Below are 56,959 nucleotides of genomic sequence, written 5' to 3' on the forward strand. Positions count from 1 at the left end.
ATGGGTGCGGGTAGCGCACGCCAGTCCACCACCAGGCACAAGGCGCTCAGCGCACGCCCTTGGTGCTGCCCCAGAACGGTGGGGCTCAAGTCGCGTCGATAGAGTGCCTGGGTGGCGCCAAGCGCCTCGGCGTGGTCGGCCTGTTCCAGGGTCTGTCGGGCAAGTCCGGGTAGCATCGCCTGGGGCAGGGTGAAGTGGGGCTGGGTGGGGTGCGGGCTGAAGTAACCGGCTTTGCGTACGCGCTGCCAGAGCTGCTGCCATTGGCTTGGGCCGGCGACTGACGCCAGCTCACTGGCCAGCCTGAGCAACTGTGTTTGGGAAAGTTGCGTGCTGTCGAGCGCGAGGCTTGAAGTGCAGGCAAGAGCCAGCAGGCTGGCGATAAGAGGGCGTTTGAACATGGTTGGGCTCCGGATGGCAAGGAACCCAATGCTTTCAGGCGTTGGGGAGGGCGCTCAGCAGGAAATGCAGCGCCTCCACGTGGTGCGTTGTATCATTGCGGCGGCTCGTCGCGAGCCTTCTGCCCCCTGATGTCGCAAGGAACCTTCGATGACCCATATGCAACGCTTCAAGTACTCGATCCTGATCATCGTCCTGATGATGGGCGTGATGTTTGGCCTGAGCTACCTGCAAAAGCAAGGAACGATCAGCGAGCAGACGTTCCAGTACCTGGCGATCGGCATTGCCGTGGTGGTCGTGGTGATCAACGGCATCCTGCGGCGCAAGGTAAAGAGCTGAGCCAACGCGGCCGACCTTATCGGGTCGGCCAGTCTGTCAGCGGCTGGCACTCTGCTCCAGCACTGCACGGGCTTGTGGCTGGAGGCTGTAGCACTTGTCGCTGCCCAGGCTGATGACGCCCTCGATGCACAGCCGCTTGAGCACTTCACGCACGCTCAGGAACGACAGCGGAATATCCAACTGCTCCAGCTGTGCGTGCACACCTCGCACGCCAATGCTGCGCCCACTGCGGTCCGCGTTGTGCAAGGCATCTATGACCTTCAGGCGAATCAGGCTGGTGCGCAGGCCGTAGGCGCGCAGCAGCTCGCGAATCTGTTCGTTGCCGACTCGTTCCTCACCACCAGAGACCGCTGCCGAAGGCTCCTTGCCCTGGTTGCGCCCGCTCTGCAGCGATGGTTGCGGGTTGTACATGTGAACGCTCCTTTTCGTGGGCTGTCCCGAAATCATGAGGTAACTCATTACCTAGGACGAATGAGCGCGGCAAAACTGCAGGGTCTGGGTGAAAAAAATCTGCCGCGTCTCTTTCAAGACGTTACAGAGGTGCCCGTACCGTAAAATTTTCGATCAGTCAGCGACCGTGGCGGCCCATTTACGCGAGCAAGGTGGCGGGAGGAACGCGAGGCGCTGTGAAACGCCCCGGTTTTCAGGAGAATTCGAACGGGGCTAGCTGAAAACCCTGTTCGTCGACTTGCAGAGCCCAGCCGCGGCGGTCCCAGTCACCCAACACGATGCGCCGCGCCGGTTGTTCGCCGAGCACCAGCTTGTGGATCGCCGGGCGATGGGTATGGCCATGCACCAGGGTACGAACACCATGCTCTGCCATCACCTTGGGCACTTCCTCAGGGGTGACGTCGACGATCTCGGTGTTCTTCATGCGCGTCTGTGCCTGGCTTTCGCTGCGCAGCTTGCGCGCCAGCTTCTGGCGGGTGGCCAGCGGCAGGTGGCGAAGCACCCACAGGGTAAGCGGGTTGCGCAGGTAGCGGCGCAGCTTCATGTAGGCCACATCGCGTGTGCACAGGGTGTCGCCGTGCATCAACAAGACCGGCTCGCCGCCGAGTTCGACCACGCTCGGGTCTGCCAGCAAGGTACAGCCAGCGGCCTTGCAAAAGCGCTGGCCGATCAGGAAGTCGCGGTTGCCGTGCATCACGTACACCGCCGTACCGCTGTCCGAAAGCTGGCGCAGGGCCTGGCAGATAGACTGCTGGAACGGCGTCATGGCGTCGTCGCCGATCCAGGCTTCGAAGAAGTCGCCCAGGATATACAGCGCCGTGGCATGCCGTGCACGCCCTTCGAGCAGATCAAGAAACGCCCGGGTAATGTCCGGGCGTTCTTCTTGCAGGTGCAGATCGGAGATCAGCAGTATCACTCAACGATCTCGGCTTTCTCGATGATCACGTCGTCCTTCGGTACGTCCTGGTGGCCAGCCTTGGAGCCGGTGGCGACCTTTTCGATGGCGTCGACCACTTCGCGGCCCTCGATCACTTCGCCGAACACCGCGTAGCCCCAGCCCTGCACGTTCTTGCCGCTGTGGTTGAGGAAATCGTTGTCGGAGGCGTTGATGAAGAACTGCGCCGAAGCGGAGTGCGGCTCCATGGTGCGCGCCATGGCGATGCTGTACTTCTTGTTCTTCAGGCCGTTGTCAGCTTCGTTCTGGATGCTGGCGCGGGTTTTCTTCTGGCTCATGCTGGCTTCGAAACCGCCGCCCTGGATCATGAAGCCCTTGATGACGCGGTGGAACACGGTGCCGTTGTAGTGGCCGTCCTTGACGTACTGAACGAAGTTTTCAGTGGTCAGCGGCGCTTTCTCGGCATCCAGCTGCAGGATGATGTCGCCGTGGTTGGTGCTCAGTTTGACTTTGGACATGCTGAAATTCGCTCTTTCAATGCAAACGGAAATAGGGCGCAGGTCGCGTGGCGCCACCTTGCGCAAGGCTTGGCGGGGGCGACGAAGGGCGCGCGGCGGTGATTGTGCCCGAAGGCGATGAAGCACTGCGATAAATCGCGCCAGTTTGTCGGTGCCCGGCTGTCAGCAGCTTGACTGCTTCGGCTATGATAGGCCCTTTGATTCAATCGGCCTACCCAGACCGAATACCTGCATTCAAGGATCCTATGAGCAAGCCCACCGACAACGCGCCCAACGCCGCTGCCAAAGGCGCCCCCGCCGTCCCTGCGAACTTCTTGCGGCCGATCGTCCAGGCTGACCTGGACTCGGGCAAGCACAGCCGCATCGTCACCCGCTTCCCTCCGGAGCCCAACGGTTACCTGCACATCGGCCATGCCAAGTCGATCTGCGTGAACTTCGGCCTGGCCCAGGAGTTCGGCGGCGCCTGTCACCTGCGTTTCGACGACACCAACCCGGCCAAGGAAGACCAGGAATACATCGACTCGATCCAGCGTGACGTCAAATGGCTGGGCTTCGAGTGGGCGGGCCCGGTGCGCTATGCCTCGGACTACTTCGACCAGCTGCACGATTGGGCGGTGGCGCTGATCAAGTCGGGCAATGCCTACGTCTGCGACCTGAGCCCCGAGCAGGCCAGGGAATACCGTGGCAGCCTGACCGAAGCAGGCCGCAACAGCCCGTTCCGCGAGCGCAGCGTCGAAGAGAACCTGGACCTGTTCGCCCGCATGAAGGCCGGCGAGTTCAAGGATGGCGAGCGCGTGCTGCGGGCCAAGATCGACATGGCCTCGCCAAACATGAACCTGCGCGATCCGATCCTGTACCGCATCCGTCATGCCCACCACCACCAGACCGGTGACAAGTGGTGCATCTACCCCAACTACGACTTTACCCACGGCCAGTCCGATGCCATCGAAGGCATCACCCACTCCATCTGCACCCTGGAGTTCGAAAGCCACCGCCCGCTTTACGACTGGTTCCTCGACAAGCTGCCGGTGCCGGCGCACCCGCGCCAGTACGAGTTCAGCCGCCTGAACCTGAACTACACCATCACCTCCAAGCGCAAGCTCAAGCAACTGGTGGACGAAGGTCACGTACAGGCCTGGGACGACCCCCGCATGTCGACCCTGTCGGGCTATCGCCGCCGCGGCTATACCCCGGCATCGATCCGCAACTTCTGTGAGATGATCGGCACCAACCGTTCCGACGGCGTGGTCGACATGGCGATGCTCGAGTTCAGCATCCGTGACGACCTCGACCGCACTGCGCCGCGTGCCATGTGCGTACTGCGTCCGCTGAAGGTGGTGATCACCAACTACCCCGAGGGTCAGGTCGAGCAGCTCGAGCTGCCGCGCCACCCGAAGGAAGACATGGGCGTGCGCGTGCTGCCGTTCGCCCGTGAGCTGTACATCGACCGCGACGACTTCATGGAAGAGCCGCCCAAGGGCTACAAGCGCCTTGAGCCCAACGGCGAAGTGCGCCTGCGCGGCAGCTACGTGATCCGCGCCGATGAGGCGATCAAGGATGCCGACGGCAATATCGTCGAGCTGCGCTGCTCGTACGATGCCGACACCCTGGGCAAGAACCCCGAGGGGCGCAAGGTCAAGGGCGTGATCCACTGGGTGCCGGCCGAAGGCAGCGTGGAGTGCGAGGTGCGTCTGTACGATCGCCTGTTCCGCTCGCCGAACCCGGAGAAAACCGAGGAGGACGGCAGCTTCCTGGATAACATCAATCCCGAGTCGCTTCAGGTGCTGACGGGTTGTCGTGCCGAGCCTTCGCTGGGCCAGGCCCAGCCTGAAGACCGCTTCCAGTTCGAGCGCGAAGGCTACTTCTGCGCCGACCTGAAGGACAGCCAGCCAGGTCGTCCGGTGTTCAACCGCACCGTGACTCTGCGCGATTCGTGGGGCAGCTAAGGAATCCTCGTGCTTACTATCTACAACACCCTGAGCAAGACCAAGGAAGTCTTCAAACCGCTCGATGGCAACAAGGTGCGCATGTACGTGTGCGGCATGACCGTGTACGACTACTGCCACCTAGGCCACGGCCGCAGCATGGTGGCCTTCGACCTGGTCACCCGCTGGCTGCGCAAGAGCGGCTATGACCTGACCTACGTGCGCAACATCACCGACATCGACGACAAGATCATCAACCGGGCCAATGAGAACGGCGAGTCGTTCGACGCGCTGACCGCTCGCATGATCGACGCGATGCGCGAAGACGAGCGCCGCCTGAACATCCTCAAGCCCGACCAGGAGCCGCGTGCCACCGATCATATCGCCGGCATGCACGCGATGATCCAGACCCTGATCGACAAGGGTTATGCCTACGCGCCCGGCAACGGCGACGTGTACTACCGGGTCGGCAAGTTCGTCGGCTATGGCAAGCTGTCGCGCAAGAAGATCGAAGACCTGCGCATCGGTGCGCGCATCGAGGTCGACGAAGCCAAGCAGGACCCGCTCGACTTCGTGCTGTGGAAAGGCGTCAAGCCGGGCGAGCCCTACTGGGATTCGCCGTGGGGCCCGGGCCGTCCGGGCTGGCATATCGAATGCTCGGTGATGTCCACCTGCTGCCTGGGCGAGAGCTTCGATATCCATGGCGGCGGCAGCGACCTGGAGTTCCCGCACCACGAGAACGAGATCGCCCAGAGCGAGGCAGCCACCGGCAAGCCCTACGCCAACGCCTGGATGCACTGCGGCATGATCCGCATCAATGGCGAGAAGATGTCCAAGTCGTTGAACAACTTCTTCACCATTCGCGACGTGCTCGACAAGTACCACCCGGAGGTGGTGCGCTACCTCCTGGTGGCCAGCCACTACCGCAGCGCCATCAACTATTCCGAAGACAGCCTGCGCGATGCCAAGGGGGCGCTGGAGCGTTTCTACCACGCCCTGCGCGGCCTGCCGCGGGTTGCAGCCAAGGGCGGCGAGGCGTTCGTCGAGCGTTTCGGCGTGGCGATGAACGATGACTTCGGCACCCCCGAAGCCTGTGCCGTGCTGTTCGATCTGGTGCGCGAGATCAACCGCTTGCGCGACAGCGACCCTGAAGCCGCTGCTGGCCTGGCTGGCCGTTTGCGCGAGCTGGGCGATGTGCTGGGCGTGCTGCAACTGGAGGCCGATGACTTCCTGCGTGCCGGTGCCGAAGGCAAGGTCGATGCGGCCCAGGTCGAGGCCTTGATCCAGGCACGCTTGCAGGCGCGTACGGACAAGAACTGGGCTGAATCCGACCGCATTCGCGACCAGCTCACGGCCATGGGCGTGGTGCTGGAAGACAGCAAGGGCACCACTACCTGGCGCTTGGCTGATTGATTGAGGGGGGGCCGCACAGCGGCCCCTTTCTTTATTTGCTTGAGCCTGCCAAAGGGCAATGCAGCATAAGTTTCGCCCCACCCAGCTCGCTACTTCCCACCTCGACCCGGAACCCATGCAGGTCGACGATCGCGGCGACGATCGACAAGCCAAGCCCGAACCCTGCATGTCGGTGCCCCTCCTCACTGCGGTAGAAGCGTTTCAACACCGCCTCACGCTCCGCTTCGGGAATGCCTGGCCCACTGTCTTCCACCGAAATGTGCAAGCCGCTGTCGTCGTATTCGGCCAGCACACGCACCTGGCCGTGTTCGGGCGTGAACTTGATGGCATTGCCCACCAGGTTGGCCAATGCCTCGAACAACAGTTCCCGGTCGCCATGCAGTGCAGGTAGTTGTGCAGGTTGTTCCAGCGTCAGGTGTATCGCGCCGTCTTCGGCCAAGGGCAGGTAGAAGTCGTGCAATTCCACCAGCAAGGCATGTGGGTCGAGCTCGACGAACCCCGCGCGCCGTTGACGATCTTCCAGCTCGCTGATGCGCAGCAAACCGCGAAAGCGCGCCATCAATGTGTCGGTGTCAGCGATGGCTTGGTCCATGGCCTCGGCCTGTGGCGAGTTCGTACCGCTCTGCTGGCGAATGCGATACAGCTGCGCGCGCAGGCGCGTCAGGGGGGTGCGCAGGTCGTGGGCGATGTTGTCGCACACGCCCTTGACCTCATGCATCAGGCGCTCGATGCGGTCGAGCATGGCATTGACGATGTCGGCGAGCATATCCAGCTCGTCGCGCCGGCTCGACAGCGGCAGGCGGTGGGTGAGGTCGCCGGCGACGATCAGTTCGGCACTGGCCTGCACCGCGCGTATACGCTTGAGCGGCCGGCGACGCAGCAGGTACCAACCGGCGAAGCCCGGGATCAGGGTCAGGGAAATGCCCCAGAGCAGGGCATGCAGGATGATGCGGGTGACCACGAACAACGAGCCGTTGTCGCGCACCAGCACCAGCCAGCGACCATCGGGTATGTTGATGGCCACGGCGTCGCAGCTGTCACGCGGCAGGTGGGGGTCGTCGGCATCCAGGCAGCGCTTGAGTTCGTGTATCTTGCCGTCCAGGCCCAGTTCCGGCGGAATCGCACGAATTCGTCCGCCCAGCGGGTTGAGCTGGCGGTCGAACAAACCATAGGCATCGAAGCCGCGCTCTTCGAAGGCTTGGCTGGCGATCAGCGCGTCGTCGAGCTGCTTGCCGGTCATGTGGGAGAACAAGTGTTGACGCTGCAACATGGAATGGCGGGTGAACTTGTTCAGGTAGCTGGACACCTCGAAGTACAGCACCCCCATGAGGATGCTGCTCCAGGCCACGAACAGGAAGCTGTACAGCGCCAGCAGGCGGCTGGTCGAGGAGCTCCAGCCCTTAGACGGGTTCGGCAATGGCATAGCCCGAGCCCCGCACGGTACGGATCAACGGGGACTGGCCCGGTGCGTCGATCTTCTTGCGCAGGCGGCCGATGTGCACGTCGATCAGGTTGGTGCCAGGGTCGAAGTGGTAGCCCCAGACCTCCTCGAAGATCATCATCCGGGTAATCACCTGGCCCGCGTGGCGCATCAGGTATTCCAGCAGCTTGTACTCGGTGGGCAGCAGGTTGAGGCTGTTCTCACCGCGTCGCGCTTCGTGGCTGATCAGGTCCAGCTCGAGGTCGGCGACCTGCAGGCGGGTCTGGGTCATGGGCACGCTGTTGCGGCGCAGCAGCACCTCAACCCGTGCGGCCATCTCGTCGGAGGCGAACGGCTTGGTCAGGTAGTCGTCACCACCGGCACGCAGCCCACGCACGCGTTCGTCGACATCGGACAAGGCGCTGATCATCAGGATCGGCGTTGCGATCTTCAGGCTGCGCAGGGTGGTGACGATGGTAAGGCCGTCGACTTCCGGCAGCATGCGGTCCACGGTAATCAGGTCGTAGCCACCGGCGATGGCCTTGGCCAGGCCTTCGCGGCCATTGTCGGCCCAATCCACTTCCAGGCCATGGCTGGTGAGTTCGGCGACGATCTCCTGGGCGGTAACGGCATCGTCTTCAATGGTCAGTACGCGAGGCATGCTGGTTCCTGAGCGGCTTGGGGAGATTTGATTGTGCCAAAGAATAGCCAACCGGCGATTTAAGAAAAATTCATCTAGAGGATTCGTCGGGCTTGTCTTCGGTGGTGACTTGCTCGGAGGAAAACCAGTGCTGCAGGTTGAGGGGGCGTGTAGGGGCGGGCTTGCTCGCGAAAGGCCCAATGAAAACGGGGCATGCCACTGCTGGCATGCCCCGTTTTCATTGCAAAGCGAAGCCTCAGGCGACCTTGACGATCCAGCCAGCCGGGGCCTCGACGTCACCGCTCTGGATGCCGGTCAGCTCCTGATAGAGCTTCTGGGTAACCGGCCCGACCTTTTCCAGGTCGTGGAACACATGCAGCTTGCCGTTGTACTCGATACCGCCGATCGGCGTGATCACCGCCGCAGTACCGCAGGCGCCGGCCTCGATGAAGCGGTCGAGCTTGCTGATTTCCACATCGCCCTCGATCACGGTCAGGCCCAGGCGCGATTGCGCCAGTTCCATCAGCGACAGGCGGGTGATGCCGGGCAGCACCGACGCCGATTTCGGCGTGACGAACTCGTTGTTGGCCGTGATGCCGAAGAAGTTGGCCGAGCCGACTTCCTCGATCTTGCTGTGGGTCAGCGGGTCCAGGTAGATAGCGTCGGCGAAGTTGGCCTTCTTGGCTTCGGCGCCCGGCTGCAGGCTGGCGGCGTAGTTGCCACCAACCTTGGCCGCACCGGTGCCTTGAGGGGCGGCGCGGTCGAAGCTGGAGATCTGGAAGTTGTGCGGCTTCATCCCGCCCTTGAAGTACGAGCCGACCGGGATGGCGAAGATCGAGAAGATGAACTCGGGCGCGGTGCGCACGCCGATGTTGTCACCCGTGCCGATCACGAACGGACGCAGGTACAGGGCACCCTTGCCGTGCGGCGGAACGAACTTCTCGTTGGCCTTGACCACTTGCTTGCACGCTTCGACGAACACGTCGGTGGGCACTTGCGGCATCAGCAGGCGAGCGCAGCTGCGCTGCATGCGTGCGGCGTTCTGGTCGGGACGGAACAGGTTGATCGAGCCATCCTTGCAGCGGTAGGCCTTCAGGCCCTCGAAGCATTGCTGGCCATAGTGCAGGGCGGTGGAGCCTTCGCTGATGTGCAGTACGTTGTCTTCGGTCAGGGTGCCTTTGTCCCACTCGCCGTCGCGCCACACGGACAGGTAGCGCTTGTCGGTCTTGATGTAGTCGAAGCCCAGCTTGTCCCAGTTGATCTCGTTACTCATGACACCCTCTATTGTCTTGCCGAGGCCCGGTTGGTGGGCCTCCTTATATGCGCACCCCGCCACGATAAACCATCCGCCGAGGATCGGAAACGCCCAGTCACGAATTGGCGCCGACGCTCAACCGTCTATCTGCTGGCAGAAGCGCAAGCGGTTGCCGAACGGGTCCCACACCTGCATCTGCAAGCCCCAGTCGACTTCCTCTGCCTGCGGGCGCGCATAGCCGTATTGCTTGTCCAGCAACTCGCGCTCAAGGGCACGCAGGTCTTCGACGCGGGCGAACACGGTAGAGCCGGGCGAGGCATCGCCGTGGTGCTCGGACAGATGCAGCACCAGGCCGTCGCGGTGGATCTGTGCGTACAGCGGCAGGTCGGGAGAAAAACGGTGTTCCCAGTCGAGGGTGAAGCCGAGGAAGTCGAGGTAGAACTCCTTGGCCTTGTCGACCGAGAAAATACGCAAAACCGGAATGGCGGGGGCTAAGTGCATGGTTGCGTCCTGCAAGGGAGAGGAGAAGTAGGCACTGTAACGCAGCGAGCGCCAGCTGCGTAGGCACTGGAAAGGGGCATGATCTGGATGAGTTGGCCCGCAACCTGCTATGGCATTAGGTAAAGACTGATCGACTGGTCTGACCTGTCTGATTCTTTGGCTGAAGAATCAACCGGTACAGCGCTTTCAGACCACGGATTTCAAGGAATGCAGGATGTCGTTGGCAGAGCGGGCAGGGCAGGTGGATGAGCAGGCGGGCTGGAGCGCGCACTTGCAGCTGCGTTTCGTGCTGCGCGATGAGGTGACCCGTCTTGGTGCGCGTCGCCATTTCGGACCTCTTTTGGTGCAGAGGCCTTTTCACCCCGAAGGCGCGCCTTGCCATGTCTACATCCTGCATCCACCCGGCGGTATCGTCGCCGGAGACCGCCTGGAACTGGACATCCGCCTCGAACCCGGTAGCCACGCGCTGCTGACCATGCCCGGTGCCAGCAAGTTCTACCGCAGCATCGGCCTGACCGCGCGCCTCGAACAGCGTTTCCACCTGGCTACGGGAAGCACCCTGGAATGGCTGCCGCAAGACAGCATCTTCTTCGACGGTGCCCGTGCCAGCCTCGACAGCCGCTTCATCATCGAGCCTGGTGCACGCCTGCTAGCCTGGGAAACCTTGTGCCTGGGCCGCCCGGTAATGGCGGAACGCTTCGAGCATGGGACCCTGGACAGCCGCCTACGTATCGAGCTGCCAGGCGACCCGGGCCTGCACGAGCGGCTGCGCATCAACGGTGGCCAACTGGACAAACTTGGCGGCCACCCGCTGATCGCCACCTTTTGTGCGACACCGGCCGATCACTCGCTGCTGGAGCAGGTGCGCCAACTGCTCGCCGAACTGGACACGCCCGCCGGCGCCACCTTGCTCGGGCCGTTGCTGGTGATCCGCCTGCTCGACCACGACAACCAACACTTGCAACGCAACCTGCAGCGGCTTTGGCACCTGCTGCGCCCGGCCGTGCTCGGCCTGGCGCCATGCCCGCCGCGCATCTGGGCCACTTGAGAGAGCCGCGATGGAGCTGACCCCGAGAGAGAAAGACAAACTGTTGCTGTTCACCGCCGCGTTGCTGGCCGAACGGCGCCTGGCCCGTGGCCTGAAGCTCAACTACCCGGAGGCGGTGGCGCTGATCAGCGCCGCGGTGCTCGAAGGCGCGCGTGACGGCCGTACGGTGGCCGAGCTGATGAGCCTGGGCCGCGAGGTGCTGGGCCGCGACCAAGTGATGGACGGCGTGGCCGAGATGCTCCACGACGTCCAGGTCGAGGCCACGTTCCCGGACGGCACCAAGCTTGTGACCGTGCACGACCCCATCGTCTGAAGCGACCAGGAGATGCCCATGATTCCCGGAGAAATCCAGGTCGCCGACGGCGACATCGAACTCAACGCAGGCCGCGAAACGGTCAGCGTCAGCGTGGCCAACCACGGCGACCGCCCGGTGCAGGTCGGCTCGCACTACCACTTCTATGAGGTCAACGACGCCCTGGTGTTCGACCGCGAACCCAGCCGCGGCTACCGCCTGGACATCCCTGCCGGCACTGCCGTGCGCTTCGAACCGGGCCAGTCTCGCACCGTGCAGCTGGTGGCTTACGCCGGCAAGCGCGAGGTGTACGGCTTCCAGGGCAAGGTGATGGGCGCGCTGGAGGGCAAGGCATGAGCCGGATTTCCCGCAGGGCCTACGCCGACATGTTCGGCCCGACAGTGGGCGACCGCATGCGCCTGGCCGACACCGCACTGTGGGTGGAGGTCGAGAAGGACTTCACCATTTATGGCGAAGAGGTGAAGTTCGGCGGCGGCAAGGTTATCCGCGATGGCATGGGCCAGGGCCAGATGCTGGCGGCCGAGGCCATGGACCTGGTGCTGACCAATGCCGTCATCATCGACCATTGGGGCATCGTCAAGGCCGATATCGGCGTCAAGCACGGGCGTATCGCGGCCATCGGCAAGGCCGGCAACCCCGATGTGCAGCCAGGGGTGAACGTGCCCGTCGGGCCGGGCACCGAGGTGATTGCCGCCGAAGGCAAGATCGTTACCGCTGGCGGCATCGACTCGCACATCCACTTCATTTGCCCGCAGCAGGTCGAGGAAGCGCTGACCAGCGGTGTCACCACCTTCATCGGCGGCGGCACGGGGCCGGCTACCGGCACCAACGCCACCACCTGTACCCCCGGCCCCTGGTACCTGGCGCGCATGCTTCAGGCCGCCGACAGCCTGCCGATCAACATCGGCCTGCTGGGCAAAGGCAATGCCTCGCGCCCCGAAGCCCTGCGCGAGCAGATCGCCGCCGGGGCCGTGGGCCTGAAGCTGCACGAGGACTGGGGCTCGACCCCGGCGGCCATCGACTGCTGCCTGGGCGTGGCCGAGGAGATGGACATCCAGGTGGCGATCCACACCGACACGCTCAACGAGTCCGGGTGCATCGAGGACACCCTGGCGGCCATCGGTGATCGCACCATCCATACCTTCCACACCGAAGGGGCGGGCGGGGGCCATGCGCCGGACATCATCCGCGCGGCAGGGCAGGCCAATGTGCTGCCGTCCTCGACCAACCCGACCCTGCCGTACACCATCAATACCGTCGACGAGCACCTGGACATGCTCATGGTCTGCCACCATCTCGACCCGAGCATCGCCGAGGACGTGGCCTTCGCCGAGTCGCGCATCCGCCGCGAGACCATCGCCGCCGAGGACATCCTCCACGACATGGGCGCGTTTTCCATGACGTCCTCCGATTCCCAGGCCATGGGCCGGGTCGGCGAGGTGGTGCTGCGCACCTGGCAGGTGGCGCACCAGATGAAGGTGCGCCGTGGGCCGTTGGCACCAGACAGCGACTATAGCGACAACTTCCGGGTCAAGCGCTACATCGCCAAGTACACGATGAACCCGGCGCTGACCCATGGTATCGCCCACGAGGTCGGCTCGATCGAGGTCGGCAAGCTGGCGGACCTGGTGCTGTGGTCGCCGGCGTTCTTCGCGGTCAAGCCAGCGCTGGTGGTCAAGGGCGGGATGATCGTCACCGCGCCCATGGGCGATATCAATGGCTCCATTCCTACGCCTCAGCCGGTGCACTACCGCCCGATGTTCGGCGCCCTGGGCGCCGCGCGCCACGCCACCCGCATGACCTTCCTGTCCCAGGCCGCCATGGACCGCGGCCTGGCCGAGGAACTGGGCTTGCGCAGCCTGATAGGGGTAGCCCAGGGCTGCCGCCGCGTGCGCAAGGCCGACATGGTCCACAACACCTTGCAACCGGTGATCGAAGTCGACGCCCAGACCTACCAGGTGCGTGCCGACGGCGAATTGCTGGTGTGCGAGCCGGCCAGCGAACTGCCGCTGGCCCAGCGTTATTTCCTGTTCTGAAGGAGCAAGCATGATTGTCCTGACCCGACGCGTTGCCCAAGCGCCAACGACCACCGGCACCGTCACCCTGGATGTGGACAGCCGCATCAAGAGCCGTTTGCGTGTGACCCTCGACGATGGTCGCGAAGCCGGCCTGATGCTCGAACGCGGGCACCTGCTGCGCGGCGGCGAGCTGCTGGCCGATGCCGATGGTCTGCACAGGGTGCAGGTGATCGCCGCGCCCGAGGCGGTGTCCACGGTGCGCTGCGCCGACCCGCTGTTGCTGGCACGCGCGGCCTATCACCTGGGCAACCGCCACGTCCCGTTGCAGATCGAGACGGGTCTGTTGCGCTACCAGCATGACCATGTGCTGGACGAGATGGTGCGCGGCCTGGGCCTGGACGTGCAGGCCGAGCGCGCACCGTTCGAGCCCGAGGCCGGTGCCTACCAGAGCGCCCCTCACGGCCACAGCCATGATCATCCCTTTGTCCGCCTGCCGGCCCATTCCTGAACTGCCTAGGAGCACCCCCATGAAGAAAACCCTCGCCCTTGTCCTGCTGATGGCGGCCTTGCCAGCCTTCGCCCACCCCGGGCACGACAGCAACCCCTTGCAGGATGGTCTGCTGCACCCGCTGACTGGCCTTGACCACCTGTTGATGCTGCTGGGCACCGGCGTGCTGGCAGCGCTGACCCGACGCAACCTCAGCCTGCCGTTGGCGACCCTAGGCGCGATGTTCGGTGGCGCTGTGCTGGGCCATCTGTTCGGCGGCATGGTGGGCCTGGAAACCCTGATCCTGACGTCGTTGGTGGTGGCTGCGGTCGCGTTGCTGCTACCCCACCGTCAACTGCTGCTGGCGCTGGCGATGCCGGTGTTCGCGCTGTTCCACGGCTGGGCCCATGGCGTGGAAGCCACCCCTAGCGCGTTCTGGCAGTTCAGTGCTGGTTTCGTAACCGTCAGCGGCCTGCTGCTGGTGGCCGGTTTCGGCGCAGGTTGCCTGCTGCGCCGCCACGCCGGGCTGCAGAAGGCCTTTGGCGGCGGGCTGTTGGCTGGCGCCGCCTACGTGCTGGCCGGCTGATGAGCCGTGACCTGGCGCTGTTGCGCCTGCTGCAACTGGCAAGCCCAGGCTTGCCGGTGGGTGGCTTTACCTATTCCCAAGGCCTGGAGTGGGCCGTGGAAGCCGGCTGGGTGCGTGACACCGCAGGCTTTTGCGCCTGGCAGCGCGAGCAGTTGCACGACACCCTGGGCTGCCTTGACTGGCCCGTGCTGGCGCGCCTCTACCAGGCCTGCCAAGCCGACGATGCCGAGGCCTTCGCACGCTGGAGCCAGTTCCTGCTGGCCAACCGCGAAACGGCCGAGCTGCGCCTGGAAGAACGCCAGCGTGGCAGCGCCCTGGCGCGTCTGCTCGACGGCTGGCAACTGGGTCAGGCACCGGCCTGGCGCACCAGCCTGGAACTCTCCCAACTGGGCGGCATGGCCTGGCTCGGCGCGCACTGGGCGATTCCCTTGCGCGACCTGGCGCTGGGCCACGGCTTCGCCTGGCTGGAGGGCGCGGTGATGGCCGGGGTCAAGTTGGTGCCTTTTGGCCAGCAAGCCGCCCAGACCCTGCTGCGCGACCTCGGCGCCGAGTTGCCCGAGGTGCTCGACCAGGCCTTGGCGATGCGTGACGACCAGCTCGGCGGTGGGCTGCCGCTGCTGGCTATCGCCTCGTCGCGCCATGAAACCCAATACACCCGTTTGTTCCGATCCTGAGGACTGCCCCATGCAAAGCTATCAGCAACCCCTGCGCGTCGGTGTCGGCGGCCCGGTCGGCTCTGGCAAGACCGCGCTGCTCGAAGCCCTGTGCAAGGCCATGCGCGACCACTACCAGATCGCCGTGGTCACCAACGACATCTACACCAAGGAAGACCAGCGCATCCTTACCGAAGCCGGTGCGCTGGAACCCGAGCGTATCGTCGGCGTGGAGACTGGCGGCTGCCCGCACACGGCCATTCGCGAGGATGCCTCGATGAACCTGGCTGCAGTCGAGGAGCTGGCGCGCAAATTCGGCAATCTGGAGGTGATCTTCGTCGAGAGCGGCGGCGACAACCTCAGCGCCACCTTCAGTCCGGAGCTGGCCGACCTGACCATCTACGTGATCGACGTCGCCGAGGGCGAGAAGATCCCGCGCAAGGGTGGGCCGGGCATCACCAAGTCGGATTTCCTGGTGATCAACAAGACCGACCTTGCGCCCTACGTGGGTGCTTCGCTGGAGGTCATGGAGCGCGACACTCAGCGCATGCGCCCGGAGCGCCCTTGGACCTTCAGTAACCTGAAGAAGGGCGAGGGGTTGCAGGCGGTGATCGATTTCATTGTCGACCGGGGGATGCTCGGCGTAAGAGGCTGAATCCAGGGCTAGGAGGGTGTTGTAGGGCCTTTCGCTAAATACCCTGAGAATGGTCGCTCCCGGCTCTTTCCAGTGCACCCCAGGATGCGCCGCGCCTAATCTTGGCGCGACCGCTTGGGGTCACTGGAGAACTTCATGAACGTGAGAAACACCTTGTTCGGCGCAGCCCTCGGGTTGTCCGCCGTTGTACAGGCCAGCGAAGAGCAGGCCTTTCGCATAGACGTGCCGGTCGGCAAGCCGACCATGGTGCATCAACTGACCTACCAGGTGATGTACAGCGAGAAGCCCTTCGAGCTGGCGACCATCTACTACTTCGACAATGGCATCTACAAGATCGTCTCGCCGGGTGAGGACCATTACGGGGTATACCTGGTGGAGGGGGCTGTCAGCGACCCGGTCTATCGGGTCAGCTACCTGTCGTTGCCTTCGGCGGACTGGGGCGACAACGTCGCCAAGCACGACCTGACGTTCGACAACCAGCGGCAGGTGTTCCAGCAGCAGGCCATCACCCACGCCGACCAAGCCATCCCACCGCAACACGGCACTTTCATCGAGTTGCCGAACACCATCGCGGACCCTGCCCAGATCACCTGGCAGCAGCCTTGAAGCGTCTGCGATTCCCCGTGCGGCAGAGAACAAGCTCCAAGTACGCGGGTTTGGGAGCCGCCCCGGCACCCTCATGAAAAATATGGACAAGGCATAGGCAAATGCTGGCCTTGGCGCCACGACTTCAGGGGGGCGCTAAGGTAAGGTGTAGGAACCCCCTGAGGAGGTGCCCCTTGGCTTCCTACACCTTGCGTCAACTCAAGTACTTCGTGACTACGGTCGAGGCCGGCAGCGTCGCCGAAGCCTCGCGCCAGCTGTATATCGCCCAGCCATCGATCTCCACGGCAATCAAAAGCCTTGAAGAGAGCTTCGGCGTGCAGTTGTTCATTCGCCACCACGCCCAAGGCGTGTCGCTGACCCCCAGCGGCAAGCGCTTCTATGCCAAGACCAAGTCGCTGTTGCAGATGGCCCACGAATTCGAGCAGAACGCCCTGGCCGATAACGACACGGTGGCCGGGCAAATCGACATCGGCTGCTTCGAAACTGTCGCGCCCTTGTACCTGCCACGCCTGATCGCCGGTTTTCGTGAGCGTTACCCCGGGGTGGACATCTGCCTGCGCGACGGCGAACAGCAGGAACTGGTCCAGGGTTTGACGGCGGGTACCTTCGACTTGGCTTTCCTCTATGACCACGACCTGGACGGCACCATCGAGGCCGAACCCTTGATGCCGGCACAAAAGCCCTACGTCCTGTTGCCGGAGAAGCATCGGTTTGCCGGGCAGGCCCAGGTATCGCTGCGCGACCTGTGCCCCGAGCCGATGATCCTGCTGGACGTGGCGCCGAGCCGCACCTACTTCGTCAGCTTGTTCAACGAGCTGGGGCTGACGCCGAACATCGTCTTCAGCTCACCGTCGATCGAGATGGTGCGTGGCATGGTCGGGCAGGGCTTCGGCTTTTCGCTACTGGTGACCCGGCCGCACTCGCAGTACTCCTACGATGGCAAGCGCCTGGTGATGGTCGATATCGCCGAACCGGTGGCCCTTTCGGGCCTCGCGGCGGCGCACCTTAAGCGGGTGCAGTTGACCAAGCCGGCGCAGCTGTTCGTGGCGTTCTGCCGCGAAGAGCTGGCGCGGCTTTAGGAGGCCGTCAGGCAGTACGCTTACTGCCGGCGTCCATGTCGGTACTGCCCCAGGGGCGCCAGTTGTCGTTCTTGCGGTCATACCCATGGGGGCCAGGGCTGGTGGTGGAGCCTGCCAGGTGTTGTTCCCAGAGGTTCTTCTTGTCGGGGTCGCCGTCCTTGTGCAGGTAGGGCGCGAGCCTGGACAGCGAGCTGCCTTTCTCGTCCTCGGTTTCCTGGAAGTGCTTCCACTCGGCTGATTGGTAGTCGAATATCGACTTGTCGTCCGGCGTATCGCGGTCGCCATACATGTAGGTGGCGTAGCGTGCGTATTCCAGCTTGTCGCCCCAGTCGTCCTTGGTCACCCCGGCACCGGCCAGGTCCTTGAAGAACTGCCCCTGCGAGTCGGTCAGCTTCTGCATCTTGGCGTGTTCCACCGCCTCGGCAATCAACGTACCGGCCACTCCGAACACCACACCGGCCACCCCGAACACCGGCCCGGCGATGCGTGAGCCCATGGCCAGGCCGCGAACGACGGTGGAGGTGACATCGCCAGCCAGCTTACCGGCCAGGTGCGCGCCTTTGGGGGCGAACATCGAGACGGTGTTGGCCACCGCCATGCCGGTGCCTGAGATCCCGGCGCCCAGGCTGATGCCCGCGTCGGCCTTCTCCAGCGCTGTCTTGGCATTCTTCAGCTTGCGCGAGCCGGACACGATGTCCATTACGCCGCCGGTCAGGTCCAGGCCCGAGCCACCCATGAAGCGCAGGAACGAGCGCCCGGCCGCGCTGGCGAAGTTTGGCTTGTCGGCATCCGGCGCACCGCCTGGGATGTCCTTGACCCCCATCGTCTCGCCCAATGACTTGACGGTCTGGTCGTACTCCTTGAGCTCGGTGGGCGTCAGGTTGCCAACATCGAGTTTGCTGAGGGTCTCGGACGCGTCTTTGACGCGGTTGGAGATGGCGTCGGCCAGAGCATCGGAAGTGCCGATCTTTTCCTTGCCCCAGATATCCGGGAAGTTGTCGTCCAGAAGGCCCAGCCACTCGGTGGCCTTGACCTTGGGCTGCTGTTTGCCATCGACGTCCACGGCAGGGTCGTAGGAGTGCTTGCCGCCCAGGGTTTCAACGATGTTCGAACCGAACTTGAGGAAGTCGTTGGTGAAGCTCAGGCCGCCGACCAGGTCTCGCACGGCGGCCAGTTTCTGGTCGTCCGACATGTCTTTCCAGCCGCCGCCATTGGCCAGTTGCATGGCGCTGCTGACGATGTTCATGGTACCGGCCATGGCGCCCAGCGAGCCGGTGGAGCTGGCGGTGTGCAGCAGCTTCTTCAGCGAACCTGCGGTTTCCTCGCGGTTGTTGGCCAGGCCCTTGAGCTGGTTGTCGACCACCTTGTCGATGGCACCGGCGTCCCCACTTTGCGCGGCCAGGCGCACGGCGGCGGCGATCTTGCTGTTCTCGCCAGGCGTCAGGCCCTTGATGTGGCCGTCGAGAATATCGACCTCGTTCTGCATCTTCTTGTACAGGTCGTAGCTCTTGTCGCCCCTGTCCAGCCCGCCCAAGGCTGAGTTGATACCGCCCTTGAGGATGCTGATGGTCAGGCGCAGGCCGGTCTCGGCATTCTCCGGCTCGATCTTGTCAGGGTTCTCGACGTAGGTGTTGAGCTGGTGCGTCATCATGTTCTGGTCGAAGGTCTGGCGCCGTGCGGTGTAGCTGTCCGGCTCGAGAATGCGCAGCGACTCGAAGTAGCGGTCCACATCCTTCTCGGCAATTTCCACCTTCTTCGGATCGCCCGAGTCGTTCATGGCGATCACGTAGTCTTCGAAGTTCAGGTTGGCATCGCGGCTACCCTCCTTGAACAGCGCCGGGAACACCTGCTCGCGGACCTCCGTCAGTCGTTCTTGCGACAGGCCATTGACGCTTTGCTTGAGTTCCTTGTCATAGCGCTCCTTGATGCTTTCCTTGCCCATCAGGGTGGAGATTTCCTTGGCCAGCTTATCCTCGTCGACAATTTCCTTGACGTCTTGGCCGGTGAGTTTGGTTGGGCTTTTGTCGGACTCGCGGTAGGTGCCGCTGCCCAGGTTGATGCCCTCGGCGTAGCCATACAGCTCGTAGCCGCTGTCGAGTGAAGCCTGGGCTTCCATCAGCTTGACCAGCTTGGCTTCGTCGGAGTCCTCGGCCAGCTTGCCGTTCTTGATGTCGTCCTTGATGTGGTTGACGAAGTTCTCGGCGGTCTGGCCGCCGACGGTCTTGTCGTTGGTCAGCTCCATATCCATCAGGCCTTCGGCGCCGAAGGACGGGATCTGGTATTTGTCGCGCAGCGCCTGGACGTCCTTTGGCTCGTCGGGTGGCGGGGCCTTGTCGGTGTGGGTCTTGGGCTTGACGTGGATCAGGTCGCCCTTGAGGCTCGAATAACCGTACTTGCCGAAGTCCTGCAGGCGCCCGGCCTCGGTGGCGTGGCGAGCTTCCTTGTCCTTGGTGAAGCCGTTGATCTTGTCGTCGTCGCGGCCCTTGGATTTTTCGATCAGATTGCCGTTCTCATCCAGCTTGGTCACATGCTCGATGACTTGGCTGGCGCGGTAGGCGGCGTCGGGGTCGGTGTCGAAGTCGCCGACCTGCTTCTTGAGGTTGTCCTTCACGTTGCTCTGGTTACCCAGGTTCTTGAGCAGCGGGGTGTCGTCGATGATCTGCCTGGCGCTGCGGGTGTCGCCTTCAGGGCGCTTCTGGTTTTTGCCCAGGTCCGATTTCACTACCTCGCCCTTCAGGCTCGAGTAGCCGTACTTGCCGAAGTCCTGCAGGCGCCCAGCCTCGGTGGCATGGCGGGCCTCCTTGTCCTTGGTGAAACCGTCGATCGAGCCGTTGCCGATGTCCTTGCTGTCGACCTGATTGCCGTTTTCGTCGATGCGCTCGACATGTTCGAGCACTTTCGAGGCGCGGTAGGCGGCATCGGCGTCGGTATCGAAATCGCCGACCTGCTTCTTGAGGTTGTCCTTCACGCCGCTCTGGTTGCCCAGGTTCTTGAGCAATGGGGTGTCGTCGATGATCTGCTGGGCAGTGCGTTTGTCGCCTTCCGGGCGCTTCATGCCTCTACCCAGCTCGTCGGTGGGAGGCTTTTTCGGTGCTTTCGAAGAGGCACGATCGACTTCCTTGTCGAAGGCTGCGTTATTGTTCTTGGTGCCAGTGGCGTCCTTGGAGGGCGTGCTTTCTATCTTGGTTGTCATCGTGACTCTCCGAATTAAGACCTCGATCAAGAGGTGGCGTGCCTTGGCGGCGCGAAGGCCTGAATACCAGCCTTTGAGCGCAACCTAACAGCCAGGACGCTGCCTGGAGGCCATCGTTCGCAGAACTTCGCGACAATTCACAATGTTTCACGAGCCAAGCCCAGGGTTTGGCCCTGTTGCCGCTAAAACCTGTCGGCGTTGCATCGACCGCCCGTCGAATGGTGTGGCTATCCGATGGAACGGGGCAGGGTGGGCCTGGTTCTTCCGCTAAGGTGCTAGAGGACTTTGCGAAAGATCATCAGCCATGGACGAACGGACCTGCGCCCCGGCTGACGCAATGTCGATCGGCACCCCCGCCCGAAAAGCGCGTACACCCATAACAGGCCATCCAGTAGAGAGAGGGTCGTGACATGTCGTTGATAGGTGTTTCGCTGTTGGAAATGCGTCAGTTGATCGAGCAGGCCTGCTTGCCCGACCGCTGCGAGGTGTCCTGCACGGATGGCGTCAGCCTGACCATTCGCCTCGGCCAAGGCCAGAGCCTGGATGATTGCCTCACCCTGACAGGCGTGCCCCTGGCCAGCCTCAACAGCTGCCGGGATGTTGCCGGTCTGGTGGCAGACTTGCGCCACGAACAGCGCCAGGCGCATCCGGCGCCACTCAGGGCCAGCGCCTGAGCCTTGCGGCCCGGTCAGCCCAGGCTGGCCGGGCGCACGTACTCGGGCATCAGGCCTGACCAGAACAGGATCATCGAGACCAGGATGGTCACGATCAGCAGTAGCCCCACGCCCCACACGCAACTGGAAAACAGCAGTGCCTGTTCCCTGCGCAAGCGCAGGAAAGTCTGCAGCCCGCCATACAACAACACCGTGGCATAGGCCGACGCAGCCAGCAGTGCGGCCAGCGCAAGCCAGCGCATGGGGACCACGCCCACTACCCCCGCGAAAAACCAAGGCGTTGCGCAGTAGGTGGCAAAGCCTATGCACCGGTTCAGGCTGGGCTCGGCATCGAAGCCACGGGACATCCAGCGAATCATTCCCCCCATGATCATCACGCCGACCACGGTAGTGGCGTACAACAGGCCTGCCAGTTGCGCAGCACTGGTCACGCCCAGGCGTACGGGTTGCTCGCCCGCCAGGCTCCAGCCAAACGTGGTGGTGCCGACGAACAGGCACAGTGCTGGGATCAAGGCCAACGCCAACAGGCGCGGCAGGTATTGTTGCGGGTGGGCTTCCTCGGCGCGGCGGATATCCAACCAGGCGTCGGCAGGGTGGGTGAAAAGCTTGAGCAAGGGGCTGTTCATGGCGGTTCTCCTGGAGGTGTGCACCTCTTTTTTATGGAGGCTCGCAGGTAACAGGGGTTCAGCCGGTGTTGCCGCCGCCCATCGAGTCATTGCAGCTCAAGCAGCAGGTTGATACCTCCGTCGCCACACTTGCCGTGGTCTCTGACGACGCCGTGGTAGCTACGGCCATCCCAGACGAATGCCACGCTGTGGGCGCGGTCGACCTTCTCGGGCAGGGGGGCAAGGATGTGCAGGCGCAGGGCTGGGCGGCCTTGCAGGTTGATGGCTGCGAGTTGTACGTGGCATTCCACGCTGCGGGCTACGGGGCCGAACAGCGTGTCACGCACGTAGTCCAGTTGCAGCGGGGTACTGGGGGCGGGGCGCGGCATTTTCATGAGTGCGTCGGCCAGGCGAGGGTGGGGTTCCACATTGAACGGGCTCCTTGGGCGAACGTGCATCACTCTTTCGAGAGGCAAACTGCCAGGACGTTCAAAGTTTCTTTGCCGAATATGACAGTTTGCCATGGGCCGCCTCAGGGTTGCCGTTCAGCCACTGCTCTCAAGGTCTTGAGCGTTACCATAGGCGCGTCGATCACAAAGCGGTTGGCGACCCAGCCAGGAACCGCGCCAGCGGGGTCGGCTTGCAGTTGATAGATAACCTCGGTGTGTTGATCGCCCAGCGGGCGGAAAGTCCATTCGCCGCTAAGCTGGCGTACCCGGATCAACCCGGGCTCGGCCGGCAGCTTGTCTGGCTCGGCGCTCAGGTGGCGCACCAAAGTGCCATCATCCAGGCGCTCGCTGCGCACTCGCAGTACCATGTCGCGGGGCTGTGCTGGCCAGGGCAGGGCGGTGGTGAGATAGACCCAGGTACTGTCACCCTCCACCGCCAGCAGGCGCATGCTTTCGCAGGCGTACAGCCATTTACAGGCCACCCGCAGGTTTTCCTGAAGGTCCACCAGGGTGCGTACGCTGGCCTTGATGCGCGCCACGCCGCGAAATTGCTGGTAGGGGGAGCCGGGTACGTCGCTGAGGTACACCTCTACGCCGTGTGCCTGGCTTTCCAGGTGCCAGGCTTCGCCGCGCGCGGTGCTGGCGATCAACATCAGGAGCAGGAAAGGCAGCAAACGAGGCATGGGGAAGGCCCTTGGCCGCAGGAGCCTTGAGTATGCGCGGCAAAGCAAAAGCCCGCCATTGAGGCGGGCGTTTGACTAGACAACCGGGCTCAACGCTGAGGGTTCAGGGTCAGGTGCACGTGGCGGTTGACGTCTTTGTACAGCAGGTAGCTGAACGGGCCTGGACCACCGGCATAGCAGGCTTGCGGACAGAAGGCGCGCAGCCACATGAAGTCGCCGGCCTCGACCTCGACCCAGTCCTGGTTCAGGCGATACACCGCCTTGCCTTCGAGTACATACAGGCCGTGTTCCATCACGTGGGTCTCGGCGAACGGGATCACCCCGCCCGGCAGGAAGGTCACGATGTTCACGTGCATGTCATGGCGCATGTCGGCCATGTCGACGAAACGGCTGGTAACCCAGCGGCCTTCGGTGCCTGGCATCTCGATGACCGTGGCGTTGTCGCGGTGGGTGACGAACGATGGCGGCACATCCAGGCCTTCGACTTTCTGGTAGTGCTTGCGCAGCCAGTGGAAGGTGACGTTGGCCTTGCTGTGGTTGCGCAGACTCCACTCGGCGCCAGGGGCGATGAACGCGTAGCCGCCGGGTTGCAGGGTGTGTGGCTTGCCTTCCAGGGTGATGTCCAGCTCGCCTTCAACCACGAACAGCACGGCTTCGGCGTTAGGGTCCAGCTCGGGGCGCTCGCTACCGCCTTCAGGGGCGACTTCGACGATGTACTGCGAGAAGGTTTCGGCAAAGCCACTGAGCGGACGGGCGATGACCCACATGCGCATCTTGTCCCAGAACGGCAGGTGGCTGGTGACGATGTCACGCATCACGCCCTTGGGGATCACGGCATAGGCTTCGGTGAACATGGCACGGTCAGTCAGCAGCTCGGTTTGAGCCGGGTGCCCACCGTGGGGGGCGAAGTAGGAGGATTTCGACATGGACAGTCTCGACTTGTTGTTCTCTCCCCGTGCCGGAAGCCACACCAGCCGGTGCGGCGCAGGGGATGCGAGAACAGCATAGAGGTGCGCATGTCCCATCCACAAATTAAATGTTGGAATACCCGGTATTTGCTGGCTAAATGCGAACTTGGCGTCCGGCATGGCCGTCCCGCAGACGGTCTCCCTGGCCGAACAGCTTGTGGCGCAAGGTGCCGTCTTCATAGGCCAGGGGGTAGCGACCGCGACGTTGCAGTTCAGGTACCAACCGTTCGACCACTTCGCGCAGGTCGTCTGGCTGCACGGCGTAGGTGAGGTTGAAACCGTCGACGCCAGTCTGGTCGAGCCAGGCTTCCAGCTGGTCCGCCACCTCGCTCGCCGAGCCGATGAGCACCGGGCCCCGTCCACCGAGGCCGACGAATTCGGCGGCCTCGCGCACGCTCCAGCGGCGGTTCGGGTCGGCGGCAGTGAAGGCTGCCAGGGCGGCGCGGCCGGCGTCGTTCTCCAGGTACTCGATGGGCGAGTCCGGGTCGAGCCCGGCGAAGTCGATGCCGGTCCAGCCCGACAGCAAGGCCAGGGCGGCATCCAGATCGACGTAGCGGCGGTACTCGGCGAAGCGTGCCTGGGCCAGCTCGTGGGTCTCGGCGACGATCAGCAGTGCCTGGGCATAGATCAGTACCTCCTCGCGCCCACGCCCGGCCTCTTCGCAAGCCTTGCGGATACCGTCGGAGTAACGGCGCAGCACAGTGGGTGTCGGCCCGCTGATGAACACGCATTCGGCATGACGCGCGGCGAACTGCTGGCCGCGCGCCGAGGCGCCAGCCTGGAACAGCACCGGCGTGCGCTGGGGCGAGGGCTGGCACAGGTGCATGCCGGGCACCTGGAAATGCTCGCCATGGTGGCGAATAGGGTGTACGCGCGAGGGTTCGATATAGCGGCCGGTCTCGCGCTCGAGCAGCACCGCGTCATCGTCCCAGCTGTGCTCCCAGAGCTTGTACAGCACTTCCAGGTATTCTTCGGCCAGGTCGTAGCGTTGGTCATGGCCGAGCTGGCGCGCAAGGCCCAGGTTGCGGGCGGCGCTGTCAAGGTAGCCGGTGACGATGTTCCAGCCGACCCGGCCATCGCTCAGGTGGTCCAGCGTGGACATGCGCCGGGCGAACGGGTAGGGGTGTTCGTAGGTGAGCGAGAAGGTCACGCCGAAGCCCAGGTTGCGGGTCACGCCCGCCATCGCCGGCACCAGCAGCAGCGGATCGTTGACCGGCACCTGCACCCCGCCGCGCAACGCCGCCTCGGGGCCGCCCTGATAGACATCGTAGATACCCAGCACATCGGCGATGAACAGCGCATCGAACAGGCCTTGCTCGAGCAACTGGGCCAGATCGGTCCAGTACGTCAGGCGGTTGAACTGCTCGCTGGTATTGCGCGGGTGGCGCCACAGGCCAGGTGACTGGTGACTGGCGGCATTCATGCTGAAGGCGTTGAAGCGGATCGGGCGCGGCATGACGGTTCCTCAGGGCAGCACGGCACTTGGGTAGACCGCATCGGCCACCTGCAGCTTGCGTGGAATAAGGCCAAGGCCCTGGAAGGTGTCGGCCAGTTTCTGCTGCTCGGCGATGATCTGTGGGGTAATGGCGACGGCATTGTAGTTGCGCCGCTCGCTGGCCACTTGCAGCACGTCGGCGCCGATGCCCAGCTGCGGGGCAAGCAGCGCGGCGACTTCGGCGGGCTTGGCATTGGCCCACAAGGTGACCTTGGACAGCTCGGTAAAGAAGGTCTTGAGCCACTCGCGGTGCTGGTCGGCGAATGTTGCGGTGGACAGGTAGAAGGTGCGGTTGTTGGACAGCCCGGTGCCGTCACGCAGGTTCTTTAGCCCCGGCTGTCGCTCGGCGGCTGCCAGGAACGGATCCCACAGGGTGACCGCCTCGACGCTGCCCGATTGCAAGGCAGCCACGGCATCGGCGGCGTTGTTGACGTAGGCGGGGGTAATGTCCTGGTAGCTCAGGCCGGCTTGTTGCAAGGCAACGGCCAGCAGGTACTGGGCATTCCAGCCGCGCCCGGTGGCCACGCGCTTGCCTTTGAGGTCCTGGACCGAGTTGATGTGGTCCTGTTCACGCACGACCAGGCCGATACCTTTGGGGTAGGGTTGCTCGGCGGCCAGGTAGACCACCGGCTTGCCGGCTGCCTGGGCGAACACCGACGGCGCGTCGGCGGCGTGCCCCAGATCGATGGCACCGGTGCTGAGGGCCTCGAGTACCTGTGGACCGGCGGCGAATTCGTGCCAGCTGACCTTCACCCCCTGGGCTGCCAGCGCCTTGTCCAGCGCGCCGCTGCTCTTGAGGATATTGATGCTGTTGAATTTCTGGTAGCCGATGCGCAGGGTCTTGGCTTCATCGGCCAAGGCTTCGGACCACGGCAACAGGGCGCTGGCGGCGCTGGCCAGCAGAGCGCCGACCAGCAGGCGGCGCAGGGGTGAGAAGGCACGGGCGGTCACGGGAGCAGCTCCTTGGAGGGGATGGAAAGGTTTCATCCAGCCTAAGGAGATGACAGGGGCCTTTCAATTTTTTTATTCCATTTTGTTAGATTATTTTCTTATTTTTATATCCATTTACTTTATGTGCGGGGTCGGCTCGACAAGCGTCGCCGAGGTCGCGGCCATTGCTGCGTCACAATTATCCCACCCAGCAGGGACTCGCCAAGGAATACTGCGCCGACCAGCCCGGCAGAGGGCATTTGCCGCAGGTTGTGTCGGCGCGGCACACTGGCGTCTTCGCAACGAGGAGCACGGCATGTCACTTTCGCATACCACGTTCACCTCCCGCCTGCTGGTCGATGCCGGCATTGGTCCGGGCATGCGTGTGCTCGATGTGGGCTGTGGTGGCGGCGATGTGAGCTTCCTGCTGGCCGAGCTGGTCGGCTGCGACGGGGCAGTGGTGGGTATCGACCAGTCGGCAGCGATGCTGGAGCGGGCGGGCCAGCGGGTGCCGGCCCCTGGTGCGGTCATGCCGACCTTCATGGGCTGCGACTTGCATGCCGTGCCCGCGTCCCTTGGGCTGTTCGATGCCATTGTCGGACGCCGGGTGCTGATGTACCTGCCTGATGCGGTGAAGGCCGTGCGTGGGCTTGCGCGGCTGTTGCTGCCAGGCGGAGTCATGGCGTTCCAGGAGCACGACACCACCCTGGCCCCGGCAAGCCTCGATACCTTCCCCTTGCACCGTAAGGCGCAGAAGTGGCTCCAGCGGATGCTCGAACGGGAAGGGGCCGATTTGCACATCGGCTTCAACCTGCATCGGATCTTTACCCAGGCCGGGTTGCAGGTGGACGACCTGCGTGCCGAATGCCTGGTGCAGACGCCGGAGAACGCCTATGGCCTGGGCCAGATCATCCAGGCTTGCCTGCCGCGTATCGTCGGCCTGGGCGTGGCCACGGCGCGCGAGGTGGGCATCGAGACCTTGCAGGCACGGCTGGACGCCGAGCGCCTGCAATCCCAGGGCATCTACATCGGCGACCTGGCCTTTGGAGTGTCGGCGTACAAACCGTGATAGCGCCGAGCTGTGGCGTTATACTCGCGGCCTGTTCGACTGATATCCGAGTAAAACGATGGGTCTTTCCGCTACCGCCACACCTGAACCGCGCCGTATCGGCGCCCCCTTGATCGCGCTGGGCCTGTTGCTGGCTGGGGCGTTCTTTCTCAACCTCAACGCCGGGTTCAAACAGGTACTGCTGCTGCTCGTCGGCGCAGCCCTGGGCCTGACGCTGTATCACGCCGCGTTCGGTTTCACCTCGGCCTGGCGAGTGTTTATCACCGAGCGTCGCGGGGCCGGCCTGCGGGCGCAGATGGTCATGCTGGCACTGGCGGTGCTGCTGTTCTTCCCGGCGCTGTCGACTGGCAGCCTGTTCGGTACCCCGGTCACCGGGTTGGTGGCGCCGCCGGGTGTCTCGGTTGTGTTCGGCGCGTTCATCTTCGGCATTGGCATGCAACTGGGCGGTGGATGCGCCTCGGGCACGCTGTTCACGGTGGGTGGCGGCAATGCGCGCATGCTGGTGACCCTGCTGTTCTTCATCATCGGCTCGGTGACCGCTACCCACCACGCCGACTGGTGGTTCGCGTTGCCGTCGTTTCCCGCCACCTCCATCGTCAAGGCCTGGGGTGTGGCCCCGGCATTGCTGGCGAGCCTGGCGTTGTTCGCCGCCATCGCCTGGGCGACCGTGCTGCTGGAAAAGCGCCGCCACGGCACCCTCGAAGTCGCGTCGAACAGCGAGCACCAGGGCCTGCGCCGCTTCCTGCGTGGCCCTTGGCCGCTGGTTTGGGGCGCTATTGCCCTGGCGTTGCTTAACTACGCTACCCTGGCCCTGGCCGGTCGCCCCTGGGGTATCACCTCGGCCTTTGCCCTGTGGGGCGCCAAGACCTTGAATGGGTTGGGTGTCGACGTTGGCAGCTGGGCGTTCTGGCAGATGCCGGCCAACGCCAAAGCTCTGGCCGCGCCGCTGTGGCAGGACATCACCACGGTGATGGACATCGGTATCGTGCTGGGTGCGTTGCTGGCGGCGGGCCTGGCGGGCCGCTTCGCGCCGAGTCTGAAGATTCCCCTGCCATCGCTGGTGGCCGCAGTGCTCGGCGGCTTGCTGCTCGGCTATGGCTCGCGCCTGGCGTACGGCTGCAACATCGGCGCGTACTTCAGCGGCATCGCCTCGGGCAGCGTGCACGGCTGGCTGTGGCTGGTGGCTGCCTATGCGGGCAACATGGTCGGTGTCAGGTTGCGCCCGCTGTTTTTTGCGGGTGAGCGTCGTGCGCCGGTCCTGAGCGGCTGCTGATTCGGCTCGGCCTTGGCGCGGGGTATCGCGCCAGGGCCATCAGCAGGGAAGCCATTTCGTAGGGTGGCGGGTTGATTGTTCTGCTGAAAATTCAATCTTGGCTGCTGGATGAGGTTTTCTTCTTAACATGTTGATATGAAAGGATTTGTCTCGCCTTCCGTTGCGTGGCTTTCTTAGCAAGTCGCTTTCAATTATCTGTGTAAGTTACTGTTTTTATTGGGCTATCGTTTAGCCACTGCGTGTTGCGCACATTGCTCGAAGTACGTCTTCTTGATGGCTGCCGGCTTGAGCTTCGAACGGCTGTTGTAGGTCTGTTCAGTGATGCCGAACGCGGTCATGCGCATCCACGGCTTGGGGAATTTCCGCGCCTGCAGCTTCTTGCGGGTGGCATACAGCGTTACCCCGGAAAGCTTGGCCTGTTGGGCTTCAGCGGCAATCTGCGAGCCCCATCCACACACCTGGCGCTCGCTCTGGCTCAGGGCGCGGGCCTGGACGCTGAAGGCGGTGGCTGCCAGCAAGCAGCCGGCGACAGTAGCTAGAAACATTCGCATGTTGCTGTCCTAAGCATCTGAAGGAGAAGGGAGTTTGCCTTCGCTTCCAATGCCTGGGGGCCAGCAAATTGCCGCCAGTCTTGGCCCGCGGCTTATCCCGGTACCGCTGGCGGCTCATTCCGTACAGGTCGCACAGTCCGAACGCAGTGGGCAGCAGGTTTCCGACCGGGTAGCGGTCATTGGATGTCGCCGAGCAGGCAGCAGGCAGCAGGCAGCAGGCAGCAGGCAGCAGGCAGCAGGCAGCAGGCAGCAGGCACTGGGCATCCTTGCCCTTATGCTGGTGGCCTCCAAGGGCGCGGCGGTGGTGTGGGCGCAGCTTCGTGGCGTTCGCCACACGCTGCGCTGTGAGTGAAAGCCGAAATCCCTGGCTGATGTATGTGATCGTACAACTGCTTGCGCTATGATGTCGTTTCTCTTACCCAGCGAAATCGACAGGCATGACAGAGCAGCAGTTACAGGCAAGGACACGACGCAAGCCGCGCAGTCTGGCTCAGGAACTGGTCTCGGTATTGACCGAGCGTATCCGCAGCGGGCAGCTCAAGCGCGGCGACAAGTTGCCGACCGAGTCGCAGATCATGGCCGAGGAAGGCGTCAGCCGCACGGTGGTGCGCGAGGCCATCTCGCGTCTGCAGGCGGCCGGGCAGGTGGAAACCCGCCACGGCATCGGCACCTTCGTGCTGGATGCACCGAGCACCGGCGGGTTCCGCATCGACCCGGCCACCGTCGTCACCTTGCGCGAGGTGATGGCGGTACTGGAGCTGCGTATTGCCCTTGAGGTGGAGGCGGCGGGCCTGGCCGCGCTGCGACGCAGCGACGAGGAACTGGCCGGCATGCGTGCCGCACTCGATGAGCTCAGCGAAGGCGCTGCCCATGCCTCCGACGTGGTTTCGGCAGATTTCCTCTTCCACCTGCGTATCGCCCAGGCCAGCGGCAACCATTATTTCGCCGACATCATCAATCACCTGGGTACCAGCATCATTCCCCGCACCCGACTCAATTCGGCGCGCATTGCCCATGACGATCAGGCGCACTACATGAGCCGGCTGAGCCACGAACACGAAGCGATCTTCGAAGCCATCGCTCGGCGCGACGGCGAGGGCGCGAAAATGGCCATGCGCATGCACCTGGCCAATAGCCGGGAGCGCTTGCGCCAGGCCCACGAGGCGGCTGAGGCGCAAACTGCCTGAAGTCCGACACCGTTGATTGTTTCGGAGATCGAAACGATCAATTGTGTGTTGTACCGATTCTCTGCGCGCCCTGAACGAGTGAGGATAGCTTCATCCTCTTCACACTTGCGCAGGTGCCGCCATGAACAAGCCCCCGGTCAATGATACCCCTTCGGCCTGGCATGAAGGCGAGTTACGCCTGCAGGGCTTCGTTGGCGCAGTCGAGCGCATGGAAGGCATCGGCAAGACCCAGATGGCCCGGGACTTCATGCCCGACCAGCATCGTGAATTCTACGGGCAATTGCCCTTCGTGGTACTGGGCAGCGTCGACCCCAACGGCGATGCCTGGGCCACTTTGCGCGCCGGCCAACCTGGCTTCATGCACTCGCCAGAGCCCCGTCGCCTGGTCCTGGACCTGCCGCGGGAGCCCGCCGACCCGGCGGACGCTGGCCTTGAAGACGGCCATGGCGTCGGCATGCTCGGGATCGAGTTGCACACCCGCCGGCGCAACCGCCTCAACGGCAATGTGCGACGCTCCCGCGCCACGGGCTTCGAGATCATTCCTACCCAGGCCTACGGCAACTGCCCGCGCTACATCCACCTGCGCCGCTATGCCTTCGACGATTCTGCGCCCGGCCCGGTGAGCGAGTCGTCCACGCTCGAGGCGGCTGACCGCGCGATGATCCAGGCCGCCGATTCGTTCTATGTCGCTTCCTATGTCGAGCGCGATGGCGTGCGCCAGGTGGATGTCTCGCATCGCGGCGGCAAGCCAGGCTTCGTGCACATCGGCGAGGACGGCACGCTGACCGTGCCGGACTTCAACGGCAACCTGTTCTTCAACACCCTGGGCAACATGGTGGTGAACCCGCGGGCGGGCCTGGTGTTCGTCGACATGCGCAGCGGCGACTTGCTGCAAATCACCGGTAGCACCGAAGTGCTCATGGATGACCCCGAAACCCAGGCATTCGTCGGTGCCGAGCGCATGTGGCGCTTGCGCCCGCAGCGGGTGATACGCCGTCCTGGCGGCTTGCCGTTGCGTTGGGTGGACATGGACGACGGCATTTCGCCCAACGCCTTGATGACCGGCAGCTGGGAGGACATGCAGGCGCGCCTGAAGGCTGCCGTGCTGCAGAATGCCTGGCGCCCGTACCGGGTGGTTCAGGTGGTCGACGAGAGCGAGCACATCCGCTCGTTCCACCTGCAACCCGACGACGATGCCGGGCTGCCTGTGCGCCTGGCCGGCCAGCACCTGCCGATACGGGTGCGGGTCGCTGGCGAGCAGGCAGCGCTGGTGCGTACCTATACGTTGTCCAACGGACCGTCCGATACCCAGCTGCGCATCAGCGTGAAGCGCGAAGGCGTGGTTTCCACCCATTTGCACGAACAGCTCAAGGTCGGCGACCTGGTCGAGGCCAAGGCGCCGGCCGGCGCCTTCACCATCGACCCGCGCGTGCGTCGCTCGGTGGTGATGCTGGCGGCCGGCGTGGGTGTCACCCCGGCACTGGCCATGGCGCGGCACTTGGTACACGAAGGTCGGCGCACCCAATACCGGCGTCCGACATGGCTGCTGCAAGCGGCCTCGAACAAGGCGCAACTGGCGTTCCAGGATGAGTTCGCCGGGCTGGTTGGCGCATCGGCCGGCACACTGCGCCATGTGCGCCTGCTCAGCGATGCCACGGGCGCCAAGCCGGGGGTGGATTTCGACCTCGAGGGCCGCATGAGCATCGAGCTGCTGCGCCAGTTGCTGCCGTTCGACGACTACGACTTCTACCTGTGCGGCCCGCAGGGCTTCATGCAGCAGATGTACGACGGCCTGCGCGACCTGAACATCGATGATGCACGTATCCATGCCGAGGCGTTCGGACCGTCGAGCCTCACGCGGCGCAAGAGCCAAGCGACAGCGACAGTGGAGCTGGCGCCGGTGGCGGCCGAGTCGGTACCGGTACTGTTCATGGATTCAGCCAAGGAGGCGCGCTGGAACCCGGGGGAGGGCTCGTTGCTGGAGCTTGCCGAACAGCGCGGCCTTGAGCCGTCCTTCGGTTGCCGTGGGGGTTCTTGCGGGAGTTGCCGCACGCGTGTGCTCAAGGGCGCGGTTACCTACGCCGAGGCACCGGAGTTCGAAGTGGCAGAAGGGGAGGCTTTGATTTGCTGTGCAGTGCCGGCCGCAGGAGTCGAGGCGTTGCACCTGGACTTGTGAGCGAAAGCGGGTGGCCGTTGTCGGCCACCCGCAAGTCGGCGATCAGAGCGCCGCGTCACTCCACTGGCCATTGACCAGGCGGCGCAGTTTCAGCGGGTTGCTGTCACGCAGCGCCTCAGGCAGCAGGGCCTGCGGGTAGTTCTGGTAGCACACAGGGCGCAGGAAGCGATCGATGGCCAGGGTGCCGACCGAGGTGCCACGGCTGTCGGAAGTGGCTGGGTATGGGCCGCCGTGAACCATGGCATCGGACACTTCCACGCCGGTCGGGTAGCCGTTGACCAGGATACGACCGACTTTCTCTTCCAGCAGCGGTACCAGCCAGGCGAAGGCTTCGAAGTCTTCCGCTTCACCGATCAGCGTCGCGGTCAGCTGGCCACGCAGGCCGAGCAGGGCCGCGCGCAGTTGCGCATTGTCCTGCACCTCGACGGCCACGGTGGTCGGGCCGAAGACTTCTTCTTGCAGCAGCGGGTCAGCATCGACCAGCAGACGGGCGTCGGCCTTGAACAACTGGGCACGGGCCTGGTTGCCGTCCTGCGCCTGGCCAGCCAGGTGCTGGATGCCGGGGTGGGCATGCAGGTGCTCCAAGCCACCGGCGTAGCTGCGCAGGCCGCCGGCGTTGAGCAGGGTCTGCCCGGGCTGGGCGTCCAGTTGCTGGCCGAGGTCGGCGAGCAGTTGGCTGAACTGTGGCGATTGCAGGCCGATCACCAGGCCGGGGTTGGTACAGAACTGGCCAGCGCCGAGGCAAACCGAACCTGCCAGTTCGCGGGCGATGGCGTCGCCACGCTTGGCCAGCGCGCCCGGCAGGACGATCACTGGGTTGATGCTGGACATCTCGGCGAACACCGGGATCGGTTGCGGGCGCTCGGCCGCCATGCGGCACAAGGCATCGCCACCGCGCAGCGAACCGGTGAAACCTACGGCCTGGATGGCCGGGTGCTTGACCAGCCACTCGCCCACGCCACCGCCGAAGACCATGTTGAACACGCCCTTGGGCATGCCGGTGCGCTCGGCGGCGCGGATGATTGCGCAGCCGACCAGGTCGGCGGTGGCCATGTGGCCGCTGTGCGCCTTGAACACCACCGGGCAACCGGCGGCCAGGGCGGCAGCGGTATCGCCACCGGCGGTGGAGAATGCCAGGGGGAAGTTGCTGGCGCCGAACACGGCAACCGGGCCGACGCCGATGCGCATCTGGCGCAGGTCGACGCGTGGCAGCGGCTGGCGCTCGGGCAGGGCCAGGTCGATGCGCGCGCCAAGGAAGTCGCCGCGGCGCAGCACCTGGGCGAACAGGCGCATCTGGCCGCTGGTGCGGCCGCGCTCACCCTGGATACGTGCAGCGGGCAGGGCGGTTTCACGGCAGACGATGGCGACGAAGCTGTCATCGAGTTCGTCCAGTTCGGCGGCGATGGCGTCGAGGAATTCGGCGCGACGGGCAGGCGGCAACTGGCGATATTCGGCGAAGGCGGCGGCAGCGGCCCGGGCGGCCTGGTCGACTTCGGCCTCGGTGGCCTGGATGAAGCTGTAGGGCAGGGCCTCGCCGGTGGTGGCGTCCAGGCTCTGCAGGCGTTGGTCGCCAGCGGCGCTGCGCTGGCCGGCGATGAAGTTGTGGCCGAGGATCTCTGGCATGGGGTGCTCCTGTTGGCTCGAGAGTGAAATGAACGGAGTGACTAGCCACCTGTAGGCGCGGGGCTAGTCCGCTCCCACAGGGTGTGCATGGGTCAAAAGGTTTCAGGTAATCGGTGCCGGGTTGAACAGGGTGATGTCGTTGTGCAGCTTATGCTGCTCGGCCCAGGTCTTCTTGCGACCGCTGGCCACGTCCAGGTAATAGTGGAACAGCTCCCAGCCTAGCGCCTCGATGCTCGAGCGGCCGCTGGCGATACGCCCGGCGTCGATGTCGATCAGGTCGGGCCAGCGCTGGGCAAGCTCGGTGCGGGTGCATACCTTCACCACGGGCGCCATGGCCAGGCCGTACGGCGTGCCGCGACCGGTGGTGAACACGTGCAGGTTCATGCCGGCGGCCAGCTGCAAGGTGCCGCAGACGAAGTCGCTGGCCGGTGTCGCGCAGAAGATCAGGCCCTTGCGGTCGACGCGCTCGCCTGGGCCAAGCACGCCCTGGATGGCGCCGCTGCCAGATTTGACGATCGAACCCAGGGATTTCTCGACGATGTTCGACAAACCGCCTTTCTTGTTGCCAGGGGTGGTATTGGCGCTGCGGTCGGCAGCGCCCTGTTGCAGGTAGCGGTCGTACCAGTCCATCTCGCGCACCAGCGCTTGCGCCACCTCCGGGGTTTCGGCGCGGGAGGTGAGCATGTAGATGGCATCGCGCACTTCGGTGACTTCCGAGAACATCACCGTGGCGCCGGCACGAACCAGCAGGTCCGAGGCATAGCCCAGCGCCGGGTTGGCGGTGATGCCGGAAAATGCATCGCTGCCGCCGCACTGCATGCCCAGGATCAACTCGCTGGCCGGCACGCTTTCGCGGCGGCGCTGGTCGAGCTTCTTCAGGCGGGTTTCTGCCAGTTCCATGATCTGCTCGACCATTTCCACGAAGCCCAGCTTGGCGTCCTGCAGGCGGTACAGCCAGGGGTCGCTGAGGTCGACCGAGGGGTCGTTCTCGTGCATCACCTGCTCGGCCTGCAACTTCTCGCAGCCCAGGCTGATGACCAATGCTTCGCCGCCCAGGTTGGGGTTGCGCGCCAGGTTGCGTACGGTGCGAATCGGGATATAGGCGTCACGGGCGTTGATCGCCACGCCGCAGCCGTAGCTGTGGGTGAGGGCGACCACGTCGTCGACGTTGGGGTACTTGGGCAGCAGTTCTTCGCGAATGCGCTTGACGGCTTGGTCCAACACGCCGGTGACGCACTGCACGGTAGTGGTGATGCCGAGGATGTTGCGGGTGCCGACGGTGCCGTCGGCGTTGCGATAACCCTCGAAGGTGAAACCTTCGAGCGGCGGCTGGGCGGCGGGCACGGCATCGCAGCGCGGCAGGCTGTCTAGCTCGGGTGCGGCCGGCATGGCCAGTTGGGTTTCCTGTACCCAGCTGCCCTGGCGCAGGTCTTCCAGGGCATAGCCGATGATTTGCCCGTAGCGGCGCACGGCCTCGCCCTTGGCGATGTCGACGGTGGCCACCTTGTGGCTTTGCGGTACGCCTTCGACCAGGGTCAGGCCGTCGGCGAAACGTGCACCTTCACCCAGCCCGCCATCGTTGACCACGACCACGACATTGTCGTCATCGTGCAGGCGCACGTAGCGGGGCGATTCGGAGTGTTCGATCAACTGCATGGTGGTGCCCTTCCAATTATCTCTCAGGCTATTCATCCGCCCGTACCCGGCCAGGGCCGGGTACGGGCGTGTATGACTCAGGGACGCGAGCCTGCCAGTTCGCTGCCGGCGGGCGAGAGGCTTTCAGTCGAGGCGTCCTCGCGTAACTCGATACGCTTGATCGGTCCGACGATCACCAGGTAGCTGAACACCGCCACCAAGGCGTTGGCGCCAACGTACACCAGGGCCCATTTGAACGAGCCGGTGGCGCTGATGATGTAGCCGATGACGATTGGGGTGGTGATCGAGGCGATATTGCCGAAGGTGTTGAACAGGCCACCGGACAAGCCAGCGATCTGCTTGGGCGAGGTGTCGGCCACCACGGCCCAGCCCAGGGCGCCGATGCCTTTGCCGAAGAAGGCCAGGGTCATGAAGCCTACGACCATCCACTCGGCGTCGACATAGTTGCAGAAGACCATTGTGGTCGACAGCAACAGGCCGCAGACGATCGGCAGCTTGCGGGCGAAGGTCAGGGTATGGCCGCGACGCAGCAGCCAGTCGGACAGCACGCCGCCCAGTACACCGCCTATGAAGCCGCAAATGGCCGGCAGGGAGGCGATGATGCCCGCCTTGAGGATGGTCATGCCGCGTTCCTGCACCAGGTACACCGGGAACCAGGTGAGAAAGAAGTAGGTAATGGCGTTGATGCAGAACTGGCCCAGGTACACGCCCAGGAGCATGCGGCTGGTCAGCAGTTGCTTGACGTAGCCCCATTTCGGGCCGTCGTTGGCGCGTTTCTGGTCCATGTCCACCAGGCCGCCACCCTGCTCGATGTGCTCGAGTTCGATTTGACCGATGCGCGGGTGCTGGCGCGGGTTGTAGATGGTCTTGAGCCAGATGCCCGAGAACACGATACCCAGCGCGCCCATCACCACGAACACGTGTTCCCAGCCGAAGCTGTAGACGATCCAGCCCATCAATGGCGCGAACAGCGCCGTGGCAAAGTACTGCGCCGAGTTGAAGATCGCCGAGGCCGTGCCGCGTTCGGCGGTCGGGAACCAGGCCGCGACGATCCGGGCGTTACCCGGGAAAGACGGGGCTTCGGCAAAACCGACGAGAAAGCGCAGGGTGAACAGGGTGACTACCGCCCAGGCCACCGGCATGCCGCCGACGAAGCCTTGCAGCAGGGTGAACAGCGACCAGGTGAAGATACTGAACGCGTAGACGTTCTTGGAGCCGAAGCGGTCCAGCAACCAGCCACCGGGAATTTGCCCAGCCACATAGGCCCAGCCGAAGGCGGAGAAGATGTAGCCAAGGGTGACGGCGTCGATGCCAAGGTCTTTCTGCAGGCTGGAGCCTGCAATTGCGATGGTGGCGCGGTCTGCGTAGTTGATCGTGGTCACCAGGAACAGCATGAACAGGATCAGGTAGCGCACATGCGTCTTTTTAGTCGCTTGCATGCTGGGTACTCCCACTATTTATTTTTGTGCGGGCGGATCGAATTGTAAGCCGGGGCGCTGTCAGGCGCCCCGGCGGCGGCATTGGCAGGCCGCGTTGTCGCGTGCTTATTGCGGGCCCATCTTGTCCATCAGGGCAGCGAGCATTTCATACTCTTCGGCGGTCAGGTCGGTCAGCGGGGTGCGCACCGGGCCTGCGTCATAGCCGGCGATCCTGGCGCCTGCCTTGACGATGGACACGGCGTAGCCCGACTTGCGGTTACGAATGTCCAGGTAGGGCAGGAAGAAATCGTCGATCAGCTTGGCGACAGTGGCGTGATCGTCGCGGGCGATGGCGTGGTAGAAGTCCATCGCGGTCTTCGGCACGAAGTTGAACACGGCGGAGGAGTAGACCGGCACGCCGAGTGCCTTGTAGGCAGCAGCATACACTTCGGCGGTAGGCAGGCCACCCAGGTAGCTGAAGCGATCGCCCAGGCGGCGGCGGATCGACACCATCAGCTCAATGTCGCCCAGGCCGTCCTTGTAGCCGATCAGGTTCGGGCAGCGCTCGGCCAGTTGCTCGAGCAGGGCAGCGTTCAGGCGGCAGACGTTACGGTTGTAGACCACCACGCCGATGTTCACCGACTTGCATACCGCCTCTACGTGGGCGGCAACGCCGTCCTGGCTGGCTTCGGTCAGGTAATGCGGCAGCAGCAACAGGCCCTTGGCACCCAGGCGCTCGGCTTCCTGGGCGTACTCGATGGCCTGGCGGGTGGAGCCGCCGACGCCCGCGAGGATTGGCACCGATTTGGCGCAGGTGTCGACTGCGGTCTTGATCACCTGGCTGTACTCGCTGGCGGCCAGGGAGAAGAACTCGCCAGTACCACCGGCCGCGAACAGCGCGCTGGCGCCGTAAGGGGCCAGCCACTCGAGGCGCTTGATGTAGCCGGCAGGGTTGAAGTCGCCCTGGGCGTTGAAGTCGGTGACAGGGAACGACAGCAGGCCGTGGGAAAGGATGGATTGCAGTTCTTGTGGGGTCATTGTTGTAGGCATCCTGTTGGGCGCTTGGAGAAGGTGGAGAACCAAGGTGAGAGGTAAGTTATCGTACAACTATCGGGATGACTAGTCCTCGTGGTGAAATTTTTTTAGGGGAGGGGGTGGCATACGGTGTGGGGTTAATTCGCGGCCAGCCCCGCGGCTACAGGTCATTCGCCGGTCTTGGTGACGGCGTGGGTTCTGGAAGCGCGGGCTTGCCGGCGAAAAGGGGTGGGAGCAGACAGCGCAGGACTTCCGGCGAGCCATAAAGCTCGACAGGTCATCGTATGTCTTTGCACAGAAAAAATGATCGCGGAGACAGGCACACGCCCGCCGCCCGCTTCCACGGGGGTGTTCTGGGACCAGCAGAGGGTGTCCGGGGAAGCAGGGGCGGCCTTGCACCGCCCCGCGATCGAAGCTAACGAAGCGAGGTGTCAGGCCGCCTGGTGGCGCTGACCAGCCTGGCTTTTACCGGCGCGGGCCCGGCATGCATCGCCAAAGGCCTGGAACATCTTGATCGAGTCAGGGTTTTCGGCCGCCTGCCATTCGGGGTGCCACTGCACGGCGAACAGGAAGGGCGAGATGCTCGGTGCATGGATCGCCTCGACCAGGCCATCTTCGGCATGGGCGATCGGCTCCAGGCCTTTGCCCAGGTTGCGCAGGCCCTGGCCATGCAGCGAGTTGACGCGAATCTGGTCGCTGCCGAGGGTCTCGCGCAACCAGCTGCCAGGCTTGATGGTCACGTTGTGAGCCGGTCCGTACTGTACCGCGACTGGGTCTTCGGGGTTTTCGCGGTGGTCGTTGAAGCCGGGTTCGGCATAGACCTTCTGGTAGATGTCGCCGCCCAGGGCCACGTTGATTTCCTGCATGCCCCGGCAGATGCCGAAGATCGGCAGGCCACGGGCAATGGCCAACTGCACCAGGGGGATGTCGAACAGGTCACGGTCCTTGTCCTGGCCCTTGCCGGGGGTTTGGTTTTCCTGGCCGTACAAGGCCGGGTCGATGTTGCTGCCGGCTCCGGTCAGGTAGATGCCATCGGCCATGTCGAGGTAGGCCTCGAGGTCTTCGGTGCCGCAGCAGGTCGGCACCAGGACCGGGATGCAGCCTGCGAACTCGACCAGCGGGGTGATGTATTTGTGGGTCATGACCTGGTAGTCATGGCCTTTGCGCTCTTGGCTGCCCATGGTCATCAGGACGACGGGCTTGCGCAGGGATGGGGTCTTGTTGCCAATGTTGCTGTTGGACATATGTCACCTTGGGACAGGTTCGACCTGTCGTTGTTGTGCAGGTGCGCGGCCTTGAGCCTTGTTTACGCAACCTGTCGTCCCGAGCACTGCCGGCGGGCCGGCGAAGGCCGCGATCCGGTCGGGACATGGTTTCTAGCTTGACAGAGCCGTTCGATATGTCAAACGACTGGCGCGTCGTCATATCCGCTGTTCTTGGGCTTTTTCAGGGCTGCAAGCCATGGCTGGCAAGGGTTTGCCAGGGAGGTCGGTCAATAATATTTAACGATGCAGTCGGCTCATTGCATGGCTGCAATGTATGGCGGGGAGGGCATGGGCAGATTTGACAGCTCCCCGCGCCCAAGTGGAAAGTGCCAGCCATTGCCAACGCTGTAGCCACTCCAATACCTACAAAGGAGCTCCAGATGTCCGCACCTTCCGCCAGCCCCGTCGTACGCGTGCCATTCGCTGAATTGCAGGGGCTGCTGCAGCGTATCTTCGTGCGCCATGGCTGCGCCGAGCAGGTAGCCTCGGTGCTTGCCCACAATTGCACCAGCGCCCAGCGCGATGGGGCGCACAGCCACGGTGTGTTCCGCATGCCCGGCTATGCCTCAACCCTGGCCAGTGGCTGGGTTGACGGCCAGGCCCAGCCTCGGGTCAGCGATGTGGCGCCGGCCTGTGTGCGTGTGGATGCCGCAGGCGGTTTCGCCCAGCCGGCCCTGGCTGCCGCGCGGGCGCTGCTGGTGGAGAAGGCACGTACAGCGGGCATCGCGGTGCTGGCGATTCATAACTCCCACCATTTCGCCGCCCTCTGGCCGGATGTCGAACCCTTCGCCGAAGAAGGCCTGGTGGCGTTGAGCGTGGTCAACAGCATGACCTGCGTGGTGCCCCACGGCGCCCGCAAGCCGCTGTTCGGCACCAACCCCATCGCCTTTGCCGCGCCTTGCGAAGGGAGTGACCCGATCGTCTTCGACATGGCCACCAGTGCCATGGCCCATGGCGACGTACAGATCGCCGCGCGCGAAGGCGAGCAACTGCCCCCAGGCGTTGGCGTGGACGCCGCCGGCGAGCCGACTACCGAGCCCAAGGCGATCCTCGGCGGCGGTGCCTTGCTGCCCTTCGGTGGGCACAAGGGCTCGGCGCTATCGATGATGGTCGAGCTGCTGGCTGCGGCGCTGACCGGCGGGCATTTCTCCTGGGAATTCGACTGGGCCGCGCACCCTGGCGCCAAGACGCCCTGGACCGGTCAGTTGATCATCGTCATTGACCCGAGCAAGGCAGAAGGTGGTCGCTTCGCCCAGCGCAGTCGCGAGCTGGTCGAGCAGATGCAGGCGGCGGGCTTGTCGCGCCTGCCCGGCGAGCGGCGCTTTCGCGAGCGGGCGCGTGCCGAGCGCGAGGGGGTGGCGCTGACCGAGCAACAGCTTCAGGGGCTGCGGGCACTGCTCGATTGAGCGCGGCCTGTACCGCTATGCAACGCTGCATGCGCACTGTGCACATTCAATGATGTTCCTGCGTCGTCACTGCGGGTATTCTCTGGGCAGCCTTTTCCGAACTGTCCTGATCCAAGGAGCTGTGCGCTGTGTTCAAACATGTCGATGCCTATGCCGGCGACCCGATTCTCTCGCTGATGGAGACCTTCAAGGCCGACCCCCGTGCCGACAAGGTCAACCTGAGTATCGGTCTGTACTACGACGAAGCCGGCGTGGTGCCGCAACTGGCGGCGGTGGGCGAGGTGGAGAAGCGCCTGGCAGGCCAGCCCCACGAAGCCTCGCTGTACCTGCCGATGGAAGGCCTGGCCAGCTACCGCCAGGCGATTCAGGCGCTGCTGTTCGGTGCCGACCACCCGGCAGTGACCGGCAAGCGCATCGCCACCGTGCAGACCGTGGGCGGCTCCGGCGCGCTGAAGGTCGGTGCCGACTTCCTCAAGCGCTACTTCCCGCAGTCCGAGGTCTGGGTCAGCAACCCGAGCTGGGACAACCACCGCGCGATCTTCGAAGGCGCGGGCTTCAAGGTGCACACCTACCCGTACTTCGACCAGGCCAGCCGCGGCCTTGACTTCACGGGAATGCTGGCGGCGCTGCAGGGGTTGCCCAAGCAGGCCATCGTGCTGCTGCACCCGTGCTGCCACAACCCCACTGGCGTCGACCTGGACCAGGGTCAATGGCAACAGGTGGTGGAGGTCGTCAAGGCACGCGAGCTGATCCCGTTCCTCGACATCGCCTACCAGGGCTTCGGCGAAGGCCTGGAGCAGGACGCCTATGCCATCCGTGAAATGGCCCGTGCCGGGGTGCCGTGCCTGGTCAGCAACTCGTTCTCCAAGATCTTCTCGCTGTATGGCGAGCGGGTCGGGGGCTTGTCGGTGGTCAGCGACGATGCCGACAGCGCGCAGAGCGTGCTGGGCCAGCTCAAGGCCACGGTGCGCCGCAACTACTCCAGCCCACCCACCTTCGGCGCCCAACTGGTGGCCGGCGTGCTCGGCGATGCGGCGCTCAACGCCCAGTGGGTGGCCGAGGTGGAGGTAATGCGCAAACGTATTCTCGACATGCGCCAGGGCCTGGTCGACCTGCTCGGGCAATTGCTGCCGGGCCAGGATTTCCAGTTCTTCGTACGCCAGCGCGGCATGTTCAGCTACACCGGCCTCAGCGTGGAGCAGGTGCATCGCCTGCGTGACGAGTTCGGCGTATACCTGATCGACAGCGGGCGTATGTGCATGTCCGGCCTGCGTCCAGCCAACCTGCGCCAGGTGGCCGAGGCTATCGCGGCGGTTCAGCCGCGCTGACGGGGTCGCGCCGGGCGCTCTCGGGTGCCCGGCGTCTATTGAAGCACCACCAGCACCCTGTAGCAGCGGGCAAGCCCGCTGCTACAGGGTGCTTCTCGTTTCAAGGTGCACGTAAAAGGTGCAACCACCCCTCGGGAAGTGCTTCCCTGGTGCAACCTTTCGGTGCACAATCGCGCCCCTCTTTTTCGGTTGAGGTGGCGTGATGCTTCTATTACGCCACTCTCAGCCTGTTGCAGTCTTGCGAGTGGAGTTGCACCCGGAATGAATGAGCAGGCCCAAAGCGTCGAGCAACGCTTCGAATCGACCCAGTCCGCCGCCCTCGGCAGTTGGTCCCGTCATGACACCACCTGGATGCTGGGCCTGTTCGGCACGGCCATCGGCGCCGGGACCCTGTTCTTGCCGATCAACGCCGGCCTCGGCGGTTTCTGGCCATTGCTGGTGCTGGCGCTGTTGGCCTTCCCCATGACCTACTTCGCTCACCGCGCGCTCACCCGCTTCGTGCTCTCCGGCCGCGGCGACGGGGATATCACCCAGGTGGTCGAGGAGCACTTCGGCATCAAGGCCGGTGCCTCGATCACCGTGCTGTACTTCTTCGCCATCTTCCCCATCCTGCTTATCTATAGCGTGGCGCTGACCAACACCGTCACCAGCTTCATGGAGCACCAGCTGCACATGGCCCCGCCGCCGCGGGCGATCCTGTCGTTCGTGCTGATCCTCGGGCTGCTGGCGATCGTGCGCTGCGGCGAGCAGGCCACCGTCAAGGTCATGAGCTTGCTGGTCTACCCCTTCATCGTCGCCCTGGCGCTGCTGGCGCTATACCTGGTGCCGCACTGGAACGGTGGCATCCTCGACACCGCCAGCCAGCTGCCGTCGGGTTCGGCCTTCCTGCACACCGTATGGCTGGCGATTCCGGTCATGGTGTTCTCGTTCAACCACTCGCCGATCATCTCGGCCTTTGCAGTCGACCAGAAGCGCCGCTACGGCGTGCATGCCGATGAGCGCAGCGGGCAGATCCTGCGGCGTGCGCACTTGCTGATGGTGGCCATGGTGCTGTTCTTCGTGTTCAGTTGCGTCCTCACCCTGACCAGCGCCCAGCTGGCCGAGGCCAAGGCGCAGAACCTGTCGATCCTGTCGTACCTGGCCAACCACTTCAGCAACCCGGCCATCGCCTTCGCTGCGCCCCTGATCGCCTTCATCGCCATCGCCAAGTCGTTCCTGGGCCACTACATCGGAGCCAGCGAGGGCCTCAAGGGCATCATCGCCAAGACTGGCCTACGCCCAGGCGCCAAGGCCATGGACCGCACTGTCGCCGGCCTGATGCTGGTGGTGTGCTGGGTGGTCGCTACCCTGAACCCGAGCATCCTCGGGATGATCGAGTCGCTGGGTGGGCCGATCCTTGCGGTGCTGTTGTTCCTGATGCCGATGTACGCCATTCGCCGCGTGCCGTCGATGCGCAAGTACAGCGGCGCATTGTCCAATGTCTTCGTGGTGGTGATCGGCCTGGTGGCCTTGAGCTCGGTAGTCTACGGACTGATCCCGCGCTAACGGCACACTGTATGAAAAAGCCCGGGTCGGCATGCGTCATCCGGGCTTTTTGTTGTCAGTGGCAGTAGGCACTCGCACGCCTTCATGCTTAACTCTGGGTCTTTTCCAAACCCGCATAAGGACTTCCGCCATGGCTCAAGTGACTCACAAAGGCAACCCGATCAAGGTCAACGGCGAACTGCCGCAGGTCGGCGCCAAGGCTCCGGCTTTCACCCTGGTCGGTGAGGGCCTGGCCGACAAGTCGCTCAATGACTACGCCGGCAAGCGCAAGGTGCTGAACATCTTCCCAAGCATCGACACCCCGACCTGCGCCACCTCCGTGCGCAAGTTCAACGCCCAGGCCAATGACGTCGCCAACACCGTGGTGCTGTGCGTCTCCGCCGACCTGCCGTTCGCCCAGGCGCGCTTCTGCGGCGCGGAAGGCCTGAACAACGTGAAGAACCTGTCTACCTTCCGCAGCCCCGGCTTCCACGAGCAGTACGGCGTGGCCATCGCCGAAGGCCCGCTGGCGGGCCTGACCGCGCGCGCAGTGGTGGTGCTGGACGAGAACGACAAGGTGCTGCACAGCGAACTGGTCGCCGAGATCGGCCAGGAGCCGAACTACGAGGCGGCGCTGGCTGCCCTGAAGTAAGGGGCGTGTCCCTGCGTTAACATTCTGCATACACCGTGTAACGGCCTGGAAATACTTCCCAGGCCGTTTTCATTTAAAGTTCATCGGTTTAGTAACGTCAGCCCAAGGTAAATCCCTGGTAAAGGCACTTTGCGAAACCTGCACCAGTGCTTATGGTGCAACCTCCCCACATCGCTCTCTGAACAAGGTTCGTTCAAGCCATGCAAGCTTCTGTCTCCCGTTCCCCCCGTCGCTGGCTGTTCGGCCTGCTGATCCTGCTGCTGGTCGCCATGCTGGCCTGGTGGCTGTGGCCCGCCGCGCCGGCTCAAGAGGAAGGGGCTGGGGCCAATCGGCCGGGGCGTGGCGGCCCCATGGGCATGGGGCGTCCGGGTTTCGGCGGCTCCACCGAGCCGGTACCGGTGCGTGTCGAACCCGTGCGCGTGGGTGACTTCCCGCTGTACTTCAAGGCCCTGGGCACGGTGACCGCGACCAACACGGTCAACGTGCGCAGCCGGGTGGCTGGCGAGCTGGTGAAGATCCACTTCAAGGAGGGCCAGCAGGTCAAGGCCGGCGACCTGCTCGCCGAAATCGACCCGCGCCCCTACCGCATCGCCCTGCAACAGGCCGAAGGCACCCTGGCGCAGAACCAGGCGCAACTGAAGAACGCCCAGGTCGACCTGGCGCGCTACAAGGGCCTGTATGCCGAAGACAGCATCGCCAAGCAGACCCTCGACACCGCCGAGGCGCAGGTGGGGCAGTTCCTCGGGCTGGTCAAGACCAACCAGGCCGCAGTCAGCGATGCACGCCTGAACCTCGAGTTCACCCAGATCCGCGCGCCCATCAGCGGTCGCCTGGGCCTGCGCCAGCTCGACCTGGGCAACCTGGTCGCGGCCAACGATACCACCGCGCTGGTGATCATCACCCAGACCGAACCGATCAACGTCGCCTTCACCTTGCCCGAAACGGAACTTGCCACGGTCCTGGAGCGCTACCGCAGTGGCGCCAGCCTGGCGGTGCAAGCCTGGGACCGTGGCGACACCAAGCTGCAATCCACAGGCGTGCTGGGTAGCCTGGACAACCAGATCGACCCCACCACCGGCACCTTGAAGTTCAAGGGCTTCTTCGAGAACAAGGACCACGCCCTGTTCCCCAATCAGTTCGTCAACGTGCGCCTGCTGGCCGACACTCTCAGGCAGGTCACCCTGGCGCCGGCCGCCGCTATTCAGTACGGCAATGACGGCACCTTCGCCTATGTGGTCAACGCCGAAAGCAAGGTCAATATCCGCAAGCTCAAGGTGGGCGCCAGCGACGGTGAGAACAGCGTGATCCTCGAAGGCCTGGCGCCTGGCGACAAGCTGGTGCTCGAAGGCACCGACCGCCTGCGCGAAGGCAGCCCGGTAGAGGTGGTGCAAGACAGCTCGCAAGTACCGACCAGTCCCGGCCAGCACCTGCAAGGCCAGGATGCCAAGGGTGCGGCCAAGGTCGGTGAGTCGGGCAAGGCGGGCGCATGAACATCTCGCGGTTGTTCATCCTGCGACCGGTCGCCACCACGCTGAGCATGCTGGCCATCGTCCTGGCCGGCCTGATCGCCTACAAGCTGCTGCCAGTCGCTGCGTTGCCCCAGGTCGACTACCCGACCATCCGGGTCATGACCCTGTACCCCGGCGCCAGCCCGCAGGTGATGACCAGCGCGGTCACAGCACCCCTCGAGCGCCAGTTCGGGCAGATGCCAGGGCTGACCCAGATGGCTTCGACCAGCTCGGGCGGCGCCTCGGTGCTGACCCTGCGCTTCAGCCTGGACATGAACATGGACGTCGCCGAGCAGCAGGTGCAGGCCGCGATCAACGCCGCCAGCAACCTGCTGCCCAGCGACCTGCCGGCGCCGCCGGTGTACAACAAGGTCAACCCTGCCGATACCCCGGTACTGACCCTGGCGATTTCATCCGCCACCTTGCCGTTGCCCAAGCTCAACGACCTGGTCGACACCCGGGTTGCGCAAAAGCTCGCGCAGATCAGCGGCGTGGGCATGGTCAGCATCGCCGGGGGCCAGCGCCAGGCGGTGCGCATCAAGGTCAACGTCGACGCCCTGGCCGCCAACGGCCTGAACCTGGACGATGTGCGCACCCTGATCGGCGCCTCCAACGTCAACCAGCCCAAGGGCAACTTCGACGGCCCGACGCGTGTGTCGATGCTCGATGCCAACGACCAGCTGCGCTCGCCCGAGGAGTACGCCAACCTTATCCTCGCCTACAACAATGGCGCGCCACTGCGCCTGAAGGACGTCGCCGAGATCGTCGACGGCGCCGAGAACGAGCGCCTGGCGGCCTGGGCCAACCAGAACCAGGCGGTGCTGTTGAACATCCAGCGCCAGCCGGGGGCCAACGTCATCGAGGTGGTCGACCGTATCCAGCAGATGCTGCCGAGCATCACCGACAACCTGCCAGCCGGCCTCGACGTATCGGTGCTCACCGACCGCACCCAGACCATTCGTGCCGCCGTGCGCGACGTGCAGCACGAACTGCTGTTCGCCATCGCCCTGGTGGTGATGGTGACCTTCCTGTTCCTGCGCCGGGTCAGCGCAACGGTCATTCCGTCCATCGCCGTGCCGCTGTCGTTGATCGGTACATTCGCGGTGATGTACCTGGCAGGCTTTTCGATCAACAACCTCACCTTGATGGCCCTGACCATCGCCACCGGTTTCGTGGTGGACGATGCCATTGTCATGCTGGAGAACATCTCGCGGCATATCGAAGAGGGCGAGACGCCGATGCAGGCAGCGCTCAAGGGCGCGCGGCAGATCGGCTTCACCCTGGTGTCGCTGACCCTCTCGCTGATCGCGGTGTTGATTCCGCTGCTGTTCATGGCCGATGTCGTCGGCAGGCTGTTCCGCGAGTTCGCCATCACCCTGGCGGTGGCGATCCTGATTTCCCTGATGGTGTCGCTGACCCTTACCCCGATGATGTGCGCGCGCCTGCTCAAGCGTGAGCCCAAGCCTGAGGAGCAGGGCCGCTTCTACCGCGCCAGCGGCGCCTGGATCGACTGGTTGATCGAGCACTATGGACGTGCCCTGACCTGGGTACTGCGTCACCAACCGCTGACCCTGCTGGTGGCCATCGGCAGCCTGGCGTTGACCGTGTTCCTGTATGTGGTCGTGCCCAAGGGTTTTTTCCCGGTGCAGGACACCGGGGTAATCCAGGGTATTTCCGAGGCGCCCCAGTCGGTCTCGTTCGCCGCCATGAGCGAGCGCCAGCAGGCTCTGAGCAAGGTGATCCTGCAAGACCCTGCGGTGCAGAGCCTGTCGTCCTACATTGGCGTGGACGGCGACAACGCCACGCTCAACAGTGGCCGCCTGCTGATCAACCTCAAGCCCCACGGCCAGCGCGACGTCACCGCCAGCGAAGTGATCGCGCGCCTGCAACCGCAGCTCGACCGCCTGGTGGGCATCCGCCTGTTCATGCAGCCGGTGCAGGACCTGAGCATCGAGGACCGGGTCAGCCGCACCCAGTACCAGTTCAGCCTGTCGTCGCCCGATGCCGATCTGCTCGCCCAATGGAGCGGCAAGCTGGCCGAGGCCCTGCAACAGCGCCCCGAACTCAAGGACGTGGCCAGCGACTTGCAGGACAAGGGCCTGCAGGTCTACCTGGTGATCGACCGTGACCGTGCCAGCCGCCTTGGGGTCAGCGTTTCGCAGATCACCAATGCGCTGTACGACGCCTTTGGCCAGCGGCAGATCTCCACCATCTATACCCAGGCCAGCCAGTACCGCGTGGTATTGCAGTCCCAGGCGGCGGCGAGCATCGGCCCGCAGGCGCTGGAGTCGATCCATGTCAAGGCCACCGATGGCGGGCAGGTACGTCTGTCGGCGCTGGCGCGCATCGAGCAGCGCCAGGCGCAACTGGCGATTTCCCATATCGGCCAGTTCCCGGCGGTGATGATGTCGTTCAACCTCGCCGAGGGTGTGGCGTTGGGTGAGGCGGTCAAGGCAATCGAGCAAGTCCAGCGCGACATCGGCATGCCGCTGGGCGTGCAGACCCGCTTCCAGGGTGCAGCCGAGGCCTTCCAAGCCTCGCTGTCGAGCACCTTGCTGCTCATTCTCGCCGCCGTGGTGACCATGTACATCGTGCTGGGCGTGCTGTACGAGAGCTATATCCACCCGGTGACCATCCTCTCGACCCTGCCGTCCGCTGCCGTGGGGGCGCTACTTGCGCTGCTGCTCAGCGGCAACGACCTGGGCATGATCGCCATCATCGGCATCATCCTGCTGATCGGCATCGTCAAGAAAAACGCGATCATGATGATCGACTTCGCCCTCGAGGCCGAACGCCACCAGGGGATGACCCCGCACGAGGCGATCTACCAGGCGGCGCTGCTGCGTTTCCGGCCGATCCTGATGACCACCCTGGCGGCGCTGTTCGGTGCCTTGCCATTGATGTTCGCCACCGGCTCCGGCGCCGAGCTGCGTCAACCGCTGGGCCTGGTGATGGTTGGCGGGCTGTTGGTCAGCCAGGTGCTCACGCTGTTCACCACGCCAGTCATCTACCTGTACTTCGACCGCCTGGCCCGCCGCTGGCGCCCCGCGGCTGACGCCTCGCAGGCCCAGGCATGAACCTGTCCGCGCCGTTCATTCGCCGGCCGGTAGCGACCATGCTGCTGAGCCTGGCGATCATGCTGCTGGGCGGCCTCAGCTTCGGCCTGCTGCCGGTTTCGCCGTTGCCAAAGCTGGATTTCCCGGTGATCGTGGTGCAGGCCAACCTGCCTGGAGCCAGCCCCGAGGTGATGGCCGCCACCGTGGCTACGCCACTGGAGCGCAAGATGGGCAGCATCGCCGGGGTCACCACCCTGACCAGCAGCTCGAACCAGGGCTCCACCCGGGTAATCATCGGCTTCGATGCCGGCACCAACGTCGACGCGGCCGCACGCGAGGTTCAGGCTGCGATCAACGCCACCCGCAACCTGTTGCCCAGCGGCATGCGCAGCATGCCCACCTACAAGAAGGTCGACCCATCCCAGGCGCCGATCATGGTGCTGTCGCTGACCTCCAATGTGTTGCAGAAGGGCCAGCTGTACGACCTGGCCGACACCATCCTGTCCCAGAGCCTGGCCCAGGTCGCCGGGGTAGGGGAGGTGCAGATCGGCGGCAGTTCGCTGCCTGCCGTGCGGATTTCCCTGGAGCCCCAACTGCTCAACCAGTACGGCCTGGCCCTGGACGACGTGCGCACCGCCGTGGCCAACGCCAACCAGCGCCGGCCCATGGGCTTCGTCGAGGATGCCGAGCGCAATTGGCAGGTGCGGGCCAACGACCAGCTGGAAACCGCCGCCGACTACGAGCCGCTGGTGATCCGCCAGCAGGACGGCGCCATCCTTCGCCTGGGCGATGTGGCAACGGTCACCGATGGGGTAGAGAACCGCTACAACAGCGGCTTCTTCAACGAGCAGAGCGCGGTGCTGCTGGTGATCAACCGCCAGACCGGCGCCAACATCATCCAGACCGTCGAGCAAATCAAGGCGCAGCTACCGGCTTTGCAGTCGCTGCTGCCGGCCAGTGTCAAGCTGGACGTGGCCATGGACCGCTCGCCGGTGATCAAGGCGACCCTCAAGGAGGCCGAGCACACCCTGCTGATCGCCGTGGTGCTGGTAATCCTGGTGGTCTACCTGTTCCTCGGCAACCTGCGCGCCTCCTTGATTCCGAGCCTCGCGGTGCCGGTGTCGCTGGTGGGCACCTTCGCCGTCATGTACCTGTGCGGGTTCTCCCTGAACAACCTGTCGCTGATGGCGCTGATCCTCGCCACGGGCCTGGTGGTGGACGATGCCATCGTGGTGCTGGAGAACATCTCGCGGCATATCGAGGATGGCCAGCCGCCGATGCGCGCGGCGTTCCTCGGGGCCCGTGAGGTGGGCTTCACGCTGTTGTCGATGAACGTCTCGCTGGTGGCCGTGTTCGTCTCGATCCTGTTCATGGGCGGCATTATCCGCAGCCTGTTCCAGGAGTTCTCGATCACCCTGGCGGCGGCGATCATCGTGTCGCTGGTGGTGTCTCTGACCCTCACGCCGATGCTCTGCGCACGCTGGCTCAAGCCCCACCAACCGCAGCGCCAGACCCGCCTGCAGCAATGGAGCGATCGCCTGCACCAGCGCATGGTCGCCGGCTACGACCGCAGCCTGGGCTGGGCCTTGCGCCACCGGCGCCTGACGCTGCTGAGCCTGTTGGTGACCATTGTGGTCAACATCGCCTTGTACGTGGTAGTGCCCAAGACCTTCCTGCCGCAACAGGACACCGGCCAGTTGATCGGTTTCGTGCGTGGCGACGACGGCCTGTCGTTCACCGTGATGCAACCGAAGATGGACATCTACCGCCGCGCCTTGCTCAAGGATCCGGCCATCCACAGCGTGGCTGGCTTTATCGGCGGTAACAACGGCACCAACAACGCCTTCATGCTGGTGCGCCTGAAGCCGATCGCCGAGCGTGGTGCCTCGGCGCAAGAGGTGATCGAGCGCCTGCGCAAGGAAATGCCCAAGGTGCCAGGCGGGCGGCTGTTCCTGATGGCCGACCAGGACCTGCAGATCGGCAACGCCGGCCGCGACCAGAGCAGCTCGCAATACCAATACACCCTGCAGAGCGGCGATCTGCTGGCCCTGCGCGAGTGGTTCCCGAAGGTCACGGCGGTGATGCGCACCCTGCCTGAACTCACCGCCATCGACGCCCGCGACGGCGCCGGTACCCAGCAGGTGACCCTGGTGGTCGACCGCGATCAGGCCAAGCGCCTGGGTATCGATATGGCGATGGTCACTTCGGTGCTCAACAACGCCTACAGCCAACGGCAGATCTCCACCATCTACGACACCCTCAACCAGTACCAGGTGGTGCTGGAGGTCAACCAGAAATACGCCTGGGACCCCAGCACCCTCGAGCAGGTGCAGGTGATCACCGCCGATGGCGCGCGGGTGCCGCTGTCCAGCTTCGCCCGTTACGAGAACAGCCTGGCCAATGACCGGGTCAGCCATGAAGGCCAGTTCGCCGCCGAGAACATCGCCTTCGACATCGCCGAGGGCTATAGCCCCGATCAGGCCCTGGCGGCCCTGGAGCGTGCGGTGGCCAAGCTTGGCCTGCCAGAGTCGGTGATCGCGCGCCTGGGCGGCACCGCCAATGCCTTCGCCAAGACCCAGGAGGGCCAGCCGCTGATGATCCTCGGCTCCCTGGTGCTGGTGTACCTGGTGTTGGGCATCCTGTACGAGAGCTACATCCACCCCTTGACCATCCTTTCGACCCTGCCGTCGGCCGGGGTCGGTGCCTTGCTGGCGCTGTACGCCACAGGCGGCGAATTCAGCCTGATCTCGCTGCTGGGGCTGTTCCTGTTGATTGGCGTTGTGAAGAAGAACGCCATCCTGATGATCGACCTGGCCTTGCAACTGGAACGCAACGACGGCCTGACCCCCGAGGAATCCATCCGCCGTGCCTGCCTGCTGCGCTTGCGGCCGATCCTGATGACTACGCTGGCAGCCATCCTTGGCGCGTTGCCGCTGCTGCTCAGCCGCGCCGAGGGCGCCGAGATGCGCCAGCCGCTGGGCCTTACGGTGATCGGCGGGCTGGTGTTCAGCCAGATACTCACCCTTTACACCACGCCCGTGGTCTACCTGTACCTGGACCGCCTGCGCCACCGTTTCAACCGTTGGCGCGGCGTGCGCACCGACGCCGCACTGGATACCCCGCTATGAACTTTGCCCAGACCCCACTTCACCGTGCCCTGCAATTGATGACCGGTGGCCGCGGCTCACGCCTGCTCACCGCCAGCTTGTGCGCGGCGATGCTCAGCGCCTGCACCCTGAGCCCGGACTACCAGCGCCCCGAGGTCCGCACTGCGGCGCAGTTCAAGCAGGCCGAGGGCTGGACCCAGGCCAACCCGTCGGACGCCATCGCCCGTGGCGCCTGGTGGGAAATCTATGGCGACGCCGGGTTGAATGCGCTGGTGGAGGAGCTCAACCGCAGCAACCAGACAGTCGCCCAGTACGAGGCGCAGTACCGCCAGGCCCAGGCGCTGATCCGCAGCAGCCGGGCCTCGCTGTTCCCAAGCCTGGACCTTACCACCAGCAAGAACCGCTCGGCCCAGGGCACCGGTAGTTCCAGCTCGAGCCTGTCGAACAACAGCAGCGGTATTCGCAACACCTACAACGCCCAATTGGGCGTGAGCTGGGAAATCGACCTGTGGGGCAAGCTGCGCGAAACCCTCAACGCCAACGAAGCCAGTGCCGAGGCCAGCTTCGCCGACATGGCCGCAATCCGTTTGAGCCAGCAGTCGGAGCTGGTGCAGAACTACCTGCAACTGCGGGTCATCGATGAGCAGAAGCGCCTGCTCGAAGCCACCGTGGCAGCTTACGAGCGCTCGTTGCGGATGAACGAAAACCAGTACCGTGCAGGTGTTGCAGGCCCCGATGCGGTGGCCCAGGCACGCACTCAGCTCAAGAGTACCCAGGCCGACCTGATCGACCTCGCCTGGCAGCGAGCCCAGTACGAAAACGCCATCGCCGTGCTGATGGGCAAGGCCCCGGCCGACTTCTCCCTGGCTGCCAGCGACAGCATTCCTGCGCTGCCGAACATCCCGGTGTCGCTGCCTTCGCAACTGCTCGAGCGTCGCCCGGACATTGCCGCGGCCGAGCGCAACGTGATGTCGGCCAACGCCAACATCGGCGTGGCGCGGGCTGCGTACTTCCCGGACCTGTCGCTGAGCATGAGTGGTGGTTATTCCAGCAGCTCGTTCAACAACTGGGTCGAGCTGCCCAACCGCTACTGGTCGGTGGGGCCGCAATTGGCCCTGACGCTGTTCGATGCCGGCAGACGCAGCGCCGAAGTCGACCGTACCGTGGCGGTGTACGACCAGACCGTGGCCCAGTACCGCCAGGCGGTGCTCGACGGCTTCCGCGAGGTGGAGAACTACTTGGTGCAACTGAAAGTGTATGGTGACGAGGCGGTGGTGCGCCAGGAGGCACTGGATGCCGCGCGCGAGTCGTTGCGCCTGACCGAGAACCAGTATCGCGCCGGGCTGATCGGCTACCTGGACGTGGTGAACGTGCAGACCACTGCGCTGAGCAACGAGCGCAGCGTGCTGAACCTGTTGCAAGGGCGGCTGGTGGCCAGCGTGCAACTGATCGCCGCGCTCGGCGGCGGATGGGAGGCGCAGCAGGCGTTTGCCGAGCAGGCTCGGCGCGAGGAGTGAACTGAGCGGGCGGCAGGCGCCGTGCAGGCTGTAGGCAGTCAGCGAGGCAAAGCGCTATCCTCGCCCGCTTTAACGGGTGGAAGCGTTCGGGCCTCGGCGGATGAGTGATGGCGGCGTACTGGCCGAGGGGCTGGCGCCCGCGCCGATAGCGGCCTGCGCCAACCTGGAATGGATCCAGTCTTCGTTGTAAAACCCCGTGCGTTTCGCCTGCGCTCGCGTAAACTCTGCGCTTTTCCCAGGCCCTCGCGGGCAAGGCCGGAATTCGAAATGCTGACGGGCAGTTATTCCTTCTCGATGGTGCTGATCTCGCTGTTCGTGGCGATCCTGGCGTCCTACACGGCGCTGGACCTCACCGGAAGGCTGGCCACGGCCAGGGGGCGGGCGGTCTACCTTTGGATGGGCGGTGGCGCACTGGCCATGGGTGTCGGTATCTGGTCGATGCATTTCATCGGCATGCTGGCCTTCAAGCTGCCCATCGACCTGGGCTACGACCTGACCCTGACCGCTCTCTCGCTGCTGATCGCCGTGCTGTCGTCAGGTTTCGCCTTGTGGCTGGTGAGCCAGCCACGCCTGCCGTGCGCGCAGTTGGCGCTGGGGGCGCTGTTCATGGGCATGGGCATCGCCAGCATGCACTACACCGGCATGGCGGCGCTGCGCATGCAGCCGGGTATCGACTACGATCCGAGCTTGTTCACGGCCTCGCTGGCAATTGCGGTGGGGGCTTCGGCGGCCGCCTTGTGGATCGCCTTCCGCCTGCGTCGGCATACCCCCTACGTGCGGCAGATTCGTGGTGCGGCGGCGGTGGTGATGGGCATCGCCATCGTTGGTATGCACTACACGGGCATGGCGGCGGCGGGGTTTCCCGAGGGCAGCTATTGCGGCGCCCTGGCCACGGGGCTGTCGGGTAACTGGCTGGACTACGTCGTGCTGATCACCACCTTGGCGGTGCTGTCCGTCGCCTTGCTGACCTCGGTGCTGGATGCACGCATGGAGTCGCGCACCGCAGAGCTTGCCCGCTCGCTGACCCTGGCCAACCAGGAACTGACCCAGCTGGCCCTGCACGACACCCTTACCGGGCTGCCCAACCGCACCTTGCTGGCCGACCGTATCGAGCAGGCGATCGCCAAGGTCGCCGAGCAGGGCGGCTGCTTTGCCTTGATGTTCATCGACCTGGATGGCTTCAAGCCGGTCAACGACGCCTTCGGCCACCATGTCGGCGACCAACTGCTCAAGGCGGTAGGCGCACGCTTGCGCGCTGGCCTGCACAGCCAGGACACCCTGGCGCGGATCGGCGGCGACGAGTTCGTGCTGCTGGTGGAACTGGCAGAGCCCGACGATGCCGTAGGGGTGGCCGAGCAGCAGGTCAACCTGGCCTCGCAGCCGTTCCATGTGGCCGAGCACGAGCTGCAACTGTCGGCTAGCCTGGGGATCGTGCTGTACCCCGGCAATGGCGGCGACCTGCACGAGTTGCTGCGCAATGCCGACGCCGCGATGTACCACGCCAAGAGCGCAGGAAAGAACGGCTACAGCTTTTTCGACATGTCGATGAACAGCAATGCACGCCAGCAACTGCAACTGCTCCAGGACCTGCGCGCCGCCTTGGAGCATGGCCAGTTCCGCCTGTACTACCAGCCCAAGTTCGACGCCATGCGGCGCGAGCCTATCGGCGCCGAGGCGTTGCTGCGCTGGGAGCACCCCCAGCATGGCCTGCTGCTGCCAGACCGCTTCATTGGCCTGGCGGAAAAGACCGGTCTGATAATCCCCATCGGCGAATGGGTACTGGGCGAGGCCTGCCGACAGATGCGCGTGTGGCTCGAGCAAGGCCGTGAAGACTGGCGTATCGCGGTGAACCTTTCGACCATCCAGTTCTGCTACCCAGGCCTGGTGCACAGTGTGGCCGAGGCCCTGGCTAGCAATGGCCTGCCTGCACACCGATTGACCCTGGAAATCACCGAGACCACGGCGATGCGCGATGCCGATGCCAGCCTTGCGGTGTTGCAGCGCCTGGCGGACATGGGCGTGGACCTGTCCATCGACGATTTCGGCACCGGTTATTCCAGCCTGATGTATCTCAAGCGCCTGCCCGCCAACGAGCTGAAGATCGACCGCGGGTTTGTGCGCGACCTGGAGCAGGACAGCGACGATGCAGCGATCGTCTCGGCCATCGTCGCGCTGGGGCAGGCGCTGGGCCTGCGTATCGTCGCCGAAGGGGTGGAAACAGACGGCCAGCAGGACTTCCTCACGCGGCTGGGGTGCGATTCGTTGCAGGGCTACCTGCTGGGCCGCCCAGTGCCGCCTGAGCAGCTCATACGTGAGCTCGACAGCAAGCAAGTCATGCCCAATGAAGTAACGTGACGTGAAAGGCCCGGCGTCAGACCGCGTCCTGCAAGCTACGGAAGGGGGCGAAAGCCTCCATTTCCACTTCTATGGCCTCGATGATGCGTTCCACGTCCGTGGCCGCCATGATCGCCGTGCAGGGAATGCCGGCAATGGCCAGCAGGGTTTCGCCGGTGGCCCGGTCAAACAGCCGCGCGACCATGCTGCGCGGCGCATCCATGCTGGCCTCGAAGCCCAAGGGATGAAAATGCCAGCGCATCACCTGGCAGGCGTTGGGGAACGTCATCTTGTTCATTGCCAGCCTCCTTGTCTTGAGCCTGAACACGCCGGATGGGTGGCCATCTGATTGCTCGGGGAACTCTAACCATAGCAGTTACCCGGTCAGTGTCGCCCACGCTATGTGACAAAGATGTCATTGCATGAATTGCGTCACAGCGCTGAGTACGCTGTCCGGGCCCGCAAAGCGCCTGGCAAACGTTTTCCGTGGCGCGGCGCGGGGAAGCCGGCTCCGCTTCGCAGGTCAAGTTTCGGACCAACGGCAGCCTGCCATCCCAAGGCAGGCTGTATCTCCATGGGCGCTGCCATGGGGTACCATTGCAGCGCTGCCGCGTACGCAACCCCTTGTACATCAAAGTCATGGCGGCGACGCTGCATGTCGTTTCACGCTACAGGACGCCGTTTTGACCCACCTTGTGCACAACCCTCTGTTGCAGTACCTCGCCCGACTGGCGCCATCGAGCCAGTTGACCATGCGCTACATCCTTCAGGACGCCGCTGACCGCCTGGGCTTCGTTGACTGCGATATCAGCGAGGTGCCCTGGCACGGCCTCGGGCCGGGGCAGGTAATTGCCCTGGTGGCTGCCCTGCGCGAGGACGGCTACGCGCCCAACACCTCGTCGCTGTACGTCAACGCGCTGCGTGGGGTGATGAACGAGGCGTGGCGCCAGGGCTTGATCGACCACGAGCGCTTGTTGCGCATCCGTGAGGTGAAGCCTGTCGCGGGCAGTCGCCTGCCGGCCGGGCGCAACTTGCGGCGTAGCCTGATTCGCGAGTTGATGCAGGTTTGCGCCGCCGACC

Annotated in this window: 50 protein-coding genes (1 of these 50 cut by a window edge); 28 read left to right on the top strand and 22 right to left on the bottom strand. The window is 64.3% G+C overall.

The window, feature by feature from the left end:
- The coding region (locus RAC97_RS19450; protein WP_379671502.1) for a hypothetical protein at positions 1-398 on the bottom strand (398 nt) is incomplete at its 3' end.
- 148 nt (positions 399-546) lie between these two features.
- Here RAC97_RS19450 and RAC97_RS19455 point away from each other — a divergent pair.
- Positions 547-735: a hypothetical protein gene (locus RAC97_RS19455; RefSeq protein ID WP_375101249.1), complete on the top strand. Its 189-nt coding sequence runs from the start codon at positions 547-549 to the stop codon at positions 733-735.
- Between the two features lie 36 nt (positions 736-771).
- On the opposite strand, the gene RAC97_RS19460 is transcribed toward RAC97_RS19455, so the two are convergent.
- The 3 genes from RAC97_RS19460 to RAC97_RS19470 form a co-directional block, all read right to left on the bottom strand.
- A complete protein-coding gene (locus RAC97_RS19460) occupies positions 772-1,146 on the bottom strand; it encodes a fe2+ zn2+ uptake regulation protein (protein WP_375101250.1) in 375 nt (124 codons plus the stop codon).
- 232 nt (positions 1,147-1,378) lie between these two features.
- On the bottom strand, positions 1,379-2,101 hold the full coding sequence (locus tag RAC97_RS19465; protein WP_375101251.1) for a UDP-2,3-diacylglucosamine diphosphatase: 723 nt from the start codon (positions 2,099-2,101) through the stop codon (positions 1,379-1,381).
- On the bottom strand, positions 2,098-2,598 hold the full coding sequence (locus RAC97_RS19470) for a peptidylprolyl isomerase (protein ID WP_375101252.1): 501 nt from the start codon (positions 2,596-2,598) through the stop codon (positions 2,098-2,100). Before RAC97_RS19470 ends, RAC97_RS19465 begins: the two co-directional genes overlap by 4 nt.
- Before the next feature lie 245 nt (positions 2,599-2,843).
- On the opposite strand from RAC97_RS19470, the gene RAC97_RS19475 reads away from it, so the two are divergent.
- On the top strand, positions 2,844-4,544 hold the full coding sequence (locus tag RAC97_RS19475; protein ID WP_375101253.1) for a glutamine--tRNA ligase/YqeY domain fusion protein: 1,701 nt from the start codon (positions 2,844-2,846) through the stop codon (positions 4,542-4,544).
- Between the two features lie 9 nt (positions 4,545-4,553).
- Complete coding sequence (cysS, locus tag RAC97_RS19480; protein ID WP_375101254.1) at positions 4,554-5,936, top strand: cysteine--tRNA ligase; 1,383 nt, start codon at positions 4,554-4,556, stop codon at positions 5,934-5,936.
- A 31-nt stretch (positions 5,937-5,967) separates the two neighbouring features.
- Here the strand turns inward: cysS and RAC97_RS19485 are convergent, their stop codons facing one another.
- From RAC97_RS19485 to RAC97_RS19500, 4 genes are all read right to left on the bottom strand, one after another.
- Positions 5,968-7,359: a sensor histidine kinase gene (locus tag RAC97_RS19485; RefSeq protein WP_375101255.1), complete on the bottom strand. Its 1,392-nt coding sequence runs from the start codon at positions 7,357-7,359 to the stop codon at positions 5,968-5,970.
- Positions 7,337-8,017, bottom strand: coding sequence for a response regulator transcription factor (locus RAC97_RS19490; protein ID WP_375101256.1), 681 nt, complete (start codon positions 8,015-8,017; stop codon positions 7,337-7,339). Before RAC97_RS19490 ends, RAC97_RS19485 begins: the two co-directional genes overlap by 23 nt.
- Before the next feature lie 235 nt (positions 8,018-8,252).
- Positions 8,253-9,269 carry a branched-chain amino acid aminotransferase gene (locus tag RAC97_RS19495; RefSeq protein ID WP_375101257.1) on the bottom strand — a complete coding sequence of 339 codons (1,017 nt, stop codon included), beginning with the start codon at positions 9,267-9,269 and terminating at the stop codon, positions 8,253-8,255.
- A gap of 117 nt (positions 9,270-9,386) precedes the next feature.
- Entirely contained in the window at positions 9,387-9,752 is a 366-nt protein-coding gene (locus RAC97_RS19500) for a glyoxalase superfamily protein (protein ID WP_375101258.1), read from the bottom strand.
- 214 nt (positions 9,753-9,966) lie between these two features.
- Here RAC97_RS19500 and RAC97_RS19505 point away from each other — a divergent pair, with 214 nt between their 5' ends.
- From RAC97_RS19505 to RAC97_RS19550, 10 genes are all read left to right on the top strand, one after another.
- Positions 9,967-10,800 carry an urease accessory protein UreD gene (locus RAC97_RS19505; protein WP_375101259.1) on the top strand — a complete coding sequence of 278 codons (834 nt, stop codon included), beginning with the start codon at positions 9,967-9,969 and terminating at the stop codon, positions 10,798-10,800.
- A 10-nt stretch (positions 10,801-10,810) separates the two neighbouring features.
- Positions 10,811-11,113: an urease subunit gamma gene (locus tag RAC97_RS19510; RefSeq protein WP_375101260.1), complete on the top strand. Its 303-nt coding sequence runs from the start codon at positions 10,811-10,813 to the stop codon at positions 11,111-11,113.
- An 18-nt stretch (positions 11,114-11,131) separates the two neighbouring features.
- Complete coding sequence (locus RAC97_RS19515) at positions 11,132-11,449, top strand: urease subunit beta (protein WP_375101261.1); 318 nt, start codon at positions 11,132-11,134, stop codon at positions 11,447-11,449.
- Positions 11,446-13,149, top strand: a complete 1,704-nt coding sequence (ureC, locus tag RAC97_RS19520) for an urease subunit alpha (protein ID WP_375101262.1) — start codon at positions 11,446-11,448, stop codon at positions 13,147-13,149. Before RAC97_RS19515 ends, ureC begins: the two co-directional genes overlap by 4 nt.
- Positions 13,150-13,159: 10 nt before the next feature.
- Positions 13,160-13,639: an urease accessory protein UreE gene (gene ureE / locus RAC97_RS19525; protein WP_375101263.1), complete on the top strand. Its 480-nt coding sequence runs from the start codon at positions 13,160-13,162 to the stop codon at positions 13,637-13,639.
- Between the two features lie 19 nt (positions 13,640-13,658).
- A complete protein-coding gene (locus RAC97_RS19530) occupies positions 13,659-14,204 on the top strand; it encodes a HupE/UreJ family protein (RefSeq protein ID WP_375101264.1) in 546 nt (181 codons plus the stop codon).
- A complete protein-coding gene (locus RAC97_RS19535) occupies positions 14,204-14,878 on the top strand; it encodes an urease accessory protein UreF (RefSeq protein WP_375101265.1) in 675 nt (224 codons plus the stop codon). Before RAC97_RS19530 ends, RAC97_RS19535 begins: the two co-directional genes overlap by 1 nt.
- A gap of 10 nt (positions 14,879-14,888) precedes the next feature.
- Entirely contained in the window at positions 14,889-15,512 is a 624-nt protein-coding gene (gene ureG, locus RAC97_RS19540) for an urease accessory protein UreG (protein ID WP_375101266.1), read from the top strand.
- 135 nt (positions 15,513-15,647) lie between these two features.
- Positions 15,648-16,118: a hypothetical protein gene (locus tag RAC97_RS19545; protein WP_375101267.1), complete on the top strand. Its 471-nt coding sequence runs from the start codon at positions 15,648-15,650 to the stop codon at positions 16,116-16,118.
- 173 nt (positions 16,119-16,291) lie between these two features.
- Entirely contained in the window at positions 16,292-17,197 is a 906-nt protein-coding gene (locus tag RAC97_RS19550) for a LysR family transcriptional regulator (RefSeq protein WP_375101268.1), read from the top strand.
- Between the two features lie 7 nt (positions 17,198-17,204).
- Here RAC97_RS19550 and RAC97_RS19555 read toward each other — a convergent pair whose 3' ends face one another.
- Positions 17,205-20,390: a hypothetical protein gene (locus tag RAC97_RS19555; protein WP_375101269.1), complete on the bottom strand. Its 3,186-nt coding sequence runs from the start codon at positions 20,388-20,390 to the stop codon at positions 17,205-17,207.
- A gap of 410 nt (positions 20,391-20,800) precedes the next feature.
- On the opposite strand from RAC97_RS19555, the gene RAC97_RS19560 reads away from it, so the two are divergent.
- Positions 20,801-21,064, top strand: a complete 264-nt coding sequence (locus RAC97_RS19560) for a DUF1652 domain-containing protein (protein WP_375101270.1) — start codon at positions 20,801-20,803, stop codon at positions 21,062-21,064.
- A gap of 14 nt (positions 21,065-21,078) precedes the next feature.
- On the opposite strand, the gene RAC97_RS19565 is transcribed toward RAC97_RS19560, so the two are convergent.
- The 6 genes from RAC97_RS19565 to RAC97_RS19590 all read right to left on the bottom strand — a co-directional run bounded on the left by RAC97_RS19565 (position 21,079) and on the right by RAC97_RS19590 (position 26,215).
- Complete coding sequence (locus tag RAC97_RS19565; protein WP_375101271.1) at positions 21,079-21,690, bottom strand: Yip1 family protein; 612 nt, start codon at positions 21,688-21,690, stop codon at positions 21,079-21,081.
- Between the two features lie 86 nt (positions 21,691-21,776).
- Positions 21,777-22,064, bottom strand: a complete 288-nt coding sequence (locus tag RAC97_RS19570; protein ID WP_375101306.1) for a hypothetical protein — start codon at positions 22,062-22,064, stop codon at positions 21,777-21,779.
- A 137-nt stretch (positions 22,065-22,201) separates the two neighbouring features.
- On the bottom strand, positions 22,202-22,771 hold the full coding sequence (locus tag RAC97_RS19575; protein ID WP_375101307.1) for an START domain-containing protein: 570 nt from the start codon (positions 22,769-22,771) through the stop codon (positions 22,202-22,204).
- A 119-nt stretch (positions 22,772-22,890) separates the two neighbouring features.
- Positions 22,891-23,727, bottom strand: a complete 837-nt coding sequence (locus RAC97_RS19580; protein WP_375101272.1) for a bifunctional allantoicase/(S)-ureidoglycine aminohydrolase — start codon at positions 23,725-23,727, stop codon at positions 22,891-22,893.
- 136 nt (positions 23,728-23,863) lie between these two features.
- Positions 23,864-25,225 carry an LLM class flavin-dependent oxidoreductase gene (locus RAC97_RS19585; RefSeq protein WP_375101273.1) on the bottom strand — a complete coding sequence of 454 codons (1,362 nt, stop codon included), beginning with the start codon at positions 25,223-25,225 and terminating at the stop codon, positions 23,864-23,866.
- 9 nt (positions 25,226-25,234) lie between these two features.
- Positions 25,235-26,215 (bottom strand): aliphatic sulfonate ABC transporter substrate-binding protein, encoded by a 981-nt coding sequence (locus tag RAC97_RS19590; protein ID WP_375101274.1) that lies wholly within the window; start codon positions 26,213-26,215, stop codon positions 25,235-25,237.
- Between the two features lie 295 nt (positions 26,216-26,510).
- Here RAC97_RS19590 and RAC97_RS19595 point away from each other — a divergent pair, with 295 nt between their 5' ends.
- Positions 26,511-27,263 (top strand): methyltransferase domain-containing protein, encoded by a 753-nt coding sequence (locus RAC97_RS19595; RefSeq protein WP_375101275.1) that lies wholly within the window; start codon positions 26,511-26,513, stop codon positions 27,261-27,263.
- Positions 27,264-27,321: 58 nt separating this feature from the next.
- The gene (locus RAC97_RS19600) at positions 27,322-28,536 is read left to right on the top strand and encodes a YeeE/YedE family protein (protein WP_375101276.1); all 1,215 of its coding nucleotides are present in this window, start codon (positions 27,322-27,324) and stop codon (positions 28,534-28,536) included.
- A 221-nt stretch (positions 28,537-28,757) separates the two neighbouring features.
- On the opposite strand, the gene RAC97_RS19605 is transcribed toward RAC97_RS19600, so the two are convergent.
- On the bottom strand, positions 28,758-29,087 hold the full coding sequence (locus RAC97_RS19605) for a hypothetical protein (protein WP_375101277.1): 330 nt from the start codon (positions 29,085-29,087) through the stop codon (positions 28,758-28,760).
- 437 nt (positions 29,088-29,524) lie between these two features.
- Between RAC97_RS19605 and RAC97_RS19610 the strand changes: the two genes are divergently transcribed.
- A complete protein-coding gene (locus tag RAC97_RS19610; protein ID WP_375101278.1) occupies positions 29,525-30,274 on the top strand; it encodes a FadR/GntR family transcriptional regulator in 750 nt (249 codons plus the stop codon).
- A 121-nt stretch (positions 30,275-30,395) separates the two neighbouring features.
- The gene (locus RAC97_RS19615) at positions 30,396-32,450 is read left to right on the top strand and encodes a pyridoxamine 5'-phosphate oxidase family protein (RefSeq protein WP_375101279.1); all 2,055 of its coding nucleotides are present in this window, start codon (positions 30,396-30,398) and stop codon (positions 32,448-32,450) included.
- Between the two features lie 42 nt (positions 32,451-32,492).
- On the opposite strand, the gene RAC97_RS19620 is transcribed toward RAC97_RS19615, so the two are convergent.
- The 5 genes from RAC97_RS19620 to RAC97_RS19640 form a co-directional block, all read right to left on the bottom strand.
- Positions 32,493-34,073 (bottom strand): aldehyde dehydrogenase (NADP(+)), encoded by a 1,581-nt coding sequence (locus RAC97_RS19620; protein WP_375101280.1) that lies wholly within the window; start codon positions 34,071-34,073, stop codon positions 32,493-32,495.
- A 102-nt stretch (positions 34,074-34,175) separates the two neighbouring features.
- Complete coding sequence (gene garD, locus RAC97_RS19625; protein ID WP_375101308.1) at positions 34,176-35,729, bottom strand: galactarate dehydratase; 1,554 nt, start codon at positions 35,727-35,729, stop codon at positions 34,176-34,178.
- 77 nt (positions 35,730-35,806) lie between these two features.
- Positions 35,807-37,168, bottom strand: coding sequence for an MFS transporter (locus RAC97_RS19630; RefSeq protein WP_375101281.1), 1,362 nt, complete (start codon positions 37,166-37,168; stop codon positions 35,807-35,809).
- Positions 37,169-37,273: 105 nt separating this feature from the next.
- Complete coding sequence (gene kdgD / locus RAC97_RS19635) at positions 37,274-38,185, bottom strand: 5-dehydro-4-deoxyglucarate dehydratase (protein WP_375101282.1); 912 nt, start codon at positions 38,183-38,185, stop codon at positions 37,274-37,276.
- A gap of 428 nt (positions 38,186-38,613) precedes the next feature.
- Positions 38,614-39,426 (bottom strand): gamma-glutamyl-gamma-aminobutyrate hydrolase family protein, encoded by an 813-nt coding sequence (locus tag RAC97_RS19640; RefSeq protein ID WP_375101283.1) that lies wholly within the window; start codon positions 39,424-39,426, stop codon positions 38,614-38,616.
- A gap of 401 nt (positions 39,427-39,827) precedes the next feature.
- On the opposite strand from RAC97_RS19640, the gene RAC97_RS19645 reads away from it, so the two are divergent.
- From RAC97_RS19645 to RAC97_RS19685, 9 genes are all read left to right on the top strand, one after another.
- Positions 39,828-40,853, top strand: coding sequence for an Ldh family oxidoreductase (locus tag RAC97_RS19645; RefSeq protein ID WP_375101284.1), 1,026 nt, complete (start codon positions 39,828-39,830; stop codon positions 40,851-40,853).
- Between the two features lie 128 nt (positions 40,854-40,981).
- A complete protein-coding gene (locus RAC97_RS19650) occupies positions 40,982-42,181 on the top strand; it encodes an aromatic amino acid transaminase (RefSeq protein ID WP_375101285.1) in 1,200 nt (399 codons plus the stop codon).
- Positions 42,182-42,442: 261 nt separating this feature from the next.
- The gene (locus tag RAC97_RS19655) at positions 42,443-43,726 is read left to right on the top strand and encodes a serine/threonine transporter (RefSeq protein WP_375101286.1); all 1,284 of its coding nucleotides are present in this window, start codon (positions 42,443-42,445) and stop codon (positions 43,724-43,726) included.
- Positions 43,727-43,856: 130 nt separating this feature from the next.
- On the top strand, positions 43,857-44,357 hold the full coding sequence (gene tpx, locus RAC97_RS19660) for a thiol peroxidase (RefSeq protein WP_375101287.1): 501 nt from the start codon (positions 43,857-43,859) through the stop codon (positions 44,355-44,357).
- 200 nt (positions 44,358-44,557) lie between these two features.
- Positions 44,558-45,847, top strand: coding sequence for an MdtA/MuxA family multidrug efflux RND transporter periplasmic adaptor subunit (locus tag RAC97_RS19665; protein WP_375101288.1), 1,290 nt, complete (start codon positions 44,558-44,560; stop codon positions 45,845-45,847).
- Entirely contained in the window at positions 45,844-48,942 is a 3,099-nt protein-coding gene (locus tag RAC97_RS19670; protein WP_375101289.1) for an MdtB/MuxB family multidrug efflux RND transporter permease subunit, read from the top strand. The genes RAC97_RS19665 and RAC97_RS19670 overlap by 4 nt, the downstream gene beginning before the upstream one ends.
- Complete coding sequence (locus tag RAC97_RS19675) at positions 48,939-52,049, top strand: efflux RND transporter permease subunit (protein ID WP_375101290.1); 3,111 nt, start codon at positions 48,939-48,941, stop codon at positions 52,047-52,049. The genes RAC97_RS19670 and RAC97_RS19675 overlap by 4 nt, the downstream gene beginning before the upstream one ends.
- On the top strand, positions 52,046-53,545 hold the full coding sequence (locus tag RAC97_RS19680) for an efflux transporter outer membrane subunit (RefSeq protein ID WP_375101291.1): 1,500 nt from the start codon (positions 52,046-52,048) through the stop codon (positions 53,543-53,545). The genes RAC97_RS19675 and RAC97_RS19680 overlap by 4 nt, the downstream gene beginning before the upstream one ends.
- A gap of 267 nt (positions 53,546-53,812) precedes the next feature.
- Positions 53,813-55,900 carry a putative bifunctional diguanylate cyclase/phosphodiesterase gene (locus RAC97_RS19685; protein ID WP_375101292.1) on the top strand — a complete coding sequence of 696 codons (2,088 nt, stop codon included), beginning with the start codon at positions 53,813-53,815 and terminating at the stop codon, positions 55,898-55,900.
- Between the two features lie 16 nt (positions 55,901-55,916).
- On the opposite strand, the gene RAC97_RS19690 is transcribed toward RAC97_RS19685, so the two are convergent.
- Positions 55,917-56,177 carry a DUF1652 domain-containing protein gene (locus RAC97_RS19690; protein ID WP_375101293.1) on the bottom strand — a complete coding sequence of 87 codons (261 nt, stop codon included), beginning with the start codon at positions 56,175-56,177 and terminating at the stop codon, positions 55,917-55,919.
- 385 nt (positions 56,178-56,562) lie between these two features.
- Here RAC97_RS19690 and xerC point away from each other — a divergent pair, with 385 nt between their 5' ends.
- Positions 56,563-56,959: the 5' portion of a tyrosine recombinase XerC gene (xerC, locus tag RAC97_RS19695; RefSeq protein ID WP_375101294.1), read on the top strand. Its footprint extends 518 nt past the window's final position; the window shows 397 of its 915 coding nt (coding positions 1-397); it begins with the start codon at positions 56,563-56,565; its stop codon lies off the right edge, out of view.

Source organism: Pseudomonas sp. LS_2, from assembly GCF_042709235.1.
Classification (GTDB): Bacteria; Pseudomonadota; Gammaproteobacteria; order Pseudomonadales; family Pseudomonadaceae; genus Aquipseudomonas.

What these genes read in the sequence shown, in the direction of transcription:
- RAC97_RS19585 (WP_375101273.1), bottom strand. Translation starts at nt 25,225, where the DNA reads ATGCCGCGCCCGATCCGCTTCAACGCCTTCAGCATGAATGCCGCCAGT.
- RAC97_RS19570 (WP_375101306.1), bottom strand. Translation starts at nt 22,064, where the DNA reads ATGAAAATGCCGCGCCCCGCCCCCAGTACCCCGCTGCAACTGGACTAC.
- tpx (WP_375101287.1), top strand. Translation starts at nt 43,857, where the DNA reads ATGGCTCAAGTGACTCACAAAGGCAACCCGATCAAGGTCAACGGCGAA.
- kdgD (WP_375101282.1), bottom strand. Translation starts at nt 38,185, where the DNA reads ATGACCCCACAAGAACTGCAATCCATCCTTTCCCACGGCCTGCTGTCG.
- RAC97_RS19665 (WP_375101288.1), top strand. Translation starts at nt 44,558, where the DNA reads ATGCAAGCTTCTGTCTCCCGTTCCCCCCGTCGCTGGCTGTTCGGCCTG.
- RAC97_RS19605 (WP_375101277.1), bottom strand. Translation starts at nt 29,087, where the DNA reads ATGCGAATGTTTCTAGCTACTGTCGCCGGCTGCTTGCTGGCAGCCACC.
- RAC97_RS19610 (WP_375101278.1), top strand. Translation starts at nt 29,525, where the DNA reads ATGACAGAGCAGCAGTTACAGGCAAGGACACGACGCAAGCCGCGCAGT.
- RAC97_RS19555 (WP_375101269.1), bottom strand. Translation starts at nt 20,390, where the DNA reads ATGACAACCAAGATAGAAAGCACGCCCTCCAAGGACGCCACTGGCACC.
- garD (WP_375101308.1), bottom strand. Translation starts at nt 35,729, where the DNA reads ATGCAGTTGATCGAACACTCCGAATCGCCCCGCTACGTGCGCCTGCAC.
- RAC97_RS19485 (WP_375101255.1), bottom strand. Translation starts at nt 7,359, where the DNA reads ATGCCATTGCCGAACCCGTCTAAGGGCTGGAGCTCCTCGACCAGCCGC.
- RAC97_RS19470 (WP_375101252.1), bottom strand. Translation starts at nt 2,598, where the DNA reads ATGTCCAAAGTCAAACTGAGCACCAACCACGGCGACATCATCCTGCAG.
- RAC97_RS19565 (WP_375101271.1), bottom strand. Translation starts at nt 21,690, where the DNA reads ATGAACAGCCCCTTGCTCAAGCTTTTCACCCACCCTGCCGACGCCTGG.
- RAC97_RS19530 (WP_375101264.1), top strand. Translation starts at nt 13,659, where the DNA reads ATGAAGAAAACCCTCGCCCTTGTCCTGCTGATGGCGGCCTTGCCAGCC.
- RAC97_RS19455 (WP_375101249.1), top strand. Translation starts at nt 547, where the DNA reads ATGACCCATATGCAACGCTTCAAGTACTCGATCCTGATCATCGTCCTG.
- RAC97_RS19670 (WP_375101289.1), top strand. Translation starts at nt 45,844, where the DNA reads ATGAACATCTCGCGGTTGTTCATCCTGCGACCGGTCGCCACCACGCTG.
- RAC97_RS19575 (WP_375101307.1), bottom strand. Translation starts at nt 22,771, where the DNA reads ATGTTGATCGCCAGCACCGCGCGCGGCGAAGCCTGGCACCTGGAAAGC.
- RAC97_RS19690 (WP_375101293.1), bottom strand. Translation starts at nt 56,177, where the DNA reads ATGAACAAGATGACGTTCCCCAACGCCTGCCAGGTGATGCGCTGGCAT.
- RAC97_RS19580 (WP_375101272.1), bottom strand. Translation starts at nt 23,727, where the DNA reads ATGTCGAAATCCTCCTACTTCGCCCCCCACGGTGGGCACCCGGCTCAA.
- RAC97_RS19630 (WP_375101281.1), bottom strand. Translation starts at nt 37,168, where the DNA reads ATGCAAGCGACTAAAAAGACGCATGTGCGCTACCTGATCCTGTTCATG.
- RAC97_RS19675 (WP_375101290.1), top strand. Translation starts at nt 48,939, where the DNA reads ATGAACCTGTCCGCGCCGTTCATTCGCCGGCCGGTAGCGACCATGCTG.
- RAC97_RS19460 (WP_375101250.1), bottom strand. Translation starts at nt 1,146, where the DNA reads ATGTACAACCCGCAACCATCGCTGCAGAGCGGGCGCAACCAGGGCAAG.
- RAC97_RS19515 (WP_375101261.1), top strand. Translation starts at nt 11,132, where the DNA reads ATGATTCCCGGAGAAATCCAGGTCGCCGACGGCGACATCGAACTCAAC.
- RAC97_RS19595 (WP_375101275.1), top strand. Translation starts at nt 26,511, where the DNA reads ATGTCACTTTCGCATACCACGTTCACCTCCCGCCTGCTGGTCGATGCC.
- RAC97_RS19600 (WP_375101276.1), top strand. Translation starts at nt 27,322, where the DNA reads ATGGGTCTTTCCGCTACCGCCACACCTGAACCGCGCCGTATCGGCGCC.
- RAC97_RS19495 (WP_375101257.1), bottom strand. Translation starts at nt 9,269, where the DNA reads ATGAGTAACGAGATCAACTGGGACAAGCTGGGCTTCGACTACATCAAG.
- RAC97_RS19620 (WP_375101280.1), bottom strand. Translation starts at nt 34,073, where the DNA reads ATGCCAGAGATCCTCGGCCACAACTTCATCGCCGGCCAGCGCAGCGCC.
- RAC97_RS19505 (WP_375101259.1), top strand. Translation starts at nt 9,967, where the DNA reads ATGTCGTTGGCAGAGCGGGCAGGGCAGGTGGATGAGCAGGCGGGCTGG.
- RAC97_RS19685 (WP_375101292.1), top strand. Translation starts at nt 53,813, where the DNA reads ATGCTGACGGGCAGTTATTCCTTCTCGATGGTGCTGATCTCGCTGTTC.
- RAC97_RS19510 (WP_375101260.1), top strand. Translation starts at nt 10,811, where the DNA reads ATGGAGCTGACCCCGAGAGAGAAAGACAAACTGTTGCTGTTCACCGCC.
- ureG (WP_375101266.1), top strand. Translation starts at nt 14,889, where the DNA reads ATGCAAAGCTATCAGCAACCCCTGCGCGTCGGTGTCGGCGGCCCGGTC.
- RAC97_RS19615 (WP_375101279.1), top strand. Translation starts at nt 30,396, where the DNA reads ATGAACAAGCCCCCGGTCAATGATACCCCTTCGGCCTGGCATGAAGGC.
- RAC97_RS19655 (WP_375101286.1), top strand. Translation starts at nt 42,443, where the DNA reads ATGAATGAGCAGGCCCAAAGCGTCGAGCAACGCTTCGAATCGACCCAG.
- RAC97_RS19500 (WP_375101258.1), bottom strand. Translation starts at nt 9,752, where the DNA reads ATGCACTTAGCCCCCGCCATTCCGGTTTTGCGTATTTTCTCGGTCGAC.
- RAC97_RS19535 (WP_375101265.1), top strand. Translation starts at nt 14,204, where the DNA reads ATGAGCCGTGACCTGGCGCTGTTGCGCCTGCTGCAACTGGCAAGCCCA.
- RAC97_RS19680 (WP_375101291.1), top strand. Translation starts at nt 52,046, where the DNA reads ATGAACTTTGCCCAGACCCCACTTCACCGTGCCCTGCAATTGATGACC.
- RAC97_RS19645 (WP_375101284.1), top strand. Translation starts at nt 39,828, where the DNA reads ATGTCCGCACCTTCCGCCAGCCCCGTCGTACGCGTGCCATTCGCTGAA.
- ureC (WP_375101262.1), top strand. Translation starts at nt 11,446, where the DNA reads ATGAGCCGGATTTCCCGCAGGGCCTACGCCGACATGTTCGGCCCGACA.
- RAC97_RS19560 (WP_375101270.1), top strand. Translation starts at nt 20,801, where the DNA reads ATGTCGTTGATAGGTGTTTCGCTGTTGGAAATGCGTCAGTTGATCGAG.
- RAC97_RS19490 (WP_375101256.1), bottom strand. Translation starts at nt 8,017, where the DNA reads ATGCCTCGCGTACTGACCATTGAAGACGATGCCGTTACCGCCCAGGAG.
- RAC97_RS19475 (WP_375101253.1), top strand. Translation starts at nt 2,844, where the DNA reads ATGAGCAAGCCCACCGACAACGCGCCCAACGCCGCTGCCAAAGGCGCC.
- RAC97_RS19640 (WP_375101283.1), bottom strand. Translation starts at nt 39,426, where the DNA reads ATGTCCAACAGCAACATTGGCAACAAGACCCCATCCCTGCGCAAGCCC.
- ureE (WP_375101263.1), top strand. Translation starts at nt 13,160, where the DNA reads ATGATTGTCCTGACCCGACGCGTTGCCCAAGCGCCAACGACCACCGGC.
- RAC97_RS19545 (WP_375101267.1), top strand. Translation starts at nt 15,648, where the DNA reads ATGAACGTGAGAAACACCTTGTTCGGCGCAGCCCTCGGGTTGTCCGCC.